This is a genomic window from Streptococcus sp. X13SY08 (assembly GCF_001182825.2).
GTDB lineage: Bacteria > Bacillota > Bacilli > Lactobacillales > Streptococcaceae > Streptococcus.
This window is the reverse complement of the sequence record NZ_LFYO02000002.1, coordinates 865,071-922,741: the sequence shown is the minus strand read 5'-3', so window position 1 is coordinate 922,741 and position 57,671 is coordinate 865,071. Positions and strand designations below refer to the sequence as shown.

Annotated in this window: 50 protein-coding genes and 11 pseudogenes (2 of these 61 cut by a window edge); 53 read left to right on the top strand and 8 right to left on the bottom strand. The window is 41.8% G+C overall.

Translation table 11 applies throughout. The features are described 5' to 3' along the window. Positions 1-805: the 3' portion of a nucleotidyltransferase gene (locus tag AEX56_RS05345; protein ID WP_049618159.1), read on the top strand. 311 nt of this gene lie to the left of the window's left edge; the window shows 805 of its 1,116 coding nt (coding positions 312-1,116); the start codon falls outside the window, past its left edge; it ends in the stop codon at positions 803-805. A gap of 109 nt (positions 806-914) precedes the next feature. Here AEX56_RS05345 and AEX56_RS09005 read toward each other — a convergent pair whose 3' ends face one another. Then, the gene (locus AEX56_RS09005) at positions 915-1,910 is read right to left on the bottom strand and encodes a glucosaminidase domain-containing protein (RefSeq protein ID WP_053093936.1); all 996 of its coding nucleotides are present in this window, start codon (positions 1,908-1,910) and stop codon (positions 915-917) included. A gap of 160 nt (positions 1,911-2,070) precedes the next feature. Between AEX56_RS09005 and AEX56_RS05335 the strand changes: the two genes are divergently transcribed. The 23 genes and pseudogenes from AEX56_RS05335 to asnA all read left to right on the top strand — a co-directional run bounded on the left by AEX56_RS05335 (position 2,071) and on the right by asnA (position 26,133). Further along, positions 2,071-2,775, top strand: coding sequence for a MerR family transcriptional regulator (locus AEX56_RS05335; RefSeq protein WP_049618158.1), 705 nt, complete (start codon positions 2,071-2,073; stop codon positions 2,773-2,775). Between the two features lie 545 nt (positions 2,776-3,320). Then, positions 3,321-5,358 (top strand): annotated as a pseudogene (locus tag AEX56_RS05330) (AAA family ATPase). Between the two features lie 64 nt (positions 5,359-5,422). Continuing rightward, on the top strand, positions 5,423-5,833 hold the full coding sequence (locus AEX56_RS05325) for a peptide deformylase (RefSeq protein WP_049618157.1): 411 nt from the start codon (positions 5,423-5,425) through the stop codon (positions 5,831-5,833). Between the two features lie 101 nt (positions 5,834-5,934). Continuing rightward, positions 5,935-6,651, top strand: a complete 717-nt coding sequence (locus AEX56_RS05320; RefSeq protein WP_049618156.1) for a YebC/PmpR family DNA-binding transcriptional regulator — start codon at positions 5,935-5,937, stop codon at positions 6,649-6,651. A gap of 180 nt (positions 6,652-6,831) precedes the next feature. Beyond that, entirely contained in the window at positions 6,832-8,403 is a 1,572-nt protein-coding gene (locus AEX56_RS05315; RefSeq protein WP_049618155.1) for an ABC transporter substrate-binding protein, read from the top strand. Between the two features lie 115 nt (positions 8,404-8,518). Continuing rightward, positions 8,519-9,478 carry an ABC transporter permease gene (locus tag AEX56_RS05310; RefSeq protein ID WP_049618154.1) on the top strand — a complete coding sequence of 320 codons (960 nt, stop codon included), beginning with the start codon at positions 8,519-8,521 and terminating at the stop codon, positions 9,476-9,478. Beyond that, a complete protein-coding gene (locus AEX56_RS05305; protein ID WP_049618153.1) occupies positions 9,475-10,308 on the top strand; it encodes an ABC transporter permease in 834 nt (277 codons plus the stop codon). The genes AEX56_RS05310 and AEX56_RS05305 overlap by 4 nt, the downstream gene beginning before the upstream one ends. Beyond that, a complete protein-coding gene (locus tag AEX56_RS05300) occupies positions 10,308-11,192 on the top strand; it encodes an ABC transporter ATP-binding protein (RefSeq protein WP_049618152.1) in 885 nt (294 codons plus the stop codon). The genes AEX56_RS05305 and AEX56_RS05300 overlap by 1 nt, the downstream gene beginning before the upstream one ends. Beyond that, positions 11,185-11,941: pseudogene (locus AEX56_RS09000) on the top strand (ATP-binding cassette domain-containing protein). Before AEX56_RS05300 ends, AEX56_RS09000 begins: the two are co-directional and overlap by 8 nt. Positions 11,942-12,063: 122 nt before the next feature. Beyond that, on the top strand, positions 12,064-12,744 hold the full coding sequence (locus tag AEX56_RS05290) for a gamma-glutamyl-gamma-aminobutyrate hydrolase family protein (RefSeq protein ID WP_049618151.1): 681 nt from the start codon (positions 12,064-12,066) through the stop codon (positions 12,742-12,744). A 356-nt stretch (positions 12,745-13,100) separates the two neighbouring features. Next, on the top strand, positions 13,101-13,946 hold the full coding sequence (locus AEX56_RS05285) for a MetQ/NlpA family ABC transporter substrate-binding protein (protein WP_049618150.1): 846 nt from the start codon (positions 13,101-13,103) through the stop codon (positions 13,944-13,946). 99 nt (positions 13,947-14,045) lie between these two features. Next, entirely contained in the window at positions 14,046-15,410 is a 1,365-nt protein-coding gene (locus tag AEX56_RS05280; RefSeq protein ID WP_049618149.1) for a M20/M25/M40 family metallo-hydrolase, read from the top strand. Then, positions 15,403-16,403 (top strand): annotated as a pseudogene (locus AEX56_RS05275) (methionine ABC transporter ATP-binding protein). Before AEX56_RS05280 ends, AEX56_RS05275 begins: the two are co-directional and overlap by 8 nt. 12 nt (positions 16,404-16,415) lie before the next feature. After that, entirely contained in the window at positions 16,416-17,108 is a 693-nt protein-coding gene (locus AEX56_RS05270) for a methionine ABC transporter permease (protein ID WP_049618283.1), read from the top strand. Between the two features lie 83 nt (positions 17,109-17,191). After that, a pseudogene (locus AEX56_RS05265) lies at positions 17,192-17,810 on the top strand (aldo/keto reductase). Between the two features lie 393 nt (positions 17,811-18,203). Then, a complete protein-coding gene (locus tag AEX56_RS05260; protein ID WP_049618148.1) occupies positions 18,204-18,707 on the top strand; it encodes an isoprenylcysteine carboxyl methyltransferase family protein in 504 nt (167 codons plus the stop codon). A 576-nt stretch (positions 18,708-19,283) separates the two neighbouring features. After that, positions 19,284-20,137, top strand: a pseudogene (glyQ, locus tag AEX56_RS05255) (glycine--tRNA ligase subunit alpha). Next, on the top strand, positions 20,137-22,173 hold the full coding sequence (glyS, locus tag AEX56_RS05250; RefSeq protein WP_049618147.1) for a glycine--tRNA ligase subunit beta: 2,037 nt from the start codon (positions 20,137-20,139) through the stop codon (positions 22,171-22,173). The pseudogene glyQ and the gene glyS overlap by 1 nt, the downstream one beginning before the upstream one ends. A 118-nt stretch (positions 22,174-22,291) precedes the next feature. Further along, positions 22,292-22,549, top strand: coding sequence for a DUF896 family protein (locus tag AEX56_RS05245; protein ID WP_049618146.1), 258 nt, complete (start codon positions 22,292-22,294; stop codon positions 22,547-22,549). A 128-nt stretch (positions 22,550-22,677) separates the two neighbouring features. Next, positions 22,678-22,806 carry a hypothetical protein gene (locus AEX56_RS09255; RefSeq protein ID WP_269082020.1) on the top strand — a complete coding sequence of 43 codons (129 nt, stop codon included), beginning with the start codon at positions 22,678-22,680 and terminating at the stop codon, positions 22,804-22,806. A gap of 39 nt (positions 22,807-22,845) precedes the next feature. Further along, positions 22,846-23,931: a carbohydrate-binding domain-containing protein gene (locus AEX56_RS05240; protein ID WP_049618145.1), complete on the top strand. Its 1,086-nt coding sequence runs from the start codon at positions 22,846-22,848 to the stop codon at positions 23,929-23,931. Then, positions 23,928-25,064: an MmcQ/YjbR family DNA-binding protein gene (locus AEX56_RS05235; RefSeq protein WP_236682980.1), complete on the top strand. Its 1,137-nt coding sequence runs from the start codon at positions 23,928-23,930 to the stop codon at positions 25,062-25,064. The genes AEX56_RS05240 and AEX56_RS05235 overlap by 4 nt, the downstream gene beginning before the upstream one ends. Before the next feature lie 76 nt (positions 25,065-25,140). Further along, the gene (gene asnA / locus AEX56_RS05230; RefSeq protein ID WP_049618144.1) at positions 25,141-26,133 is read left to right on the top strand and encodes an aspartate--ammonia ligase; all 993 of its coding nucleotides are present in this window, start codon (positions 25,141-25,143) and stop codon (positions 26,131-26,133) included. Between the two features lie 48 nt (positions 26,134-26,181). Here asnA and AEX56_RS05225 read toward each other — a convergent pair whose 3' ends face one another. From AEX56_RS05225 to AEX56_RS05215, 3 genes are read right to left on the bottom strand one after another with little or no spacing between them, the layout of a single operon-like run. After that, complete coding sequence (locus AEX56_RS05225) at positions 26,182-26,601, bottom strand: thioredoxin domain-containing protein (RefSeq protein ID WP_053093935.1); 420 nt, start codon at positions 26,599-26,601, stop codon at positions 26,182-26,184. Between the two features lie 46 nt (positions 26,602-26,647). Continuing rightward, positions 26,648-27,115, bottom strand: coding sequence for an excalibur calcium-binding domain-containing protein (locus AEX56_RS05220; RefSeq protein ID WP_082326180.1), 468 nt, complete (start codon positions 27,113-27,115; stop codon positions 26,648-26,650). 18 nt (positions 27,116-27,133) lie between these two features. Next, on the bottom strand, positions 27,134-27,334 hold the full coding sequence (locus tag AEX56_RS05215; protein ID WP_049618142.1) for a hypothetical protein: 201 nt from the start codon (positions 27,332-27,334) through the stop codon (positions 27,134-27,136). A 208-nt stretch (positions 27,335-27,542) separates the two neighbouring features. On the opposite strand from AEX56_RS05215, the gene AEX56_RS05210 reads away from it, so the two are divergent. The 14 genes and pseudogenes from AEX56_RS05210 to ileS all read left to right on the top strand — a co-directional run bounded on the left by AEX56_RS05210 (position 27,543) and on the right by ileS (position 42,525). Then, positions 27,543-29,255, top strand: coding sequence for a GTP-binding protein TypA/BipA (locus AEX56_RS05210; RefSeq protein ID WP_049618141.1), 1,713 nt, complete (start codon positions 27,543-27,545; stop codon positions 29,253-29,255). Positions 29,256-29,292: 37 nt separating this feature from the next. Further along, the gene (locus AEX56_RS09250) at positions 29,293-29,424 is read left to right on the top strand and encodes a hypothetical protein (RefSeq protein WP_269082019.1); all 132 of its coding nucleotides are present in this window, start codon (positions 29,293-29,295) and stop codon (positions 29,422-29,424) included. A gap of 138 nt (positions 29,425-29,562) precedes the next feature. Further along, entirely contained in the window at positions 29,563-29,826 is a 264-nt protein-coding gene (locus tag AEX56_RS05205; RefSeq protein ID WP_049618140.1) for a DUF3165 family protein, read from the top strand. Positions 29,827-29,939: 113 nt separating this feature from the next. Then, positions 29,940-31,301 (top strand): UDP-N-acetylmuramoyl-L-alanine--D-glutamate ligase, encoded by a 1,362-nt coding sequence (murD, locus tag AEX56_RS05200; protein ID WP_049618280.1) that lies wholly within the window; start codon positions 29,940-29,942, stop codon positions 31,299-31,301. A 1-nt stretch (position 31,302) separates the two neighbouring features. Then, positions 31,303-32,382 carry a UDP-N-acetylglucosamine--N-acetylmuramyl-(pentapeptide) pyrophosphoryl-undecaprenol N-acetylglucosamine transferase gene (locus tag AEX56_RS05195; protein ID WP_049618139.1) on the top strand — a complete coding sequence of 360 codons (1,080 nt, stop codon included), beginning with the start codon at positions 31,303-31,305 and terminating at the stop codon, positions 32,380-32,382. After that, positions 32,372-33,427, top strand: coding sequence for a cell division protein FtsQ/DivIB (locus AEX56_RS05190; protein WP_049618138.1), 1,056 nt, complete (start codon positions 32,372-32,374; stop codon positions 33,425-33,427). Before AEX56_RS05195 ends, AEX56_RS05190 begins: the two co-directional genes overlap by 11 nt. A 139-nt stretch (positions 33,428-33,566) precedes the next feature. Further along, on the top strand, positions 33,567-34,940 hold the full coding sequence (gene ftsA, locus AEX56_RS05185; RefSeq protein WP_049618137.1) for a cell division protein FtsA: 1,374 nt from the start codon (positions 33,567-33,569) through the stop codon (positions 34,938-34,940). A 23-nt stretch (positions 34,941-34,963) separates the two neighbouring features. Then, positions 34,964-36,199, top strand: coding sequence for a cell division protein FtsZ (gene ftsZ / locus AEX56_RS05180; RefSeq protein WP_049618136.1), 1,236 nt, complete (start codon positions 34,964-34,966; stop codon positions 36,197-36,199). A gap of 1 nt (position 36,200) precedes the next feature. After that, a complete protein-coding gene (locus tag AEX56_RS05175; protein WP_049618135.1) occupies positions 36,201-36,872 on the top strand; it encodes a YggS family pyridoxal phosphate-dependent enzyme in 672 nt (223 codons plus the stop codon). Between the two features lie 11 nt (positions 36,873-36,883). Next, a complete protein-coding gene (locus AEX56_RS05170) occupies positions 36,884-37,468 on the top strand; it encodes a cell division protein SepF (RefSeq protein WP_049618134.1) in 585 nt (194 codons plus the stop codon). 3 nt (positions 37,469-37,471) lie between these two features. Beyond that, the gene (locus AEX56_RS05165) at positions 37,472-37,732 is read left to right on the top strand and encodes a YggT family protein (protein ID WP_049618133.1); all 261 of its coding nucleotides are present in this window, start codon (positions 37,472-37,474) and stop codon (positions 37,730-37,732) included. Beyond that, positions 37,732-38,526 (top strand): YlmH family RNA-binding protein, encoded by a 795-nt coding sequence (locus AEX56_RS05160; protein WP_049618132.1) that lies wholly within the window; start codon positions 37,732-37,734, stop codon positions 38,524-38,526. The genes AEX56_RS05165 and AEX56_RS05160 overlap by 1 nt, the downstream gene beginning before the upstream one ends. 9 nt (positions 38,527-38,535) lie before the next feature. After that, on the top strand, positions 38,536-39,273 hold the full coding sequence (locus tag AEX56_RS05155; RefSeq protein WP_082326179.1) for a DivIVA domain-containing protein: 738 nt from the start codon (positions 38,536-38,538) through the stop codon (positions 39,271-39,273). A 523-nt stretch (positions 39,274-39,796) separates the two neighbouring features. Then, positions 39,797-42,525 (top strand): annotated as a pseudogene (gene ileS, locus AEX56_RS05150) (isoleucine--tRNA ligase). A 301-nt stretch (positions 42,526-42,826) separates the two neighbouring features. On the opposite strand, the gene AEX56_RS05145 reads toward ileS, so the two are convergent. From AEX56_RS05145 to AEX56_RS05135, 3 genes are all read right to left on the bottom strand, one after another. Beyond that, positions 42,827-43,135 (bottom strand): DUF1827 family protein, encoded by a 309-nt coding sequence (locus AEX56_RS05145; protein ID WP_049618278.1) that lies wholly within the window; start codon positions 43,133-43,135, stop codon positions 42,827-42,829. Positions 43,136-43,185: 50 nt separating this feature from the next. Continuing rightward, positions 43,186-43,644 carry an NUDIX hydrolase gene (locus AEX56_RS05140; RefSeq protein ID WP_049618131.1) on the bottom strand — a complete coding sequence of 153 codons (459 nt, stop codon included), beginning with the start codon at positions 43,642-43,644 and terminating at the stop codon, positions 43,186-43,188. A gap of 429 nt (positions 43,645-44,073) precedes the next feature. Next, a complete protein-coding gene (locus AEX56_RS05135) occupies positions 44,074-46,302 on the bottom strand; it encodes an ATP-dependent Clp protease ATP-binding subunit (RefSeq protein WP_049618130.1) in 2,229 nt (742 codons plus the stop codon). A 227-nt stretch (positions 46,303-46,529) separates the two neighbouring features. Between AEX56_RS05135 and AEX56_RS05130 the strand changes: the two genes are divergently transcribed. The 4 genes from AEX56_RS05130 (at position 46,530) to AEX56_RS05115 (ending at position 48,686) form a co-directional block, all read left to right on the top strand. Beyond that, on the top strand, positions 46,530-46,760 hold the full coding sequence (locus tag AEX56_RS05130; protein WP_049618129.1) for a DUF1797 family protein: 231 nt from the start codon (positions 46,530-46,532) through the stop codon (positions 46,758-46,760). Positions 46,761-46,831: 71 nt separating this feature from the next. Beyond that, the gene (locus tag AEX56_RS05125) at positions 46,832-47,497 is read left to right on the top strand and encodes an amino acid ABC transporter permease (protein ID WP_049618128.1); all 666 of its coding nucleotides are present in this window, start codon (positions 46,832-46,834) and stop codon (positions 47,495-47,497) included. After that, the gene (locus AEX56_RS05120) at positions 47,490-48,224 is read left to right on the top strand and encodes an amino acid ABC transporter ATP-binding protein (protein ID WP_049618127.1); all 735 of its coding nucleotides are present in this window, start codon (positions 47,490-47,492) and stop codon (positions 48,222-48,224) included. Before AEX56_RS05125 ends, AEX56_RS05120 begins: the two co-directional genes overlap by 8 nt. A gap of 129 nt (positions 48,225-48,353) precedes the next feature. After that, complete coding sequence (locus AEX56_RS05115) at positions 48,354-48,686, top strand: ferrous iron transport protein A (protein ID WP_053093934.1); 333 nt, start codon at positions 48,354-48,356, stop codon at positions 48,684-48,686. Here AEX56_RS05115 and AEX56_RS08245 read toward each other — a convergent pair. Then, positions 48,662-48,998, bottom strand: a pseudogene (locus AEX56_RS08245) (response regulator transcription factor); the annotation flags it as partial. The gene AEX56_RS05115 and the pseudogene AEX56_RS08245 overlap by 25 nt on opposite strands. Positions 48,999-49,020: 22 nt before the next feature. On the opposite strand from AEX56_RS08245, the pseudogene AEX56_RS05110 reads away from it, so the two are divergent. From AEX56_RS05110 to AEX56_RS05060, 11 genes and pseudogenes are all read left to right on the top strand, one after another. Next, a pseudogene (locus tag AEX56_RS05110) lies at positions 49,021-49,332 on the top strand (ABC transporter ATP-binding protein); the annotation flags it as partial. A gap of 9 nt (positions 49,333-49,341) precedes the next feature. Continuing rightward, positions 49,342-50,100: an ABC transporter permease gene (locus AEX56_RS05105; protein WP_049618126.1), complete on the top strand. Its 759-nt coding sequence runs from the start codon at positions 49,342-49,344 to the stop codon at positions 50,098-50,100. Beyond that, complete coding sequence (locus AEX56_RS08995) at positions 50,097-50,567, top strand: ABC transporter permease (protein ID WP_330218251.1); 471 nt, start codon at positions 50,097-50,099, stop codon at positions 50,565-50,567. Before AEX56_RS05105 ends, AEX56_RS08995 begins: the two co-directional genes overlap by 4 nt. 365 nt (positions 50,568-50,932) lie before the next feature. Then, positions 50,933-51,784, top strand: coding sequence for a bifunctional methylenetetrahydrofolate dehydrogenase/methenyltetrahydrofolate cyclohydrolase (locus tag AEX56_RS05095; protein WP_049618125.1), 852 nt, complete (start codon positions 50,933-50,935; stop codon positions 51,782-51,784). A 205-nt stretch (positions 51,785-51,989) separates the two neighbouring features. Continuing rightward, positions 51,990-53,333, top strand: coding sequence for an exodeoxyribonuclease VII large subunit (xseA, locus tag AEX56_RS05090; protein WP_049618124.1), 1,344 nt, complete (start codon positions 51,990-51,992; stop codon positions 53,331-53,333). Beyond that, on the top strand, positions 53,308-53,526 hold the full coding sequence (locus AEX56_RS05085; RefSeq protein WP_049618123.1) for an exodeoxyribonuclease VII small subunit: 219 nt from the start codon (positions 53,308-53,310) through the stop codon (positions 53,524-53,526). The genes xseA and AEX56_RS05085 overlap by 26 nt, the downstream gene beginning before the upstream one ends. Then, a complete protein-coding gene (locus AEX56_RS05080; RefSeq protein WP_049618122.1) occupies positions 53,526-54,395 on the top strand; it encodes a polyprenyl synthetase family protein in 870 nt (289 codons plus the stop codon). The genes AEX56_RS05085 and AEX56_RS05080 overlap by 1 nt, the downstream gene beginning before the upstream one ends. A gap of 7 nt (positions 54,396-54,402) precedes the next feature. Beyond that, positions 54,403-55,151, top strand: a pseudogene (locus tag AEX56_RS05075) (TlyA family RNA methyltransferase). After that, entirely contained in the window at positions 55,138-55,563 is a 426-nt protein-coding gene (locus tag AEX56_RS05070; RefSeq protein ID WP_049618121.1) for an arginine repressor, read from the top strand. Before AEX56_RS05075 ends, AEX56_RS05070 begins: the two are co-directional and overlap by 14 nt. 3 nt (positions 55,564-55,566) lie before the next feature. Beyond that, positions 55,567-57,097: pseudogene (locus tag AEX56_RS05065) on the top strand (DNA repair protein RecN). Positions 57,098-57,319: 222 nt separating this feature from the next. After that, a pseudogene (locus tag AEX56_RS05060) lies at positions 57,320-57,671 on the top strand (HD domain-containing protein); it runs 244 nt beyond the window's last position.

The window sequence follows — 57,671 nt, the reverse complement described above, 5'->3', positions numbered from 1 at the left end:
TCACATTTCACAGGTCTATGAGGAGCATGGCAGAGCCGTGGAGTCTTATCTTCAAACGCTACCAGAAGAGCTGTCCTACCCACAGAAAACACTGCTCATGTGGGACAAGTTTGCGGGCATTCAGTTTTCTGGTGACACGCCAAATCATATCTTAGGGCTTGCCTATGCAAAAGCTTGCGCTGGTAGGTCGATTCAGCTCCAGCCCATTCAGCGGACTGGGCAAGGCTTTCATTCGGAAGAAAAGAGCCAAATTGCTTCGGCCACTGCCATTCGAAAACACATTACGGACAGTGAGTTTGTAACGACTGCCATGCCTTCAGCAGAGTTGCTGTTGTCTTCTCCACGCGTAACATGGGAGGATTATTTTGTCCTGCTCCGCTATCAGATTTTGACCCATCAAGATTTGACCCAGATTTTTCAGGTGAATGAAGAAGTAGCCAATCGACTTCGCTCTGCTATTAGGAGCGCAGCGACGGTGGAAGAGCTAGTGGAGAAAGTTGCCACCAAGCGCTATACTAGGGCACGAGTGCGTCGTATCTTGACTTATGTCTTAGTGCAAGCGATGGAAAACCAACTGCCAACAGCTGTTCACGTACTGGGATTTAGTGAAAAGGGGCGAGAACATCTCAAGACTTTAAAAAAATTGGTTCAACTGGTCAGCCGGATTGGTAGTCAACCTTGGGATCTGTTGACCCAGCAGGCGGATAGTGTCTATCAATTAGGCAATCCTGCCATGCCAGAACAAACCTTTGGGCGCGTGCCTCTTCAAGTGAAAAAAAAGCCAATCAGCCATCTCCAAATGTGAGGATGTCTTTGTTCAAATATGCATTATCTCTAACATCTAGTCCATGGACTAGATGTTTTTGTGTAAAAGAAAACCCTAGGTCAAGTCTGGCTCAACCTAAGGTTAGTGATTAATAGAGGACGAGTTTATCCCACTCATATAAACCGTATCTTTCGATTACACTAATGAGTTTATTGCTATATTCAGGATCTGTTGCGTACCCAGCAGCCTGCAAAGCAACTGCTGCGGATTTGTAATCTCTTTGACCAAAGACAGCTTGGTAGCGATTCTTACGCCATTCTGTAGAGGTAAAGAAGTTCGCATGGTCGCGAATGGATTCATCCCAAGAGCTATAAGTTCGAAAAGCGGCATCAACAATGATTGCTTTGCCATCTTTGTATTCTTTGGTAGGGAGAATGACTTGTCCACCTGTCCAATCTGTGCTGACTTTGATACCAAATAAATTATAATTAGGTGCCTGACCGAGTGCTGAATTTCCCCATCCGGACTCCAAAATTGCTTGCGCTGCAGAAATAGATGGTAAGATTCCGTTACTGTACCAGCCATCTAGAGCACCTTGTTGAATGCGTGCTAGAAAGTCTGCTTTTCCTTGCTCTAATTGGACTTGTTGTTGACCGATAGCTTCTGCTTCTGTCAGGCCATAAAAGGCGATGCCTTCTTGATTCCAACCGCGCGTGCTAAGGACATTGTATTCATTCCTATCACGAGTATAGAGATGTTTTTTCATCCCCTCATGGTAGAGACGATAGATAGGAAGACTTCCATAAGAGTTATAGGCAAAGCCTTCTTGGCTCCAACCTCGAGTGGCAAGCACATTGTATTCATTGATGTCCTTGGTGTAAAGATGGACTTTTAGCCCATTGTGATAGAGGCGATAGACACTCTCTCCACCTTGGTCTGCTGTATTCCAAGTTAAACCTTCTTGATTCCAACCACGACCTGCTAATACAGTGTATTCATTTGTATCTTTAGTATAGAGATGCACTTTTAAGTCTGGATTGTAAAGGCGATAGAGGCCAGTACTAGCGGAAACACTAGCGTGAACAACGAGAAAAGCAAACAATAAGCCGCTTAAAATTCCCATTTGAAGTAAGGTTTTCTTCATGATATTCCCCTTCTAGAATTCGGTAAGACTAATTCTAGCATTTATCTGGAGAACCTTCAATACCTTTGTGTTAGGAAATAAATTGTTTTCTCTTGACCCTCACATTACGTGATAGAATATACTAGAGTTATGAGGCGCAAGCTTCATGGAGAGGAGTCCCATGAAAACGGTAAAAGAAATCAGTCAAATGAGCGGGGTAAGCGTACGAACCTTGCATCATTATCATAAAATCGGGCTACTAGTGCCTGCTAATATGTCACCTGCAGGGTATCGACTCTATGACGATAGGAATGTGGCACGCCTGCAGCAGATTTTACTCTACCGCGAGTTGGAATTTCCTCTCAAAGACATCAAAAACATTTTAGATGCCGAAGATTTTGATTCATACGCTGCGCTAGATCAGCAGATTGTCTTCTTAGAAGAAAAAATCCGTCATCTGGAAGGCGTTATCAATCATGCCAAGGCATTACAAAGAGGAGGAAATAATATGAATTTTACAGCTTATGACAAATCGCAATTGGATGATCTTCAAGCAGAAGCTAAAGAACGCTGGGGAGATACGACCGCCTATATCAACTATGAACAGAAAGCGAGTTACTCAGTCATTCAACAGGAAATGCAAGCTATTTTTTCAGGCTTTGGTGAAATGAAAAATCGAGAAATCAGCGATTCTCGCGTTCAAAAACAAGTCAAGAGTTTGCAAGATTACATCACCGAACATTTTTACTTATGCACCGATGAAATTCTAGCTGGACTCGGTAGCTTGTACGTCGAAGATGAGAGCTTTAAACAGAATATTGACCAAGCGGGTGGACTGGGAACAGCAAGCTTTGTCAGCTCTGCCATCGCTCATTGTTGCCAGTAAACCAGCCTCTTAACTCTAGCTAGCTCTTAAAAGGGCTGGTTTTTTGATGATAAAAAATTTTTAAAAAATCCTAGGCAAATCTATTGACCTTTACTGACCAAAGGTGTATACTAGTATCATAAGGTTGGAAAAATCTGATAGAAAGTGGGGTAAAAACGATGCACACTTATATTTTTAAAGAAAAGGTCAGTGATGGTCAGTTTGATCAATTGCCTGAAATCATTTATAGAGTTTTTCCGTAGAATGAAGTGGTGGTGATCAACTTTTTATCGCAATGGTCAATTTAAGTCAGTTTTCAAAATTCGGTGAGAGTGATTTATTGATAACATAGAATATTATAGAACAAAAGTTCTCTTATTTTTAAGAAAAAGGTCAGTTTTGGTCAGGAGGTGAGTCGGAAATCTTTGATTTCGTCGACGAACCCCCGTCAGGCTGACAAGGAATTTCATAGCCTAGGAGGCGTAGAAAACCTTGACAGCTACGACGAAAAACAAACAATCAGATCTAAAAATTGACATAACATATTAACAAATCGAGGTAATATTATGAACAACAACTTTAATAACAATTTTAACAATATGGACGATATTTTCAACCAACTCATGGGCAATATGGGTGGTTATCGTTCTGAAAACAAGCGCTATTTAATCAATGGACGAGAGGTAACACCTGAGGAGTTTGCTATCTATCGTCAGACTGGACAGTTGCCACAAGAGCAAGAAGCAAAAGTTTCTTCCCAAAAAGGAAAGATGAAAGAAGATGGCATCTTAGCTAAGTTAGGCACCAATCTGACAGAAGAAGCACGTCAGGGCAAGCTTGATCCTGTAATTGGGCGCAATAAAGAAATCAAAGAAACAGCTGAGATTTTAGCACGTCGAACCAAGAATAACCCAGTTCTGGTCGGGGATGCTGGCGTCGGAAAAACGGCTGTCGTAGAAGGATTGGCACAAGCTATTGTTGCGGGGGATGTACCAGCTTCTATCAAGAATAAGGAAATTATCAGTATTGATATTTCTGGTCTTGAAGCAGGCACTCAGTACCGTGGTGCTTTTGAGGAAAATATTCAAAACCTTATGGACGAGGTCAAGTCTGCTGGCAATATCATCCTCTTCTTTGATGAAATCTATCAAATTTTAGGTGCGGGATCAACTGGTGGCGATTCTGGATCCAAGGGATTGGCGGATATTCTGAAACCTGCCCTTTCACGTGGCGATTTGACTCTGATTGGGGCATCTACACAGGACGAGTACCGTAATACCATTTTGAAAAATGCTGCGCTGGCTCGTCGTTTCAATGAGGTTAAAGTCAATGCGCCGTCGGCAGAGGATACTTTGGCTATTTTGAAGGGCATTCGTTCCCTCTATGAAGAACACCACAATGTGCTCTTGCCAGATGAAGTCTTGAAAGCGGCAGTGGATTATTCTATTCAATACATTCCACAACGCAGTTTGCCAGATAAGGCAATTGATCTTTTGGATATGACTTCCGCTCACTTAGCAGCACAACATCCTGTCACGGATGTTAAGGCTATCGAAGCTGAAATCATTCATCAAAAAGCTCTACAAGAAGGTTTCGCAGAAAAAGAAGATTACGAAAAAGCCTTAGAAGCTAAAGTGCGCATTGAAGAATTGGAAAAACAAGTAGCCAATCACACTGAGGACCATTCCTGTGTCACAAATGGGTGCTTCTGATATCGAACGTCTCAAAGAGATGGCAACTCGCTTGGAAGGTAAGGTCATTGGACAAGACCAGGCGGTAGAAGCTGTGTCTCGTGCTATCCGTCGTAATCGTGCTGGTTTTGACGAAGGCAATCGACCTATCGGTTCCTTCTTATTTGTCGGTCCGACCGGGGTTGGTAAGACTGAATTGGCCAAACAGCTAGCTTTGGATATGTTTGGCACCAAGGATGCTATCATCCGCCTAGATATGTCTGAATATAGTGATCGCATGGCAGTTTCCAAGCTCATCGGAACGACTGCAGGATATGTAGGCTATGATGATAACAGCCATACATTGACGGAACGTGTGCGCCGCAATCCTTACTCTATTGTCCTCTTGGACGAGATTGAGAAGGCAGATCCACAGGTCATCACGCTTCTCCTCCAAGTGCTGGATGATGGACATTTGACAGATGGTCAAGGCAATACCGTCAACTTCAAGAATACGGTCATCATTGCCACTTCAAATGCTGGATTTGGCTATGGGGCTTCAGAGGAAACAGAGAAGCTTCCAATCATGGATCGGATTGCACCTTATTTCCGACCAGAATTTCTCAATCGTTTCAATGCGGTCATTGAATTCCACAGTTTGACCAAAGATGACTTGGGAGCTGTTGTTGAACTCATGTTGGACCAAGTTAATCACACACTTGCCAAGAAAGACTTGCATTTAGAAGTGAGTGAATCTGTTATGGATCATTTGATTGAAGAGGGCTATGATGAGACCATGGGTGTTCGTCCACTCCGCCGAGTGATCGAAAATCAAATCCGTGATAAAGTGACTGATTTTTATCTGGACCATACAGATGTTAAGAAACTCAAGGCTGATATGGAAGATGGTCAAGTCGTCATTCAAGCTGCCTAAATATGAAATTCACCTCCTTGGAGGTGAATTTTTTGCTATAATGGGAGATGGAAAGAGGTTTCAAATGATTCAACCGATAATGAAAGACCTGCTATTTTTACAACAAGTATCTGAGCCAGCGACCAAAGCTGATTTAGCCATTGGTCGTGATTTGATGGATACCCTACAAGCTCATCAGCATGAATGCGTCGGCATGGCAGCCAATATGATTGGAGTCAAAAAGCGTATGATTATAGTGGATATGGGATTTACCAACCTAGTCATGTACAATCCACATCTGCTCAAAAAAGCACAGCCTTATCAAACAGAAGAATCCTGCTTATCTCTAACAGGTCTCCGTCCAACTACCCGCTACAAGCAGATTACTGTTAGCTTTTTGAATCAAAATTGGCAAGAAGTGACCATGGATTTTACAGATTTCACAGCCCAAATCATCCAGCATGAATTGGATCATCTGGAAGGGATTATTATTTAGTTCTATCTTCTCAATTATCCCTCGATGTGGTATAATAAAGCGTTACTGATAAATAGCTCTGCTATTTTCAAGAGAAAAATCGTATCAAAAGGAGAATTCCCATGGGACGTAAATGGGCTAATATTGTTGCCAAAAAAACTGCCAAAGATGGAGCTAACTCAAAGGTGTATGCTAAGTTTGGTGTCGAAATCTATGCTGCTGCTAAAAAAGGCGATCCAGATCCAGAGACAAACGGTGCACTTAAATTCGTTGTGGATCGAGCAAAACAAGCGCAAGTTCCAAAGCATATTATTGATAAAGCGATTGACAAGGCAAAAGGGAATACAGACGAGACCTTCGTGGAAGGGCGTTATGAAGGGTTTGGACCAAGTGGCTCCATGCTGATTGTCGATACATTGACTTCAAATGTCAACCGTACGGCAGCAAATGTTCGCTCTGCTTTTGGTAAAAATGGTGGGAACATGGGTGCCAGTGGTTCAGTATCTTATCTTTTTGATAACAAAGGTGTCATCGTCTTTGCAGGAGATGATGCGGATAGTGTCTTTGAGCAACTCTTGGAAGCAGATGTGGAAGTGGACGATGTTGAAGCAGAAGACGGGACCATCACTGTTTATACAGTACCAACTGACCTTCACAAAGCTATTTTAGCCTTGCAAGATGCAGGAACAGCTGAATTTCAGGTAACCGAACTGGAAATGATTCCTCAATCAGAAGTGGTCTTGGAAGGCGATGATCTTGCTACTTTCGAGAAACTCTATGATGCCCTTGAAGACGATGAAGATGTTCAAAAAATCTACACAAACGTCGAAGGATTTTAATAAATATGAAAGACCAGCCGAAAGGCTGGTTTTTTTCTTGCTTACTATCTCTACTATTTCCTAAAATATCCTTCCCGTATCCATATAAGCATTTTTTAAGGCTTGATAAAATCTATATATTAGAAAAAAGTGGAAAAAGGTGTTAAGATTACATTTATAAACGAATAGGGAGGGTCTTTGATGAAAAAGAGAATCTTAGCGGGATTATTAACAACAGTGACAGCAGTGACATTAGTAGCTTGCGCTGGTGGTGCTTCGAATACAAGTAACTCATCAAGTTTGGCGGCAAGTTCCGACACCTTTACATACACAATCGATGGCGACCCAAGTTCAACCAATCCGATTAATACCAGTGATCGTTGGGGCTTGACAATGAGCAATCTGATTTTTTCTCCGCTAGTGCGCGTGGAAGCAGATGGGACCTATGTCAATGAGTTAGCTGACAGCTACGAGATTGCCGAAGATCGTCTCAGTATTACGGTTAAATTGCGTCAGGACGTGAAATGGTCTGACGGTGAAGCCTTCAATGCGGATGATGTGATTTTTACCTATAACCAAAAAGTGAAGGAAGAAAATGGTGGGTCAGATGGTCTTTGGATTAATGGCAAAGCAGTGACTGTTGAAAAAGTAGATGACTATACAGTCAAATTCATCTTACCATCTGTATCAGCCGCTGCGCTGGACAATATTGTCACAGAAACCTATATCATTCCAGAACATGTCTACAATGATGAGGTTGATTTTTCAGCTAGCCAATTGACCAATAAACCTGTAGGGACCGGTCCATATAAACTAGTCGATTACAAGCATGGCGAATACCTTAGCTTTGAAGCCAACGAGAACTACTACAAAGGTAAACCAAAGATTGACAAATTTGTGATGCGCATCATCTCTAGCCCAGATACGACAAAAGTGGCACTACAAACAGGAGAGGTTGATGCGGCCTTCGTTCTCCCAAGTATTGTAAAAGACTTAGATAAAGATAGCATTACAACGTATGCTTATACTGAAAATCGCATCGGCTACATGGGACTGAACACATCTACGGAAGAGTTGAAAGATGTACGTGTGCGTCAAGCTCTGCTATTTGCCCTCAATAAAAAAGATATGGATCAAGCAGCTTATATCGACGAGAAATATTATGAGATTCCATATTCATTCTTGCCAGTAGCTAATCCATACGCGACAAAAGACGTTGAAAAATACGACCAAGATTTGGAAAAAGCTAAGAAATTATTAGCGGAAGCAGGAGTAACCAATCTCAAAGTCAACTTGGGTTACAATTCATCAGACGCAGCTCAAACCTTGCAAGCGACCTTGATTCAAGAGCAGTTGTCAAGAATTGGTGTGACAGTTGAATTGGCCGGTGGTGACTCTACAGCCCTCTTCACAGAATTACGCAAGGAAGGGCCAACAGCCTACGATCTCTTCTTGGGAGGCTACATCATGGGGAACGACCCAGATCAATATGCTCGTCTCTTCAAGACAGGAGGCGGCTCAAACTACTTCAAATTGTCTTCGCCAGAAATCGACGGACTCTTTGAAAAAGGTGCGGTCGAATTGGACAAGGAGAAACGTCAAGCTATCTATGATGACTTGCAGGTAGCTCTAGCTGATGAGGCGGCTATCTACCCAATCGTCGATAACAATAAGGTCCTCGCTGTCAATAACCGTATCTCAGGTGTGAAAGAAGCTGGATTGGTACCAATTTATACCTTTGAAAACCCTTCAACATTAACCATCAACAAATAAGAAGGAGAGGCTGGGAATTCCCATCCTCCTTTCTAGTTTCTCTCGTCTTTCCTTTTTGGATTTGGAGAATAGCAGAGCTTAAAGGCTTGCGAGAGAAAAGCATCTAGGAGTATCTATGCTAAAATTTATTGCTAAAAGGATCTTGCAGGCCATTCCGCTCTTGCTACTCATATCCTTCATCGTCTTTTCTTTGATTCAAGTGGCGCCTTTTGATGTCATTGATTCTTTGACGACACCCAATATGACGCCAGAGCAAGTGGCGATTTTGCGCCAGCAGCATGGTTTGGATCAACCTTTTTTGACCCAGTATTTTATTTGGCTCAAGAATATTTTGACAGGAAATTTCGGAAATTCCATGATTACCCAGCACAGTATCGCTGCGGATTTGGCGGAAAAAATTCCTAATACGGTATCACTGGTTTTACCAGCCTATTTGACAGCTCTGTTATTAGCTGTTGTTTTAGGGCTTTTAGCCGCAGCCAATCGTGGAAAGTGGGTGGATAAGGCAGTGGATGCCTTTGCATCGGTCGGCATTGCAGTGCCAACTTTCTGGTTTGCCATGATTTTGATTTATTTATTTGGCTACCGTCTCAAATTTTTCCCTTTTATCGGTATGCACACGCTTGGAAAAGAAAGGGATCTTGGGGACTTTATGGCCCACTTTATTCTACCTTACTTGACACTGATTATGGCCTCCATGCCACGCTTGCTGCGCTATATCCGGACATCTGCCATCATCGAGGTGGATAAGGATTATGTGACGGTGCAGGAGGCTTTCCAATCTCATCGTAAGGATATTTTTAGTCGTCATATTTTCCGTAATATTTCGATTCCTATAGTAACGCAAATCGGGATGGCGCTTCCTATGTTGGTTGCAGGTGCGGTCATCACAGAGACCATTTTTGCCTGGCCAGGGGTGGGACCTTATTTGACTTCTGCTACTAAGGCTTTGGATTATCCAGTCATCATGTCAGTCATGCTCTTATCAGCCATCTTAGTCATCTTGGGAAATCTCTTGGCAGATGTACTCTACTCCATTGTTGACCCCCGAATTACCAGAGGAGGTGCCAAATGAGCTTTTTGAAACGTTTAAAAGAAGAACTGCTGAGCTCGCCTCTTTACCTCTTTTCTGCTGCCTTTTTAGTGGTTTTGTTTCTATTATCAATCGCATCTCCGTTTATTCCCATTGATCCTAATGCAACAGACGTGGTAGCTATGAATCAGGGACCCAGTTTAGAACATTTATTTGGAACGGACCAGATTGGGCGTGATTACTTTATACGTGTGGTCTACGGCGGACGTATTTCTCTCTTGGTCGGTGTTTTAGCCATGCTAGCATCTGTTTTGATTGGTAGTTTAGTAGGAATTATCGCTGGTTTCTTCGGTGGTAAAATTGACAGCTTCCTTATGCGATTCGTAGATGTTTTGTCATCTATTCCATGGTTGGTGTTGGTGATTGTCCTGAGTGTCTTTTTACAGTCAGGGTTGTCAACGATCATTATCGTGATAGGTGGTTTTTCATGGATGTCTATTTCTCGTCTCATTCGGGGGGAAACCTTGGCGGCAAAAGTGCATGATTATGTCCAATATGCTCAATTTATCGGCGTCAAAAAATCAGTGATTATTCGTCGCCATATTTTGCCTGCTATATTACCGACGTTGATTGTCGCTGCAACGACGTCCATTTCCTCTGCCATCATGACCGAATCAGCACTCAGCTTTTTGGGAATTGGGATTCAGCAACCTCTGGCCTCGTGGGGTAGTCTTTTGCAAAACGCACAAACGACGCTACAGAGTGCACCATACATGGCAATCTTGCCAGGTTTGTTTATTCTTTTGACCATTTATTCCTTTAATAATCTTGGTGATTTAGTGCGCGATAGTTTGCAACGGGAGGTAGATTGATGAGCGATTATATGATTGAAATTTCCAATTTACAGATCGGAAAAGAGCGAAAAAAAGACTATAAAGCATTGGTCAAGGGTGTTGATTTACGCTTACCCAAAGGAAAAATCACTGGAATTGTCGGAGAGTCTGGTAGCGGAAAAAGTTTAACCATGAAATCTATCTTGGGGATATTACCTAAAGATTTGACAGTTTCCTATGACCAGATGGATTTTGAAGGTCAGCCTATAGCAGTGCAAAAACGAATTCCTGTGGCTATGATTTTTCAAGACCCAATGACTTCTCTCAATCCACTACGCAAAATCGGCTATCATTTAGAAGAAGTGTTGCATCGTTTTCAGCCAGATCTTTCTAAGGAGCAGGCAGATGAAAAAATTCTCGCTATTTTGGAGCGCGTGGGCATCACCAATCCAAAAGCTCGGCTCAAGCAATATCCTTTTGAGTTTTCAGGGGGTATGCGCCAGCGGATTCTTATCGCCATGGCACTTCTTGCCAATCCTCGAGTTCTGATTGCGGATGAACCGACAACTGCTTTGGATGTGACTATTCAGGCACAGATTTTGGCACTTCTAAAAGAATTGCAAGAAACGCTTGGTTTGACGGTGGTCATTGTCAGCCATGATTTTGGTGTCATAGCAGGGCTTTGTGATGAGGTCAAGGTTATGCACCAAAGGGAATTCGTCGAAGAAGGAACCGTGGACGATATCTTTGATAATCCGCTTCATCCCTATACACAGGAATTATTGACAGCAGCGCGATTGGAAAATAAAGCAGAGCTGAATGAGCAGGCGGATCGTTTTGCATTAGTAGAAGAAGGTTTTGAAACTAAGCTAATAGCTGTCTCTCCTACCCATCGTGTCAGAAAGGTGGTGACCTATGACTGAGAAAAAAACAATTTTCATCCGTGTTAAGGATGTCGAGAAGGTCTACAGCAAGAAAAATCTTCTGGGACAAGAGCAACGTCAGGTTGCTGTGGATGGTGTGACCTTAGACATTTACAAAGGAGAAACGCTGGGGCTTGTCGGTGAATCTGGCAGCGGGAAATCCACCCTTGCTAAGTTAATTTTAGGTCTGGAAAGCCCGACGGCTGGGGTCATTGACTATACTGGCTTGACAGAGGTAGATTTGAAAAATCTATCGTCAAGGAGCCCTTGTATGCCTTGCCTAAGGAGGAAGCAACGGCACGTGCTCGCTATCTTTTGGAACGCGTGGGAATTACGGGTAACGATGTCAACAAACGTCCTAAGTCTTTCAGTGGCGGTCAGCGCCAGCGAATTGGGATTGCGCGTGCGGTAGCCAGTCGTCCGCAGTTTGTGGTTTGTGATGAGCCGACTTCGGCACTAGATGTGTCCATTCAGGCGCGGATTTTGGATTTGCTTTCAGATTTACAGGAAGAATTTAACCTGTCTTATTTATTTATTTCCCATGATTTGACCGTTGTGGAGCATTTTTCAGATCGTATTGCGGTGCTGTATAAGGGAAAATTGGTGGAGCTAGCTCCAGCCAAAGAGCTCTTTAAAAGTCCTCAGCACCCCTATACCAGCTATCTTATATTCAAGATTTTGAATTGACTGCGGAGTTTGATTGGGTGGAAGTCGCGCCAGCCCATTTTGTTAGAAGAAATAGGGTATAATCTCCATTAGTAATTGTACTTTTCTCTATTAAAAATCTTAATCATGGGTTAAAAAATCTATATTAGACAGACGCTTTTGGGAGTGTTAGGATAGAAATAAGTCAAAAGAAAGGAGTCTAGACATGGCAAAAGTAGTGATAGGAATTTCAGGAAATGAAAAGGAAATGCCAGCTATGTCTGGCATCCAGTATGTAGCGGTCGCTAAGGACCTATCTGAAAATATCAAGGAGGCGGGTGGTCTGCCCATCGTCTTGCCAGTGGGACATCCTGATTTAGCTAAGGACTATGTGGCTATGATTGATAAATTAGCCTTATCAGGCGGTCGGCATGTAGAACCAGAACTCTATGGCGAGGAAAAAGTCATCGTTAGTGAAGATTACTCGCCAGAACGGGATGCTTTCGAACTGGCATTAATTAAAGAAGCTCTCAAGCAAGGAAAACCCATTTTTGCCATTTGCCGGGGTATGCAGCTGTTGAATGTAGCACTAGGTGGTAGTCTTTATCAATCCATCGAGCACCACTGGCAGGAAAATGTATTTGGGACTTCACATGGCTTAGAAATTAAGCCTGAAAGCAGAGTTGCTCAAGTGTTTAATAAAAGTGTTCAGGTCAATTCCCTTCATCAGCAAAGTATCAAGCAATTGGGGGAAGATTTGGTGGCAACAGCATGGGATCCGCGTGACGGAACGATTGAAGCATACGAAGGAAAGCGCATTTTAGGACTCCAATGGCATCCAGAGTTTCTGATCAAAACGTGCGATTGCAGTCGTAACCTGTTTGAGTGTGTTGTCAATGAATTGTGAGAGTGGGACAAAAAATTGATTAATCGTTATAAAATAACGATTCCGATCTTGTCTCCACTTTTTTAGAGGTGTTGGACCTAAAAAAGGCTATTTCCAAAATTTTTTACTCCTGCTTCAAACGTTTCTCATACATTTGAACAATCAACCACTATGTCCAACTGTTGTATCTCTAAAAGTGAAGCGAGGCAGGGCTGTTGTCCCAGCCTTTTTTATATTTTTTTTGATATAGTTTTTAACTATACATATTACAAAAAGAGGATAAAGAAATTTTAAGTGCCACTTAAAAAATCTCTATTATACAGAATCTTTATCTTGTGTTAAGATAAGTACAGTTACATCTTAAAGGAGAAAAGGTTATGAATTTAAAAAAATTTTTTAGTTTTGCGGCGGTAGCGGCTTTGTCATTGACCAGTTTGGCAGCCTGTGCAGGAGCTTCAAAGGAAGATGCAAATGTGGTAAAAATTGGGGTTATGGGTTTAAGTGACACAGAAGAAGCTCGTTGGGACAAAATCAAAGAGATTTTAGGCGACGATGTGACATTGGAATTCACTGAATTCACTGATTACTCACAACCTAACTTGGCAGTTGCTGAAGGTGAAGTGGACGTCAATGCTTTCCAACACTATAATTTCTTGAACAACTGGAACAAAGAAAACGGGGAAGACTTGGTTGCCATTGCCGATACCATCATTTCTCCAATTCGTCTTTACTCAGGCACTGAGAATGGTAAAAACAAATATAAATCTGTCACTGAAATTCCAGAAGGTGCTGAAATTGCTGTTCCAAATGACGCGACAAATGAAAGTCGTGCCCTCTACCTTCTCCAATCAGCAGGTTTGATTACCTTGGATGTATCGGGAACGGAGCTAGCAACGATTGTTAATATCAAAGAAAATCCAAAAAAATTGACCATTACTGAATTGGATGCTAGTCAAACTGCGGTTTCATTAGAGTCAGTAGCGGCAGCGGTTGTTAATAACACTTTCGTCCAAGAAGCTGGTTTGGATTTTGAAAATGCTCTCTATAAAGAGCAAAAAGATGAAAATTCAAAACAATGGTACAATGTGATTGCAGCTAAAAAAGACTGGAAAGACTCTTCGAAAGCAGACGCTATCCAAAAAGTTATTGATGCTTATCACACTGAAGAAGTAAAAGAAGTGATTGAAAAAACATCACAAGGTACGGATGAGCCAGTTTGGTAAAAATAGTGTGGTTGTCAATGAAATAGATAGAGGGGAGCCGAGAATTCTTGGCTCCTTGAATTCGTATAGAGACAGCATGGAAATAGGAGGAGATTGAATATGTCAGAAACTCAAAAAGAAGTTATTTTTGCAGAGGACGCCCTCATTCAAACCTATTTTGAACGATTGAAAGTTTTGATTTCTAAAAAATCCATCTTTGCTCAACAAACTGGTCTCTTAGAGGTTGCAACCTACCTCAAAGAAATCTTTGAAGAGGTTGGTGCCGAGGTAATTCTGGACGATAGCTATGCAGCGCCATTTGTCATGGCTAAATTTAAGAGTCAAAAAACTGACGCCAAGACCTTGATTTTCTACAATCACTATGATACAGTACCAGCAGACAGTGATCAGGTTTGGACAGGGGCTCCATTTGAAGTAGATATTCGTGATGGTCATATCTATGGTCGTGGGGTGGATGATGATAAGGGGCATATTATTGCAAGACTAACGGCTGTGCAGCGCTATTTGTCTCATCACGAGGACTTGCCCGTCCATATCATTTTTATCATGGAAGGTGCTGAAGAATTCGCTTCGGTGGATTTGGATAGATATTTAGCTAAATACGCCGAAGAGTTGACGGGGGCGGACTTGCTGATTTGGGAGCAAGGTTCCCGCAATGTCTTAGATCAACTGGAAATAGCAGGAGGCAATAAAGGCATCGTCACCTTTGATTTGACCGTTAAAAGTGCAGAGCTGGATATTCATTCCTCCTTTGGAGGTGTGGTGGACTCGGCAGCCTGGTATCTGCTGAGTGCCCTGCAAAGTATGCGGGCTGCGGATGGTCGCATTTTGGTGGATGGCATTTACGACTTGGTGCAGGAACCTAATGAACGTGAGCTGGCTTTAGTGGAGGAATTTGCCTTAGCTAGTCCAGAAAGTGTCAAGGAAGTTTATGGCTTGACCTTGCCGACCTTAGCTAGCGAGCGACGGGACTTTCTAAAACGCTTGTATTTTGAACCGTCTATGACGATTGAGGGCTTATGGACTGGCTATTTGGGGCAAGGTGTGAAAACCATTATCCCAGCTCAAGCTAGCGCTAAAATGGAAGTCCGTTTGGTTCCAGGATTGGAACCGCAGGTGGTTTTAAGTTTGATTGAAAAGCATTTGGAAAAGAAGGGCTTTGGACAGGTAAAAGTGACCGTTACCCTTGGTGAAATGAGTTACCGCAGCGACATGTCTGCGCCAGCCATTGTCAACGTCATCGAATTGGCAAAAAAATTGACACCTGAAGGAGTCGCTGTGCTACCAACTTCACCTGGAACAGGACCTATGCATACTGTTTTTCACGCTTTGGGGGTACCGATTGCTGGCTTTGGCATGGGAAATGCCAATAGTCGTGACCACGCAGGGGATGAGAATGTCCGTATCGCAGACTATGTTAGCCATATTGAATTAATAGAGGAGTTAATCACAAGTTATGAGTAAAAAAATGATTGAGCTGGATCACATAGATGTGACCTTTCATCAGAAGAAACGAACGATTGAAGCGGTCAAAGATGTGACCATTCACATCAACGAAGGGGATATCTATGGAATTGTTGGCTATTCAGGAGCTGGAAAATCAACACTAGTCCGTGTTGTCAATCTTTTGCAGGTTCCGACCAGCGGAAAAATCACCATTGACGGGGATGTGATTTTTGAAGGCGACAAGGTAACCTTGAAATCAAATGAACTTCGTAAGAAACGCCGCAAGATTGGGATGATTTTCCAACATTTCAACTTAATGGCGCAGCGAACAGCAGCTGAAAATGTTGCCTTTGCCCTGAGGCATTCTGGTTTATCGAAGGAAGAGAAAAAAGCCAAGGTTGTCAATTTATTGGAATTAGTCGGCTTGGCGGATCGTGCGGATAATTATCCGTCACAATTATCCGGTGGTCAAAAACAGCGGGTGGCTATCGCGCGTGCCTTGGCCAATGATCCCAATATCCTGATTTCAGACGAGGCGACTTCTGCCCTTGATCCCAAGACGACCAAGCAAATTTTAGCCCTCTTGCAAGAGCTCAATCAAAAGTTGGGCTTAACCATTGTGTTGATTACTCATGAAATGCAGATTGTCAAAGATATTGCCAATCGCGTGGCTGTTATGCAAAATGGTCGTTTGATTGAAGAAGGCTCTGTTCTCGAAATTTTCTCACATCCGACTGAGGCTCTAACCCAAGATTTCATCACCACTGCGACAGGAATTGATGAAGCCATGGTTATGCAGGACATGCCACAGATGAGCCTTTGCTCAACGAGTTGTACAAGCACTACCAAGTCACCGCCAATATTTTATATGGGAATATTGAGATTTTAGAAAACACCCCAGTGGGGGAGATGGTCGCCATTTTGTCTGGTGAAGAAGAGCGCATGCAAGCAGCACTCGCTGCAATTGCAGCTGCAAATGTAGAAGTAACGATTTTGAAGGAGGGAAACTAGGTGTTAGAATCCATTATTGAATATATACAGGTTCATTTCCCTGATGTTTATAAGATTGGCTGGGCAGGTCAAACTGGCTGGTGGACAGCGACTTATTTGACACTTTACATGACCTTTGTTTCCTTCTTTTTCGGAGGGATTCTTGGTTTGGGCACAGGCTTATCACAGGTCTTGACAGGTCCAGGTGGTGTCCGTGAAAATAAAGTTCTGTTTTGGATATTGGATACCATCTCATCCATCTTCCGCGCGGTTCCATTTATCATTCTCTTAGGATTTATCGCTCCGTTTACCAAATTGATTATTGGAAAATCAATCGGAACAGAAGCAGCTTTAGTTCCTTTAGCCTTCTCTGTTTTTCCATTTTATGCTCGCCAAGTACAGGTGGTCTTATCTGAGTTGGATGGAGGAATCATAGAAGCGGCAGAAGCGTCAGGTGCGACTTTCTGGGATATTGTTGTCGTTTATCTTCGTGAAGGATTACCAGAACTCATTCGCGTGACAACTTTTGCTCTAGTTTCTCTTGTGGGCTATACAGCAATGGCTGGCGCAATTGGATCAGGTGGTTTAGGGATGGTAGCATTGGTCTACGGTTATCAACGATTTAACTATGACGTAACCTTCTTAGCAACGCTGTTGATTTTATTGATTATCTTTATCATTCAATTCATCGGGGATTACTTGTCTCGAAAAGTTAGTCATAAATAAGGATTTAAAACAGGTTTCGACCTGTTTTTTTGTTATAATGACATTAGACAAGTTTTCTGTTTTGATAGAAAAAGGAGTTGCATATGAAGACATACACAATGAATAATGGTTTGACCATTCCAGCAGTCGGTTTTGGAACCTATCAAGCAAAAGATGGGGATGAAGTGTACAACGCAGTTCGCATTGCTCTAGAAGCAGGGTATCGTCACATTGATACGGCTACGCTTTATCGAAATGAAGAGAGTATTGGGCGTGCTATTAAGGATTCAGGTATTCCCCGTGAAGAGTTATTTATCATAACTAAGTTGTGGAATTATGCTCATGGTTATGAGGAAGCAAAGGCAGCATTTCCAGAGTCTCTTGAAAAATTAGGCTTAGACTATGTCGATTTATATTTGATTCACTTACTGCAAGGAAAAAGGGATCGTTTTAGAGGCATGGAGTCCATTGGGACGAGGAGAATTGTTTACTCATCCAACCATGCTGGCTATCGCTGAAAAATATGGAAAATCTGTCGCCCAAATTGCTCTTGCTTGGTCATGGGCACAAGGCTTCTTGCCTCTTCCAAAGTCAGTAACGGAAAGCCGCATTATTGAAAACTTGGATTTTCAAGATATTGAATTGACACCAGAAGATGTAGAGTCTATCACGGCCATCCAAGGGGTAACAGGAGCTTACGATCCAGATACTACAAACTTTTAAGAGAGCGGGACAAAAGTCGGTCAATCGTCATGAAATGAGATGTCGATTTTTCAATACTGTTTCGTTTTCGGGTATTGAGCTAAGACAGTCTAGACTGTTTTACTCCCACCTCCGCACAGTTGATGAGGAGGTCGCTAACCCCTACAGCCTGCGAGGTGAGGATTTCCAATCAACCACTGCGTGGAACGTCTCCTACTCAAAAAGTAAAACAAGGTTGGTCTTTTGACCAACCTTGTTTCTTTTTTGTGAGAAATGCTGTGACAGCCGATGATTTACATTTTTATCTGATTGACTTGTGAAGGTAAATTCAGTAAGATAAGAATCGTTACAGTTTGTCGACAAAAGAAACAAATTATAATCTAAAGGAGATATATTTTGCCTATACTTATCTTGATGTTGTGTATGTTTGGTATTCGTCTTGCATTTTTAAAGTTGTCTATTGCCAATGAAAAACGAATTCTAGCAAATGGTGGAAAAGAATATGGTGTCAAAAATACAAAATGGATTACAATCCTTCACATCTTATTTTATTTTTCTTGCCTTGTAGAAGCTATGGTCAATAAGGTGCAGTTGGACACTCTTGGTTTTCTTGGTTTGGGTCTTATGCTCTTTTCGCTCTTCATGCTTTGTACAGTGACTCGCTTATTGGGGGACATTTGGACTGTGAAGTTAATGTTGTTGAAAGATCATCGCTTTGTGGACCACTGGCTATTTCGTGTGGTCAAACATCCCAACTATTTCTTGAATATTCTTCCTGAATTGGTAGGAATTGCGCTTCTTTGCCATGCAAAATATTCCGCTTGGCTCTTGATTCCTTACGCTTATGTACTCTACAAGCGTATCCAAGAAGAAAACAAGTTGTTGGCAGAAGTCATTATTCCTAATAGTGCATCATAAAATAAACTATTCGTGTGTAATGGATAGACAAGACCTGTGAATTTTGCTATACTAATCCCAAGAAAGAAAGTTGTTTTGGAAACAATCACTAGCGAGTTCGGGTGAGTGGAAGCCGAATGATGGGAAAAGCAATTGGCGCTTTCGGTAAAATTGAATGATAAATGAAGTAATAAATTAGGGTGGAACCGCGTATCTAACGCCCCTATGTCGGTTGGCATGGGAGGAGTAGAACGTGGTTCTTTTTGCTTCCCAGCTCACCAAAGATGCTGATGCTTTTAAGGGAAAGCACCCAACGGTGATCTCTAAAAGGGCTACCTAGACACTGCACTCACTCGCTTTCAGTAGTCATATCAACTACTGATACTCACGTCGCAAAAATTATCAAAAACAGAGGAGAAAAAATGAGTAAAAAACTTACTTTTCACAGTGACAGTGGCAGGTTCTCCTTCTAGTCGTGCTGCCACACGCTCATCGCCGAGTTGCGATTGAGCTAGACACTGTACTAACTCGTCATTTGCCGCAATATCGGCAACAAATGACTCATGTCGCAAGAAATAAAAATGATTGGAGAAATCTATGTCAAAAAAATTAACTTTCCAAGAGATTATTCTCACCCTACAACAATACTGGAATGACCAAGGTTGTATGCTCATGCAGGCCTATGATAATGAAAAGGGTGCCGGCACCATGAGTCCCTACACTTTTCTGCGTGCCATTGGACCTGAGCCATGGAATGCGGCCTATGTAGAGCCTTCTCGTCGTCCGGCTGATGGTCGTTATGGGGAAAACCCAAATCGTCTTTACCAACACCACCAGTTTCAAGTGGTCATGAAACCATCGCCATCAAACATTCAAGAGCTCTACTTGGCGTCTTTGGAAAAATTGGGTATCAATCCGTTGGAGCATGATATTCGATTTGTTGAGGATAACTGGGAAAATCCCTCAACGGGTTCTGCGGGTCTTGGCTGGGAAGTTTGGCTTGATGGTATGGAAATTACGCAATTTACTTACTTCCAGCAGGTTGGGGGTCTTGCAACATCACCAGTAACTGCAGAAGTAACCTATGGTTTGGAGCGTTTGGCATCTTATATTCAAGAAGTCGATTCTGTTTACGATATCGAGTGGGCACCAGGTGTTAAATACGGTGAAATCTTCTTGCAACCTGAGTATGAGCATTCAAAATATTCATTTGATTGGAGGAAGGCTTGGTTCACCCGGCTTATGACTACGTACTGAAATGTTCACATACTTTTAACTTGCTGGATGCCCGAGGAGCTGTTTCTGTAACAGAACGTGCGGGCTACATCGCTCGCATCCGTAACTTAGCGCGAGTCGTTGCAAAAACCTTTGTAGCCGAACGCAAAAAACTCGGTTTCCCACTTTTGGCTGAAGCCACACGAGCAGAATTATTGAAGGAGGATGCGGAATAATGACAAAAAATCTATTAGTAGAACTAGGTCTGGAAGAATTACCTGCCTACGTTGTCACACCAAGTGAAAAACAATTGGGAGAACGGATGGTAGCTTTTCTGAAAGAGAACCGTCTCTCATTTGAAGGAATACAAACATTTTCAACACCGCGTCGCCTTGCTGTGCGAGTAACAGGTCTTGCCGATCAGCAGACGGACTTGACAGAGAATTTCAAAGGTCCTGCTAAGAAAATTGCGCTTGACGAACAAGGGAATTATACAAAAGCAGCCCAAGGATTTGTTCGTGGAAAAGAGTTGACAACAGATGACATTGAATTTCGTGAAGTGAAAGGCGTTGAATACCTTTACGTGACAAAACACGAAGCTGGAAAACCTGCTCAGGAAGTACTTGTGGGTATTCCGGAGGTTCTTGCAAACATGACCTTCCCTGTCAGCATGCACTGGGCTAACAATAGCTTTGAATATATTCGTCCAGTTCACACCCTGACTGTACTCTTAGATGATGAGGCGCTTGGACTTGACTTCTTGGACATTCATTCTGGACGCGTCAGCCGTGGTCACCGTTTCTTGGCTTCTGATGTGGAAATTTCTAGCGCTGATAGTTATGAAGAAGATTTGCGCGCAGCCTTTGTTCTCACAGATGCAAAAGAGCGCCAAGACCTGATTGTAGAGCAAATCAGGGCCATTGAAGTGGAACAAAATGTGCAGGTGGAAATTGATGAAGAGCTGCTCAATGAAGTCCTCAACTTGGTCGAGTATCCAACTGCCTTCATGGGTACTTTTGACGAGAAATATTTGTCTGTGCCGGAAGAAGTTTTGGTGACATCTATGAAAAATCATCAACGTTATTTCGTCGTACGTGATCAGGCAGGCAAGCTCATGCCGAACTTTATTTCTGTGCGCAATGGTAATGCAGAAAGCATTGAAAATGTCATCAAAGGGAATGAAAAAGTGCTTGTCGCTCGTCTGGAAGATGGAGAATTCTTCTGGCGTGAAGACCAAAAATTGGTTATCGCAGACTTGGTTGCTAAGCTTTCTAACGTGACTTTCCATGAAAAAATTGGCTCTCTTGCTGAACATATGGAGCGTGCTAAAGTCATCGCAGCTTACTTGGCTGAAAAAGCTGGACTGTCTGCTGATGAAGCTGCAGCGGTAGCGCGTGCAGCAGAGATTTACAAATTTGACCTCTTGACAGGTATGGTTGGAGAGTTTGATGAATTGCAAGGAATCATGGGAGAAAAATATGCTCTTCTTGCTGGTGAAGACAAGGCAGTTGCGACAGCCATCCGTGAACACTATTTGCCAAACTCAGCTGAGGGTGAGCTTCCAGAGACAAAAGTTGGTGCGGTCCTTTCCTTAGCTGATAAGCTAGATATGCTCTTATCATTCTTCTCGGTTGGATTGATTCCGTCAGGCTCAAACGATCCTTATGCTCTTCGCCGTGCGACCCAAGGGATTGTGCGTATCTTGGGTGCCTTTGGTTGGGATATTCCCATGGATGAGCTAGTAGATAACATTTATGAGCTTTCATTTGATAGTTTGAACTATGACAATAAGGCTGATGTTATGAACTTTATCAAGGCGCGCGTGGACAAAATGATGGGCAAAACGCCGAAAGATATCAAAGAAGCTGTTCTTGCGGGATCTACTTTTGTCGTTCCAGATATGCTGTCAGCAGCAGAGGCCCTTGTAGCAGCAAGTCAGTCAGACGATTACAAGCCTGCTGTTGAGTCCTTGTCGCGTGTCTTCAATTTAGCTGAAAAAGCCGAGACTTATGTATCTCTTAATAGCTCACTTTTTGAAAATGACCAAGAAAAAGCCTTGGCAGATGCTGTGGAAAATGTGCAATTGACCAAAGACATGTCAGCTAATATCGAAAAACTCTTTGCGCTCAGCTCAGTCATCAATGATTTCTTTGACAATACCATGGTGATGACGGATGATCAAGCGGTCAAAAATAACCGTTTAGCTCTCTTAAAAGCCTTGGCAGATAAATCAAGTCAAGTAGCAGTCTTCAATCAGTTGAATAGTAAATAAGAAAGGAATTGAACACGGGCTATGGCTGGTGTCAAAAAGATAACTCCAACTAGATGCGAGCATCAACGTTGGAGTCCCTATTTTGACTTTAGTCATGACGCCCTTAGTATCTTAATTTATGGACCAAGCAAAAATTAACCGGATTAATGAATTAGCCCATAAGAAAAAGCACGAAGGTTTGACAGCTGAAGAAAAAGTCGAGCAAGCCAAGTTGCGAGAGGAGTATATTGAAGGCTATCGTCGTTCTATCCGTCATCATATCGCTGGAATCAAGTTGGTAGATGAGGAAGGAAATGATGTGACTCCTGAGAAATTACGCCAAGTTCAACGCGAACAAGGTCTCCATGGACGTTCATTAGATGATCCCAATTCATAATACGCACTCCGTAGTTTAGGCTACGGAGTTTTTCTATAAAAACAATTCTTTAAAATAGCTTGGAAAGTTTGAGAAAGCTCTATTTTCTATGATATACTAAAGAAAAATAAAAACAGAATGGAAACGTCATGAACAAAAAGTTGTATGGGTTGGCAGGAGTAGTGGTTCTGCTGACGGGGATTTCCCTAGCTGGTGTCGCCTATTTACAGGATCATGGAGTGGTAGCGACGACATTATCAAAAGAAAAAAAGACTTAAAAGCAAGGAGATACCGTTACGATTGAGTTGACGGATGGGATGGCAAAGTCGGCTAGCCCTGGGGTTCAAATAGAAGACAATCTAGTTACCATTACTCAAGGTGGTCGCTACGAATTAACCGGTCAAGGTACAGGAGTTGAGGTTGTGGTGGCTGAGGCAGTATCGGACGACGTGACGCTGGCGCTGAATGATGCGCATCTGGCTTCCATCGCTTTCCAATCTAGCGGGACTAACGTTTTGAATCTAGCAGATAACACGGAAAATGTGATTAGCCAGTCAGATGTGGGGATTAGCGCTACCAATATCACTATCAATGGTCAAGGTAGTCTAACGATGACAGATATCGGTCAGTACGGTGTCTTTGCGGAGGATGATTTGGTAGTTGAGTCTGGAATTCTGAACATCACCTCAAGTGGCTCAGGGCTCTATGCCTTGCACGAGTCAGACGCAGAACATGCCAATATCACTATCAATGGTGGCGATATTACTATCTCAGCTAGCGAAATAGAAGGAACAGCTGCCTTCTTAGCTGGGAATAACCTCATTGTAAATAGTGGAAATATCAGCGTTGAATCTGCCTACGAAGCCTATGTGGGTAAACATATTACTATTAATGGTGGTCAGTCTAATCTAACCACACTGGATGATGGAATCGTCTCCAAGGATCCATTTTACGAGGAAGGACAAGTCTCTGATGTAGACGTCACTATTAAAGGTGGAGAGATGACCATTCTGGCTCAAGGAGATGCTTTGGATTCAAATGGGGAACTGGTGCTAGCAGGTGGCTCTCTCTTGTTAACCAGTGTCAATCCTGAAAATGGTGCTCTGGACTTTGAGGGAACAGCGACTCTGATAGGCGGAACCATATGGGCTCTTGGTCACGGTGATCCCCTTCAAGACTTTTCAAGTGCCAAGCAAGTATTCTTGAAGGCGGACTTGTACGCTGCAGCAAGAGACACAGTGACGATTTCCGACGCTTCAGGAAATAGCATAGCGACACTAGAAGCAAATGGGGAGTTCCTCAATCTGTTCTTTTCATCTGCAGATTTGGTTCAAGGACAACTCTATACTATCAAAACGTCCGGTGGTCAGTATGCAGAGAGCTATGCTACAAATAAGAGATGAAAGACGAGAATTCTCGTCTTTTCTTACATAAGATGGGAGTCAATATGGGATTTGAGGAACAATATTTTAAGCAAAAGAAGCTTGTACGGGAGAGCTTATTCGCTTTTGGTTTTTCTGAAGTTCAAGAAGGCTATCTTTATCAAGAAAAATTTTTAGAGGATAACTTTGAAGCACGAATCTCAATCTCAAAAGAAGGTCATGTCAGTGGAGAAATTTGGGACCTTGATGTGGATGAAGCATATACGGCTTTTCGGGCAGTACATGTGACAGGAAAATTTATTGGTCGTGTTCGTGAAGAGTATGGACGCATTTTGGAAGATATAGCTAAAAATTGTTTCGTGGAAACACCGCTTGTCTCTGATCAAGGAAATCGCCTGGCACAATGGATTTTACAGACATTTGGTGATGTTTATGATCACCCATTTGAAAAACATCCCACGTTTTTTTCGTATCGAAATCCTGTCAATTCAAAATGGTATGCCTTGGTGATGAAGGTGCCTCGAAAGAAGCTGGCTATCAATCAAGAAAATTGGTCTCAGGAGCAGCTGGAAGAGGAAGCTGAAATTGTCAATTTTAAGGTTGATCCTGATCAAATAACAAAGTTAGTGCGTCAAAGAGGCATTTATCCCTCCTATCATATGAATAAATCGTCATGGATCAGCCTTGTTTTAGACGATAGTGTGGATGATGCTCTGCTATATTCCCTTATAGAGAAAAGCCGTCAACTGACCATGCCGCGCGGTTTTCAAAATCCAACAGGTCCCGATATGTGGGTTATTCCTGCTAATCCAAAGATGTTTGATATTGATGCGGAGTTTGCTAAAACCAAGCGAGTCTATTGGCGTCAAAAAGGCACAATTCAGGCAGGGGATTTGGTAGCTATGTACATCACGACACCAGTTCGTGCTATTCGTTATCTTTGTCGAGTTTTAGAAGTACAGATTCCAGCCAAAGATGGTGGCAAAAATCGAATGTTAGTGGAGCTAGTTTATCAATTTGAAGACGAGGCTTTTTCTGCTACGCGCATGGCAGAGCTGGGAGTGAAGGCTGTTCGAGGTCCAAGACGGGTGACCAAAGAGTTGGCAGATGCTATACATGCAGTATGGTCCAAAGAAAATATAGAAAAATTGTGAAAAAGCTGCGGAAACAGCTTTTCTTTTTGTCAAAAAGTGGTAAAATAAGACTAAGATTTTTTTGAGAGGATACCATATGAAAAAAAGCTTTATTCACCAACAAGAAGAGATTTCATTTGTAAAGAACACCTTTACCCAGTATTTGAAAGATAAGTTAGAGATTGTCGAAGTGCAAGGACCGATTCTTAGCCGTGTCGGTGATGGGATGCAGGACAATTTGTCCGGTGTGGAAAATGCCGTCCGTGTAAATGTCAAACTGATTCCAGACGAGGTCTACGAAGTTGTTCATTCCCTTGCCAAATGGAAACGACATACCTTGGCTCGCTTTGGGTTTAATGAAGGGGAGGGACTCTTTGTTCATATGAAAGCCTTGCGTCCTGATGAAGATTCTTTGGATCCGACTCACTCAGTCTATGTGGATCAGTGGGATTGGGAGAAAGTTATTCCAGATGGTCGTCGGAATGTAGCTTATTTAAAAGAGACGGTGGAACAGGTTTATAAGGCTATTCGTTTGACCGAACTAGCTGTCGAAGCGCGTTATGATATTGATTCTGTCTTACCAAAGAAAATCACTTTTATTCATACAGAAGAATTGGTGGATCGTTTCCCAGATTTGACACCGAAAGAGCGCGAAAATGCGATCGCAAAAGAATATGGAGCTGTTTTCCTCATTGGTATCGGTGGGGAGTTAGCTGACGGTAAGCCTCATGACGGGCGTGCGCCTGACTATGATGACTGGACTAGCCCATCTGAAAATGGCTATAAAGGTTTGAATGGTGATATTTTAGTTTGGAACGAAGAACTCGGGACAGCGTTTGAATTGTCTTCGATGGGTATTCGGGTTGATGAGGATACACTAAAACGCCAAGTTGCTATAACAGGTGACGAGGAACGCTTGGAATACGAGTGGCACAAATCTCTCCTGAATGGTCTCTTCCCATTGTCTATTGGTGGGGGGATTGGTCAGTCACGTTTGGCTATGTTCCTCTTGCGTAAAAAACACATCGGTGAAGTCCAATCAAGTGTTTGGCCTCATCAAGTTCGTGATGACTTTGATAATATTTTGTAAGCAAAAAGAGGTGGGATTTTCATCCCGGCCTCTTTTATAATGGCGTTTTTATTCTACGCTTGATTCGCTTCCTTTGACGAGGAAGTCACTTTTTTGCCCGTCCTTGTAGTAGGTTAGATGGGGAATCGTTTCAATGCCTTGAGAGTCCACAAAATCAGTGATATCCTTCGCTTCTTCCTCATCGGTATTGAGGTAGTAAACTGAAACTTGCGTTTCTTCCATTGCTTTGTCCAAATTTGGTTGGAATTTACGACAGTAAGGGCAAGTCGGACGACCAACGTAGAGGAAGAAGGACTCTTTTTGTGCTAACTTATTTCTCAATTCGGACAAGGTGATAGATGAAGTCGTGTTTATCTGAATTTCTGAGGCTTGCAAAGTAGCAGCCGTTGATTCTGTAGGATGTGATTGACAAGCTATAAGTGAGAGACAGACCAATACCACACTGGTAATTTTAAGGATATCTTTCATAATAATTGGTATAGTACCTCATTCTTGACGATAAAAACTATTTCTATTATTGATCGCAAGCAATGCCATCGCCGCCTCTGTCCAATCCATCACGATAACCTGATTGTCCTCGGTAGAGAGGAGCACGCCCAGCAGATCGTACTGCTGCGCAATTTGGATAATAAGATTGAGCAGGTTGCTGAGGTTGCACTGGTGTGGGTGCGGCTATAGGCCTAGCATATTGAGTTTGGATTGGATTGCCAAATTGGGTCGCATAGAATTTGATTCCTTCTTGGTGCCAGCTATTACTGGGTAGGATAGAATATTCATTTGTGTCTGTTGTCCAATGGTGAAGCCCACGCAATCTAGGATTATAGACACGATAAATAGCGACGTTACCGCCAGAGTAAAAAACAGGCTGGCCATTGTTATCTTGAGTCCAACCATGACGGCTAGTCAAGACGCGAACCTCATTCGTATCCGAAATGTAGAGGTGGTTTTGAAGTACTGCATTGTAGAGTCGATAGACCGAAATACCATTGTCTGGGGCATATCAGGAAATACCTTCATACCCCCAACCATGCTGGCTATAGAGGACGTTTTTTTCATTCTCTGAAGTAGTATACAAATGCTCCCCATTATTCCGATTATAAAGACGGTAAATCGGCACATCTGCGAAAACTTCCTGAGCGAAGAGGGTGAAATTACTCATCCCAAAGATGAAGCAAACTAGGATGAAAAATTTCTTTTTCATAATTATTCTCCTTTTTGTTGTTTTTATCTAATTATATCATTGTATTAAATACAATAAAATGCTTTTTTAAGATTTTTCCAATAGAACATTAGTTTAGTCAGTTCCCAAAACTGCAAGAAAACATTTACAATTGGTCCAGCTCTGCTATTTTCCAAAAAGTGTGATATAATGCTAAGGTTGAAATAAATTAATGAGGAAAATTTAAAAAATGACAAACTTGAGAACTGACATCCGCAACGTCGCTATCATTGCCCACGTTGACCACGGAAAAACAACTTTGGTGGATGAGCTCTTGAAGCAATCCCAAACTTTGGATGCGCGTACAGAATTGGCAGAACGTGCAATGGATTCAAACGATATTGAAAAAGAGCGTGGGATTACCATTCTTGCGAAAAATACAGCAGTTGCCTACAATGATGTTCGTATCAACATCATGGATACGCCAGGTCACGCGGACTTTGGTGGAGAAGTTGAGCGTATCATGAAAATGGTTGACGGTGTTGTGCTTGTCGTGGATGCCTACGAAGGCACTATGCCACAAACTCGTTTCGTATTGAAAAAAGCACTTGAGCGAAACTTGACACCAATCGTTGTGGTGAATAAAATCGATAAACCCTCTGCTCGTCCAGAAGAAGTCGTGGATGAAGTTCTTGAACTCTTCATTGAGTTGGGAGCGGATGATGACCAATTGGAATTTCCTGTTGTATACGCATCAGCCATTAACGGTACTTCTTCATTGTCTGACAATCCAGCAGATCAAGAGTCAACCATGGCACCAATTTTTGATACCATCATTGAGCACATTCCTGCACCAGTTGATAACTCAAATGAGCCACTTCAATTCCAAGTTTCTCTTTTGGACTACAATGATTTCGTAGGTCGTATCGGTATCGGTCGTGTCTTCCGTGGTACGGTTAAGGTTGGGGACCAAGTTACCTTGTCTAAATTGGACGGTACGACCAAAAACTTCCGCGTTACCAAACTCTTTGGTTTCTTTGGTTTGGAACGTCGTGAAATCCAAGAAGCAAAAGCAGGTGATTTGATTGCGGTTTCAGGTATGGAAGATATCTTTGTTGGAGAAGAGCGTCTCTTGGCTGAATTGCAAACAGATGTGTCTCTTCGCGTTGAAGCGACAGATTCTCCAGATAAATGGACAGTTTCAGGTCGTGGAGAACTCCACTTGTCTATCTTGATTGAAACCATGCGTCGTGAAGGATATGAGCTTCAAGTATCACGTCCAGAAGTCATCATCAAAGAAATTGATGGCGTGAAAATGGAGCCATTCGAGCGCGTGCAGATTGATACTCCAGAAGAATACCAAGGTGCTGTTATCCAATCCCTTTCAGAACGCAAAGGCGACATGATTGACATGCAGATGGTTGGTAATGGTCAAACTCGTTTGATTTTCTTGATTCCTGCGCGTGGTTTGATTGGTTACTCAACTGAATTCCTTTCAATGACTCGTGGTTATGGTATTATGAACCATACTTTCGACCAATATATGCCAGTTGTCTCAGGTGAAATCGGTGGACGCCATCGTGGTGCTCTTGTATCTATTGACAATGGTAAAGCGACGACTTACTCTATCATGCGTATCGAAGAGCGTGGTACCATCTTTGTCAACCCAGGGACAGAAGTCTACGAAGGTATGATTATTGGTGAAAACTCACGTGATAACGACCTCGGTGTCAATATCACAACAGCTAAACAAATGACCAACGTTCGTTCAGCTACAAAAGACCAAACCGCAGTTATCAAAACCCCTCGTGTTTTGACTTTGGAAGAATCGCTTGAATTCTTGAACGATGACGAGTATATGGAAGTAACGCCTGAATCTATCCGCCTTCGTAAACAAATCCTCAATAAGGCAGAACGCGATAAAGCAAACAAAAAGAAAAAAGTAGCAGCTGAAGAAGCATAAAACGATAGGCTATAATATTAGAAGAGAAGAGGAAAGTATGGCTTTCCTCCTTTCTAGCTATCATTCTCTTTCTTACTCGGATTTTATTCAAAATCAATGGATGTTGCAAAATCCTAATCAGTCGCTTACTCGTAAGTGTCGTGGTGTCACGGAGTACGGAGTGAAATGATAGTCAAAGCCAGAGAGTTGAACTCGGATTAAATGCTTGAAAAATAGGTGGTTTGTTTATGAAATTAGGCTTTCGTGCTAGCATTCCAATGTTCATTCGTTCTTTGGTCACCCTCGTATCCTAGTGAAAGGAAGACACATGTTCTATTTGATTTTGGCCATTATGCTGGTCTTGTTTTATATTTTTGCGGCGCCAAGTCATATCAAAGGAACCATGAATTTGGTGGCTTCTGTTTTTCTTTTGGTGGGGCTATTCGTCTTTCTTTTGCTTGGTTTTTTACAAATTATTAAATCTCCTCCAGAGTTATGGTTATCAATTGGGATGGTTTTTGTGGGAATTTGGGCCATGCATGATATCCATTACATGGGGCGTAGCCATAAGCGACACAACAAAATAAAATAAATGAAGAAAGAAATCAGTTCACGATCATACTGGTTTCTTTTTCTTTTTCCTCTTGCTTGAAAATGGGACAAAATCAGGGTAAAATAGACTAGTTAGAAAGTATGGGTATTCCTATGAAAATGTTTAAAAAATTAGAAAATCAAAAAGTTCTCGTTTTAGGGCTTGCAAAATCTGGTGAATCAGCAGCGCGCTTACTTCATAAATTGGGAGCTATTGTGGCAGTCAATGATGGCAAGCCTTTTGCGGAAAATCCCACGGCTCAAAACATCTTGGAAGAGGGGATTTGTGTCATTTGTGGCAATCATCCACTTGAATTATTGGATGAAGAATTTTCACTCTTGGTAAAAAATCCAGGTATTCGTTATGATAATCCTATGGTGGAAAAAGCAATCTCTAAGAGAATTCCTGTTTGGACTGAGGTCGAATTAGCTTATTTGATTTCGGAAGCACCGATTGTTGGAATCACTGGTTCAAACGGTAAAACGACGACGACAACCATGGTAGCGGATGTTTTGAATGCGGGTGGCAAGTCTGCTAAACTTTGTGGAAATATTGGATTTCCGGCTTCTTCTGTTGCTCAAGAAGCCACTGCAGATGATATTTTAGTCATGGAATTATCTTCTTTCCAATTGATGGGAACAGAAGGATTTCATCCACATATTGGCATTATCACCAATCTCTTGCCTACCCATATGGATTACCATGGTGATTTTGATAACTATGTAGCAGCAAAATGGATGCTGCAATGTCAAATGACTGCTGCTGATACCATGATTTTGAATTTCAATCAGGAAATTGCTAAGGAGTTAGCACAAAAGACGGCAGCAACCGTTCTTCCATTTTCGACACTGGAAAAAGTGGACGGCGCTTACCTGGCGGAAGGCCTACTTTATTTTAAAGATGAGGTCATCATGCGTGCCGATGAAATTGGTGTTCCAGGCTCTCATAATGTTGAAAATGCCTTGGCTACCATTGCAGTCGCTAAGCTTTTAGGCGTAGGCAACCAAGCCATCAAGGAATCACTGTCGCATTTTGGTGGGGTCAAACACCGCTTGCAATACGTCGGTCAGATTGACGGCGTTACCTTCTATAACGACAGTAAATCAACTAATATTTTGGCAACTGAAAAAGCCCTTTCTGGTTTTGATAACAGTAAAGTAATTTTGCTTGCTGGTGGTTTGGATCGCGGTAATGAATTTGATGAACTGATTCCTCATATTAAGGGATTGAAAGAGATGATTATCTTGGGTCAATCAGCTCCGCGAGTTATTCATGCAGCAGAAGCAGCCGGTGTGCCTTATCAGGAAGCTAAGGGTATTGCAGATGCTACCAAAAAGGCTTTCCAAACTGCGAGTGAGGGAGATATTGTCCTTCTCAGCCCCGCCAATGCAAGCTGGGATATGTATGCAAATTTTGAAGTTCGCGGCCAAGAATTCTTGGATACCTTTGAACAATTAAAACAATTGAAAGCTTAATATGAAAAAAATTATCTTTACAGGTGGTGGAACAGTTGGTCATGTGACCCTGAATTTACTGCTCATTCCTCAATTTCTAAGAGATGGTTGGGAAGTTCATTATATCGGGGACAAAAATGGTGTTGAATATGAGCAAATTATTAAATTGGGGCTGAATGTGAACTTCCATTCTATTGCAACAGGTAAGCTCCGCCGTTATTTTTCTTGGCAAAATTTATTGGACGTCTTTAAAGTCGCTTGGGGAGTGTTACAGTCTCTCTTTATCGTGTTGAAAATTCGTCCGCAAGCTCTTTTTTCAAAAGGTGGTTTTGTGTCTGTTCCCCCAGTGGTAGCAGCACGTCTTTTGGGTGTTCCGGTTTTTGTGCATGAGTCTGATTTATCCATGGGGTTAGCCAATAAAATTGCCTACAAGTTTGCGACGACCATGTACAGCACTTTTGAGCAACCTCACACGTTGACAAAAATTAAGCATGTTGGCGCTGTAACCAAGGTCAATCAGTCCAACAATGTCATTTCTCTCAAAATGCCAGAAATTTTAGTACATTTTGACCAAACATTACCGACCTTGCTCTTTGTAGGTGGTTCAGGAGGAGCCAAAGTCTTCAACGACTTGATTTCAGAAAATAAGGAGCTTTTGACAAAAAAATACAACATCATTAATTTAACGGGAGATTCTTCGCTCAATCAATTATCTGAAAACCTCTACCGAGTGGATTATGTAACTGATCTTTATCTTCCGCTCATGCAAGAGGCGGATTTGGTGGTAACGCGCGGTGGGTCCAATACTATTTTTGAATTGGTGGCTATGGGTAAACTGCATTTGATTGTCCCACTTGGCTTAAAAGCTAGTCGTGGCGATCAGTTGGAAAACGCACGCTATTTCGAAGAAAAAGGCTACTCGAAACAATTGAATGAAGAACAATTGACGGCTCAATCCTTAATGGAACAAGTAGAAGAGCTTTTGGAGCAAAAAGATTACTATATTACCAATATGGAGCATTCAGCCGATATCCAATCAGTCGATACATTTTACCAAATCTTAGTCGCAGATATGACTAGAAAGACCAAACATGACGGATAAAAATCTAGAAAAAACAACTCTTCCGGCTGAGGCTGAGCAGGCCGAACCAAAGGTGGAAGAACTTGTTGAAGAAGAAACTGAAGTATCTTCTGAAGTCATAGAAGATGAAGAAAATCAGAATGATGCAAATCCACATTCCTCGCAGGAGAATTCGTCCGATGCGCCCAGTGATTTCTTGAGCCATTGGCAAAAAAAGCATCAGGAATATTTAGAACAAAAAGAGCGCGAAGGCATGGTTGAGGCTGATGAGGAAGAGGCTTCGGCCCAACATCCTGCCCTGCGTCACTTGCAAATTGATTTACAAACAAGTCCAGAGGAAGATGATCAGAACCAGAAGCCAAAGTCAAAAACTCAGATTCCAACTGCAATTTTGTTGAAAAGTTTGCCAGTTCTTTTCCTTGCGTTCTGTTTTCTTCTTCTATCTCTTTATTTTATTAGTCCACTCAGCAGGCAAAAAGAATTTACGTTTAAAGGAAATGAGCATTTGTCGAATCAAGCCATCTTGAAGGATAGTCTAATTTCTGAAAAAGACTATGCCGTGACAACTATGCTCAATAGCGAGGGGCATGCAAAAAATATCAAAAATAGCAGTGCTTGGATAAAATCTGCTACCATTCACTATGCTTTTCCAAATCGCGTTACGATTGATATTGAGGAGTATAAGGAGATTGGTTACGTACCAATCAACGGCGCTTATTATTCGGTATTGTCTAGTGGAAATATTTCTGAAACGGCGACAAGTGAAGCGGATTTTCCAGAAAAACATACTATCATTAATTTGAAGAACCAAACCTTAGTTAAGAAATTAGTGCCTCAATTAGCTGAAGTAGATGATGCAATCATTGAAAATATCCAGACGATTGATTTAGCACCAACAAAGGCAAGTGCTGATCTATTAACCTTGACAATGTACGATGGGAACCAGATTTTAGTGCCACTTTCGCAGGTCAAAAAGAAGCTGCCGTATTATGCTAAAATCGTTTCGCAACTAGCGGTTCCAAGCGTGATAGATATGGAAGTCGGCATATTTAGTTACGCACTTTAAAAATGTGAATAAATTAAGATAAAAAATAGATAAATTCCCCATTTTTTAGTATTCTATGATATAATGAAGGGTGAATAATTCTATTTTTTGAAAATAGATGAAATTTTTGAAAAGTCGGAAGTAAGAGGGGACTGATGTGATGGCTAGAAATGGCTTTTTTACAGGATTAGATATAGGAACGAGCTCCATTAAAATACTGGTAGCGGAGTTTATTAAAGGTGAAATGAACGTTATTGGCGTGAGCAATGTGAAAAGTGCTGGCGTTAAAGACGGTATTATTGTAAATATTGATGTAGCAGCTGGAGCAATCAAATCTGCGATTGCCCAAGCAGAAGAAAAAGCGGGCATTCGTATTGATAAAGTCAATGTTGGATTGCCAGCTAATTTACTACAAATTGAGCCTACTCAAGGCATGATTCCAGTTACAACTGATTCACAAGAGATTACAGATACAGATGTAGAAAATGTTGTAAAATCAGCTTTGACAAAGAGCATGACACCAGAACGCGAAGTGATTTCATTCGTCCCAGAAGAATTCGTAGTTGATGGTTTCCAAGGCATCAAGGATCCACGCGGTATGATGGGGATTCGCCTTGAAATGCGCGGTCTTCTTTACACAGGTCCACGTACAATCCTGCACAATTTGCGCAAGACTGTGGAGCGTGCGGGTATTGAAGTGGAAAATATCGTGATTTCTCCTCTTGCTTTAACTCGTTCAGTTTTGAATGAAGGCGAGAAGGAATTTGGAGCAACCGTTATTGATTTAGGCGGCGGGCAAACAACAGTTGCCGTTATGCGTAATCAAGAGTTGCAGTACACCAATGTTTATCAAGAGGGTGGCGATTATGTGACCAAAGATATCTCGAAAGTTTTGACTACGTCACAAAGTATTGCTGAAAACCTTAAATTCAATTATGGTATTGCTTACCCACAAGAGTCAACAGAAAAAGAAAAATTTACTGTTGAAGTCATCGGAGAAACTACTCCTGTTGAGGTAACAGAACGTTACTTGTCAGAAGTAATCGCAGCTCGTCTTCGTCAAATCTTTACCAAAGTGAAACAAGATTTGGAACGCACACGTGCTCTTGATTTTCCTGGTGGTGTAATTCTTGTTGGTGGTGGTGCCATCTTACCAGGAATCACAGAATTGGCACAGGAAATTTTTGGTGTGAATACGAAGTTATTCGTTCCAAATCAAATTGGTATTCGTAACCCAGCCTTTGCACATGTCATCAGTATTGTTGAATACGTGGGAGGATTGGATGATGTGGAGATGATTGCTCAAGCAGCCGTAACGGGTGAAGCAACTCTTCGTCAAAAACCAATTGATATCCCTGCAGAAATGCCAAAATCTCGTCACATAAATCCAATTCCTCAACGTGATTTGACAACTGAGTTGCAAACTGTGGAAGCGGAAGAAGAAGTAGTGTCAGGTTTTGACTATCACGATGAAGAACCAAAAGAAAACTTTGGGGACAAGCTTCGCGGACTATTCGGTAGTATGTTTGAATAAGAAAAGAAAAGGTGACAAAGAATATGACATTTTCATTTGATGCAGCAGCAGCTCATGGTGCTGTGATTAAAGTTATCGGTGTAGGTGGCGGTGGCGGAAATGCCATCAATCGCATGATTGAAGAAGGTGTTGCTGGTGTTGAATTCATCGCAGCAAACACGGATGTTCAAGCTTTGAGTTCTTCAAAAGCTGAAACAGTTATCCAATTAGGTCCTAAATTGACTCGGGGACTTGGTGCTGGAGGACAACCTGAGGTTGGTCGCAAAGCTGCTGAAGAAAGCGAAGAAGCATTGACAGGTGTTTTGACTGGCGCGGATATGGTCTTTATCACAGCTGGTATGGGTGGTGGATCAGGAACTGGTGCAGCTCCTGTGATTGCTCGTATTGCTAAAAACTTGGGTGCTTTGACTGTTGCTGTTGTGACGCGTCCATTCGGTTTTGAAGGAAACAAACGTGGTAGCTTTGCCGTTGAAGGAGTTGAAGCCCTTCGCGAACAAGTAGACACATTGTTGATTATTTCAAATAATAACTTACTTGAAGTTGTTGATAAGAAAACGCCACTTCTTGAAGCTTTGAGTGAAGCGGATAATGTTCTTCGCCAAGGTGTTCAAGGAATTACAGACTTGATTACCAATCCTGGGTTGATTAACTTGGACTTCGCCGATGTGAAGACAGTAATGGAAAACAAAGGGAATGCCCTGATGGGTATCGGTATTGGTTCTGGAGAAGAACGTGTGGTAGAAGCAGCACGTCGTGCAATCTACTCACCGCTCCTAGAAACAACCATTGATGGTGCAGAAGATGTGATTGTCAACGTAACTGGTGGTTACGATATGACATTGACAGAAGCTGAGGAAGCTTCAGAAATTGTTCATCAAGCAGCGGGTCAAGGTGTCAATATTTGGTTGGGTACTTCTATTGATGATAGCATGAAAGATGAGATTCGTGTGACAGTTGTGGCAACGGGTGTTCGCCAAGAAACTGCAGAACGTGCTATTCGTCATCGTTCAGATGTAGCTCCTGTAGGTCGTCCATCAGCAAATCGCTACGATATGCCAACTCCTCCATTAGCTAGTGCTTCAGCTTCTCGTAGTTATGAAGAACCAGCTAAAGGTTCAGCTTTTGGTGAGTGGGACCTTCGTCGTGAGAACTTGGTTCGTCCAGAAAATGAGACACGCTCAAACCTTTCTGTTGAGAAATTTAGCGTAGAAGATGATGAAGACGAGTTGGATACCCCTCCATTCTTCCGTAATCACTAATATGACTCTTCAAAAAAATAAAGATGGTATTTTTTCAGCAGTTGAAATGGCTGCTGAAAAAGCACATCGTCCTTTTCAATCAGTAAACATTATAGCTGTCACCAAATATGTTGACAGCTCTATTGCTAAAGAACTGGTAAAAACAGGGATTTCTCATATCGGTGAAAATCGTGTGGATAAATTCTTGGATAAATATCACGCTTTAGCAGAAGAAGAACTCACATGGCATCTTATTGGTAGTTTGCAAAGACGAAAAGTGAAAGATGTCATTGAATATGTAGATTATTTTCATGCCTTAGATTCTGTAAAACTAGCTGCAGAGATCAACAAACGGGCAACCAAACCAATCAAATGTTTCTTGCAGGTCAATATTTCAAGAGAGGAGAGCAAACATGGCTTTCTGCTTGAAGAAATTGATCAAGTCATTGAAGAAATGAAACAGTTTGAACAGGTTATCCTCGTTGGTCTGACGACCATGGTTCCCTTTGAGGCAGATGATCAGACTTTGGAAAATATTTTTTCGGAAGCAAAAAATTTGCAAGAAAAACTAGCTAGTCGTAAATTACCACATATGCCTTTTACCGAATTAAGTATGGGAATGAGTGGAGATTTTGAGAAAGCAATTGCACATGGTTCTACTTTCGTACGGATTGGAACTGCGTTTTTTAAATAAGGAACAAGATAGTGGCATTAAAAGATACAATTAAAAATTTATTTTCCTATTTTGAAATCGATGACGCCTCTGGCTACGAAGATCAAAGAGAAACAGATGCTGAGGCGCCTGTTTCAAGGATGCGTGTCGCTCCCAAAACTACTGTAAGTCAAGATGAGGCTGCTCCTCAGACGACTATGCGTCGTGCGAGTCATCGCTCCGACAGCCAAAGTAGTGATGAGCGGAGTAACTTGCAACGTTTAAATTTCCGACAACAAGAATTGCAAACTGCATCAGGTCTTTTTTCATCAGAGAAAAAAACGGTCATTGATATCAAATTCCCTAAAAAATATGAGGAAGCACCTGAGATTGTGAATCTTTTGATTGGCAATGTGAGTGTTCTCATTGATTTTCAATATATGTCTGAGACACAAGCTCGTCGTTGCTTAGACTATCTTGATGGTGCACGAACTGTCTTGGCGGGTAATCTTAAAAAAGTATCCAATACCATGTGGCTATTGACGCCCGTAAATGTCATGGTGAATATTGAAGAATTGCGAAATGGATCATCGCATATGGACCAAGAAAATCCATATGACTTTGATATGAGAAGGTGATTTATGCAGTTTATTATCAGGATACTTTTGCAAGCAATTGAGATTTATTCTTATATCTTATTAGCCTATGTATTCATGTCTTGGGTTCCAAGTCTTTATGAAACTAGTCTTGGTCGATTGATTATTTGGCTAGTTCGTCCCATTCTTAAACCATTCCAACGCTTTCATCTTCAGTTTATGGGCTTGGATTGGACTGTATTTCTAGTCATGATTCTGCTGAATCTGTTTGCACGTTTTCTAGTGCGCTTATTTTTGTCCATCTAATGAAAAAAGGGTACCAATACCTTTTGCAGCATTTTGCAAAGGAAGAACATGAGTTTGCGGATAAAATTGTGGATATGTGTCAACAAGTAGAAGACACGTATTCCTATCGGTTGACGCATTTTATCAATCCCATGCAAGAAGAAATTGTTCACTCGATTGCAGCTTATTTCCAGCTATCTAGCTATTCTAGTCGACAGTTTTTGGATACAGAATTTGTTCGTGTAATCATCGCTCCCGATTATTATGAGCTAGATAAAAAAGATTTTGAAATGGCTCTTTTAGAGATTGACTATCCCAGAAAGTTTCACCAGCTCCGTCATTCACAAATCTTAGGAACGCTTTTAAATCAGTTAGGCATTCAACGTCAGTTCCTTGATGATATCCTGTTCCAAGACGAGAATATTTTTGTCCTGATGGATGGCAAATTTGCACATTTAGCGGAAACAGGATTGGTCAAGATTGCTCGTGTTCCGGTCAAATGGAAAGAGCGAGAGTGGTCGAACTTAAAGTTGAATGTGGCTGAAAAGGGAAAGAATCGAGAAATTTTGTTATCAAGTTTGCGCTTGGATAAAATTGTTGCGACTGTTTTTCGTCAATCACGTTCAACCGCTAGCAGTTTGATAGAGGCGGGCAAGGTTAAGGTCGATTATCGCGAGATTGTTCAGGTAGGAAAACAGATAGAAATTGGACAATTGATTAGTGTTCGAGGATTCGGACGCATTCGGTTGAAGGAACTCGCAGGCTATTCTAAACAAGGAAAGCTAAAAGTAGAAATCGAAGTTATAGGAAAATAGGAGACCAATATGGCACTTACACCACTCGAATTAAAAGATAAAACATTCCACACCAAACTAATCCACGGTTATGATATTGACGAAGTTGAAGAATTTTTGGAAATCGTCACGCGTGATTACGAAGATTTGGTTCGTAAAAAACATGAAAATGAAGCTGAAATCAAAGCATTAAAAAACCAATTGGCTTATTTCGATGAAATGAAAGAATCTCTCAGCAAATCGGTTTTATTGGCGCAGGATACAGCTGAGAAGGTCCGTGTGGCAGCAGACGATCAAGCAGCAAACATCTTGAAACAAGCTGATTATGAAGTCCAAAATTTGCTGAATGAAGCAAAAGAAAAAGCCAATGAAATCCTACGTACAGCAACTGATCATGCCAAGAAGGTAGCAGTTGAAACGGAAGAACTGAAAAATAAAACTCGTATCTTCCACCAACGTCTCAAATCTACAGTTGAGAGTCAATTAGCGATTGTGAAATCATCTGAATGGGAAGATTTGCTTCGTCCGACAGCTTCTTATCTCCAAACAAGTGATGAAGCTTTCCGTGAAGTTTTGGAAAAAGCTTTGGAAGAAAAAGTGGAAGTTGCACATGTCGAAGAAGATTTAGACATGACGCGTCAATTGACAGCTGAGGAGTTGGCTGAAATTACACGTCAAACCAATGCCTTAGAACACGTACAGAGTGAAGGGTTATTGGTCGAACCAATCACTATCGAAGTAGATAACCAAATTGAAGAAGAAGCCTAACAAGAACACAAGAAGAAAATGATATATGAAGCGAGCAGGAGATGGTGTAAGCCCTGCAATCACTCTTTTCTTCTTATCCTCTTGAGGGATTTTTCCTGAACAAAGTTTGTCTAGTAGGGAAAAACGGAAGATGCCACGTTACGGTTCATTGAGGGATAGGGGAAATTCTGTCTAAATTAAGGTGGTACCACGAACTTTCGTCCTTTTTGGCGGAAGTTTTTTTGATGCTTACATTGCGATAAGCATTAGTGTGTGAGGATAACGTTGAGTATGTTATTCAACTGTTGCTTGTCCCTGCAAGAAAAAAGAGAATATTCTTCTATATACTGATTGTATCTGGAATTCAGTAATGAGATTTGTTCAATTGTTAAAAAGTCTAGTGAAAATCAAATGCTCATTTAGCGCCTGATGATTGAGTGGCGAGAATAGGATCAAAGATATGGGAAAGACAAGAACTTCACAATAGATGGTCTAGAAAATGGGCGAATGTCCATGCTAAAAGTAATAAAAAAAGGAGTTTATGATGAAATTAAAGGAAACACTAAATCTGGGTAAAACTGCATTCCCAATGCGTGCAGGACTTCCAAATAGGGAACCAGAATGGCAAAAAGCTTGGGATGAGGCTGAATTGTACAAAAAACGTCAAGAATTGAATGAGGGAAAACCTGCTTTCCACCTTCATGACGGACCTCCATATGCTAATGGAAATATCCACGTTGGACATGCCTTGAATAAAATTTCAAAAGATATTATTGTTCGCTCAAAATCCATGTCTGGTTTCTCAGCCCCTTATGTACCGGGTTGGGATACGCATGGTCTGCCCATCGAGCAGGTTCTTGCTAAACAAGGTGTCAAACGCAAGGAAATGGACTTGGCAGCTTACCTTGAAATGTGCCGTGATTATGCTTTATCACAGGTTGATAAGCAATGTGAAGATTTCAAGCGGTTGGGTGTATCTGGAGATTGGGAAAATCCATATATCACGCTTTTGCCACAATATGAAGCAGACCAAATCCGAGTCTTTGGTGCTATGGCTGATAGGGGTTATATCTACCGTGGGGCCAAACCAGTCTACTGGTCATGGTCATCTGAGTCAGCACTTGCTGAAGCAGAAATTGAGTACCATGATATTGACTCAACATCCCTTTACTATGCCAATAAAGTTAAGGATGGTAAGGGTGTCTTAGATACGGATACTTATATTGTTGTCTGGACAACGACACCATTTACCGTTACGGCATCTCGTGGTTTGACAGTCGGTCCAGATATGGACTATGTGGTCGTGAAACCTACTGGCAGCGATCGCAAGTATGTAGTTGCCGAAGCACTTGTAGACAGCCTGGCTACAAAGTTTGGTTGGGAATCATTTGACATCTTAGAAGCGTACAAAGGTGCAGCATTAGAATACATCGTGACAGAGCATCCATGGGATAAAGAAGTGGATGAATTAGTCATCCTTGGCGACCATGTTACAACAGATTCTGGTACAGGGATTGTCCATACAGCACCAGGTTTTGGTGAGGACGACTACAATGTCGGAATCAAATACAAATTGGAAGTAGCTGTAACAGTTGATAGTCGTGGAATGATGATGGAAAATGCTGGTCCAGATTTCCAAGGTCAATTCTACGATAAGGTTGTGCCAATTGTAAAAGAAAAATTAGGGGATTTATTTCTAGCTTCTGAAGTCATTACCCACTCCTATCCATTTGACTGGCGTACTAAGAAACCAATTATCTGGCGTGCGGTTCCGCAATGGTTTGCCTCTGTTTCAGACTTCCGTCAAGAAATTTTGGAAGAAATTGAGAAAACAACTTTCCATCCTTCATGGGGGAAAACACGTCTTTACAATATGATTCGTGATCGTGGTGACTGGGTGATTTCTCGTCAACGTGCTTGGGGCGTGCCCCTTCCGATCTTCTATGCAGAGGATGGAACAGCTATTATGACAAAAGAGGTGACAGATCATGTAGCCAATCTCTTTGAAGAACATGGTTCCATCATCTGGTGGACACGTGATGCCAAAGATCTCTTACCAGCTGGATTTACCCATCCCGGTTCTCCAAATGGAGAATTTACAAAAGAAACAGACATCATGGATGTATGGTTTGACTCTGGTTCATCTTGGAATGGTGTCATGAATGCACGTGAGAATCTTTCATATCCTGCTGATCTCTATCTTGAAGGTTCAGACCAATACCGTGGTTGGTTCAACTCTTCTCTGATGATGGTAAGGGTGAAAAAATGTCCAAATCCAAGGGCAATATCATTTCACCAAATGATGTAGCTAAGCAATATGGTGCTGAAATCTTACGTCTCTGGGTGACATCAGTGGATACAGATAATGATGTACGTGTGTCAATGGAAATTCTTGGTCAAGTATCAGAGACCTATCGTAAAATCCGTAATACTCTTCGTTTCTTGATTGCCAACACATCTGATTTCAATCCTGAAACGGATATCGTTGCCTTTGAAAACTTGCGTGCAGTTGATAAATATATGACCATCAAGTTCAATCGATTGGTCGCAACAATCCAAGAAGCATACGAAAACTATGACTTCATGGCTATTTATAAGTCTGTCGTTAACTTTATTACGATTGATTTATCAGCTTTCTACCTTGATTTTGCCAAAGATGTGGTTTATATTGAAGCAGCTGATAGCCTTGTTCGTCGTCAAATGCAGACAGTTTTCTACGATATCTTGGTGAAATTAACCAAACTCTTGACACCAATCTTACCTCATACAGCTGAAGAAATCTGGTCTTATTTGGAACATGAAGTGGAAGAATTTGTCCAATTAGCAGAAATGCCAGTAGCAGAAACTTTCGCAGGTCAAGAAGAGATCTTAGAAGCTTGGGAAGCTTTCATGGTTCTTCGCACTCAAGCACAAAAAGCTTTGGAAGAAGCGCGTAACGCTAAAATTATTGGGAAATCACTTGAAGCGCATTTGACCATCTATGCAAGTGCGGAGGTGAACACGCTCTTGACTGCTTTGGATAGTGACATTGCGCAACTCCTCATCGTGTCTCAATTGACTGTAACAGAAGAAGCAGCGCCAGCAGATGCCTTGGCATTTGAAGAGGTTGCATTTAGTGTTGGTCATGCCGAAGGAGAAATCTGTGACCGTTGCCGGCGTGTAGATGTGACAACCACAGACCGTTCTCACAATGCCCACATCTGTGATCACTGCGCAGAAATTGTTGAAAGTCAATTTGCAGGAGCAGTAGCAGAAGGTTTTGAAAGTAAATAAAAAAGCAGAGGCTGGAACAAAAGTTCCGCCTCTTGTTTAATTTTAAAGAGATAAGGGCCTGGCACTCAAACTTTTGAGAAGAGTTTGAGGTAGGAGATATAGAAAGTAAAGCTTTCCATGTCCTATTTTTGAGTATGCAGAGGTGGAAATAAAATGGTCCGATAAAAGACCTTTTTAGGTCGAATACCTAAAAACAAGAAAGTGGGACAAAAACACATTACTTTGAAATAACCGATTTTTATCTCACTCTTTTTTTATTTATGGTATAAAAAACTCCTCACTTGGTAGGAGGAGTACGCTATTAGATTGCTTCAACGATGGGAATTGACATTTCAATCAAACGATCGGTATGGATGGTTTGAATGCCAGCCGGATTGATAGTGGATGTATCAATTTTTCGTTTGAGGAAGTAATCTCGGATTTTTACGATTTCTGGTTCCTGAACTGCGCGATATTTATTGCTGATCAAGATTTCATAGTGCGAAGGTGCTTGGGTAAAGATAACGTCTGTATTTCCAGCTGAATATGTTTCCACAAGGAAAGCATCTGTATGGGCAAGCTGATTTTGTACCAGTATACTACTGCTATTGGTCGTATTGATGAGTTTCATAATGACCTCCTGTTCTTTGGCTTTATTATAGCACTCTTGTGGGTATTTCACTAGTTTTTATTTTTATTTTGTGATTTTTTCCACATTTGAACACCCCATTGATGACTGCCACGTTTTAGCAGTTTAATGGCTTCGTCGACAGGAAACCATGAAACATGATTGAAATCTTCAAGAGGTTCAGAAATTCTTTCAAAATGAAGAACTTCGTATATGTAAGCAGGGTTGTAGTAGTGAGTGTTACGGTGACGAGAATAGAAATACTCATCAGCTTGTCCAAAATATTGACCTAGAGTAGCTGTGAAGCCTAATTCTTCTATCAATTCGCGGTCTAGGGCCTGGATATGGTCTTCGTCTTTTTCAATTTGCCCACCTGGGAGGAACCATGCTCCATTTGGTGCTTGCACAAGAACGATACGCTCTTTTTTCTCGTCTGGGATTACAGCATAGACACCATAGCGAGCTGTATAATCTACATTTGGGATTTTTTCTCCGAAAGTTGGTAGAGACATAGCAAGCTCCTTTCAAAAGCTGAGTTTTCAATTATTATACTAAAAAAAATGAGAAAAGACTAGCTGGAATAGTTAGAAAATTCAAAAAGGAACTGATTTGAAATGAAGGGAGAGACAAAAAATCGGGAAGCTGAAATTTGAAATTTTTTAGCATTTCCGCGTTTTCGAGTAGGGCTCTAAAATAGTTTCTCTATGGCTAAAAAAGCTAGGAAGTGATTTTTTAGGTTGAAAATAAAGAACCTTTCAGAGTATACGATAAATGAACTTAACAGATTGGAAACAGAGTAGAGGAAGACTGTATCTTATCAGTTATAAAAGCTTACATTTTACTATGTGAGAGGCTATTCAGTAGTAATTGACATACTCCATTTTGTAAATTGAATAGAAAAAGAGTTTGAAACAACTTGGTTTCAAACTCCTTTGGGTTATTTATTTTTGTGCAGATTTGATGAGAATGTTTCCAGAAGAAGTCATGACTGCTCGAAGTTCTTTTTGATTTGGATTTTCTAGATAAAAATCTGTGATGGCGTCTTCAATCTGATCTTGCATAGTACGACGAAGTGGGCGTGCTCCCATTTTTGGATCGTAGCCCAAGTCAACCAATTTTTCTTTGACTTTATCAGTGACATGAAGGTGGATGTCGTTGGTTGCTAAGCGTTTATTGACATCTTCCAGCATGAGATCTACGATTTGAAGAAGATTTTCTTTGCTAAGAGGCTGGAATTCGATGATGCCATCAAAGCGGTTCATGAATTCAGGGCTGAAGAAGTTGCCTAATTGTCCTAAGACCGAATTGGTTCGTCCTTCGCGTGCGGCCCCAAAGCCAACAGATGCTTCCGCTTTGCCCGTTCCAGCATTGGAAGTCATGATGATAATCGTATCTTCAAAGCTAACAGTTCGACCTTGACCATCCGTCAAGCGTCCATCATCCAAGACTTGAAGGAACATGTGCATGACATCAGGATGAGCTTTTTCCACCTCATCCAATAGAATGAGTGAATAGGGATTACGACGGACTTTTTCAGTTAATTGACCAGCTTCTTCATAGCCGACGTATCCTGGAGGAGCTCCGACCAATTTGGCAACAGCATGTTTTTCCATGTATTCGGACATATCGAAGCGAATCATGCTATCTGCTGAGCCGAAGAGTTCGATGGCTAACTGCTTAGATAATTCTGTTTTACCGACACCAGTAGGTCCAACAAAGAGGAAGGAACCAATCGGGCGATTTGGTGTGCCAAGACCCACACGATTACGACGAATGGCTTTGGCGATTTTATCCACAGCATCATCTTGTCCGATAACATGTGTTTTCAAATCGCTGGCAAGATGGATCAGCTGACTTTGCTCTTTTTCTTTCAAATCACCGACAGGAATATTGGTTTTTTGCTCCACGATAGCTTCAATTTCCTTCTCCGTAATGAGAGGGATTTCGTCTTCATTGAGACTTGTTTTTTGCATTTCCTTGTATTTGGCAATCTGGTCACGATAGTATGCTGCTTTTTCGTAATCTTCATCACGTGTGGCTTGTGCTTTACGGTTTTCCGCATCAATCAAGCGTTGGTCAATTTCTTTTGGATCCACAAAATTAAGTGTCAAGTTCATCTTAGACCCTGCTTCGTCCAAGAGGTCAATGGCCTTGTCGGGCAAGAAACGATCTTGAATATAGCGATTAGACAAGTTGGCAGCAGCTTCGATAGCTTGGTCCGTATAGCGAACATGATGGTAATCTTGGTACTTGCTTTGAATGCCTTTTAGTATGGTAATGGTTTCTTCGACACTCGGTTCGTCTACTTTAACTGGCTGCATGCGGCGTTCCAGAGCAGCATCTTTTTCGATAATGCGATACTCATTTAGAGTGGTCGCACCCACTAGTTGTAACTCACCGCGCGCAAGAGCAGGTTTCAGGATATTTCCAGCGTCCATATTGCCATCGCCAGCAGAACCAGCGCCGACGATTTCGTGAATCTCATCAATGAAGAGAATGACTTCACGACGGTTGCGGATTTCTTCCATGAGTTTTTGCATGCGCTCTTCAAATTGTCCGCGGATACCCGTACCTTGTACTAGGCTAACTACATCTAAGCGGATGACTTCGCGTCCTTGTAATTTCTGAGGGACATCACCGTCAACAATTTTTTGAGCTAAGCCCTCAACAACAGCTGTCTTACCAACCCCAGGTTCTCCGATGAGGACGGGATTATTTTTAGTACGACGATTGAGAATTTCGATGACACGACGGATTTCCTCATCGCGACCGATAACAGGGTCAATATCACCGCGGCGGGCAATTTCTGTCACGTTGATTCCAAACTCTTCCAATAAACTATTTGGTTGCTGAGGAGCTTGTGGATGACGTGGAGGAAAGTTACCATTGCGACCACCGCCGCCTGCTTGTGTTGGAGGAGTCTGTCCATAATTTGGGTTTCCAGCAGGAGTATGGCCAGCTAGTCCGCCAATATTATTGAAGAATTCACTGAATGGATCCATATTATTTGGATTTCCCAAATCACCTAAGCCTTTCAAAATAGTATTGTTTGGATCAGTTTTCATAATTTGGTAACAATTATGACAGAGATCAACCTTTTGTTGTTTTCCATTTAGATTCGTATAAAGATGAATGGTTGCATCGTTGATTTTGCAGTTATGACATAACATAGTTGGTCCTCGTTTCTTTCAAGATTCCTTTTTTGTTAATTAGTCAAAAAAGGTCAGACACAATTTAATTATAACAAGTTTTAGGTAAAATGCAAGAATCTGCTACGCTTTTGAAGGAATATTTACAACCAAAAGTTTTGAGAAATACTAAGAAACTGGCAAAAATCAAAGACTTTTTAGCAGAAATATGGTACACTATTGCTATATAAAAATAGAGGAGTTTTGATATGGAATCACATTTGGTGAGAATTATTAGCCGCTTGGAAGCAATGGCTTCGGATGGTGGAACCTTAAAACGTAATTTTGAACGCGAAGGCGTAGTAGTTGCAGAAGTTGCTTACAGCCATGACGAAGAAAACGGCTCAGTATTTACTTTGCGTGATGTTGCTGCTCGCGAAACTTATACATTCGATAGCATTGACTTGATCGCAATGGAAATTTATGAATTGTTGTACTAAAAAGAGGCACGGAAGTGCTTTTCTTGTGTCTTTAAATGCATAAAACAAAAATTATTGCATAATTATTCTATTTGTTTTGGGGCTACTTTAATTATGGAGCTATCGTGACTCTGATTGTCGCTATTTGTGTGGTTTTTTTTGGTAGTATTTTAGGAGTATTGCTGGCTTTTGCTCAGCGTAGCCGCTTTCGTCCATTGGCTTGGTTAGCCAATATCTACATTTGGGTTTTCCGTGGGACGCCCATGGTTGTGCAGATTATGATTGCTTTTACTGTAATGCATATTGCTGCGCCAACCATTCAATTGGGAATTTTGGATGTGGATTTATCACGTTTATTGCCAGGGATTATCACTATTTCCATGAACTCAGGTGCCTATGTATCAGAGACAGTTCGTGCGGGTATCAATGCGGTGCCAAAAGGGCAATTGGAAGCCGCTTATTCATTAGGAATTCGTTCAGGACAGGCTATGCGCTTAGTCATCATGCCTCAGGCGATTAAAAATATTTTACCAGCTTTGGGAAATGAATTTATTACCATCGTAAAAGATAGTTCACTTCTGTCGACCATTGGGGTCATGGAGCTTTGGAATGGGGCAATGACGGTTCAGTCAACGACTTATGTACCTCTCACACCGCTTTTATTTGCAGCATCTTATTACTTGATCATGACTAGTATTTTGACAGTTATTATGCAATTCTTTGAAAAGACCCTCAATAAAGGAGGTCAACATGTCTGAGACACTTATTTCAATTAAAAATCTTCATAAATATTTCGGAAACAATGAAGTCCTTAAAGGGATTGATTTAGATATCGAACAAGGAGAGGTTGTGGTCATTATTGGACCTTCTGGTTCAGGGAAATCCACTTTCTTGCGGACGATGAATTTGTTGGAAGTTCCTACCAAGGGGACTATTGCTTTTGAGGGTGTGGATATCACGGATAAATCCAACGATATTTTCAAAATGCGGGAAAAAATGGGCATGGTCTTTCAACAGTTCAATCTTTTTCCAAATATGAATGTGCTGGATAATATCACCCTTTCACCGATTAAGACGAAGAAAATTTCTAAGGCACAAGCGCAGTCAATTGCCCATGATCTTTTAGGAAAAGTTGGTTTACCTGAGAAGGCTCTTGCCTATCCTCAAAGTTTGTCAGGTGGTCAGCAGCAGCGTATTGCCATTGCCCGCGGACTGGCCATGGATCCAGATGTTCTTCTCTTTGATGAGCCGACCTCTGCTTTGGATCCTGAAATGGTAGGTGAGGTGCTTGCTGTGATGCAGGATTTGGCAAAATCTGGTATGACGATGGTTATTGTGACTCATGAAATGGGATTTGCGCGTGAAGTGGCAGATCGTGTTATTTTCATGGATGGCGGGGTAATTGTGGAGCAGGGGACACCTGAGGAAGTCTTTGAATACACTAGAGAACCACGGACTAAGGACTTTTTGAGTAAGGTTTTATAAGAAAGCGAAGGAATTCGCTTTTTTTTCTGCAATCGCAAGGATATTTTGTGGACAATACCTCTATTTTTCTTAAAAAATGATATACTAGAATTATTAGAAAATTTTAATCTTGGATGACTGCGTTATGAAATGGAGGGTGGAAAATTGATTTTGCTAGATGGAAAGCTACATACTCCTTACAGGGTCATCAGTATCGATCTACCGGAGGAAAGTCAACGTCATTTGTCCAATTTGGGCTTAATTGTTGGTCGTTCATTACAGGTGATTTCAAAGACAAAAGACAGTGCGATTTTGATGTTGAAAGCCAGTCGTTTGGCTTTCGATAAAAGTATTTTACAGCAGATTGAGGTGGAAGAGGAAGCAAGGGAGGTTGCTGCGATTCCCTTATCTGAACTCAAGGTCGGTCAATCTGCTCATATCGCTGGTATCTTTGCTATGCAGGAGTCCAACTCAACCAGCTGATTCACTTCAGGGTAGCTGCGCTTGAGGATGGACAGGAGTCGCAGTTCCAGTGAAATGGCTTGACGATGTAGTCGTCTGCTCCCAGCTCAAATCCTTGGTATTGTTTTTCAATGTCCGAAACTGCAGATAAAAAGAGCGCAGGCATGGAAGAAGTCTGGCGGATGTGACGTAGTATATCAAAGCCAGAGCCATCTGGTAACATGATATCTAAAATAGCTATGTAAAGCCAGCAATTTCAAGGCTATCAGTCACCATTTTTAATATATCTGGATTATCATCCACCAACAGAATTTTTCGATCTTTTAGGGTCATATTCTCACCTCAAAAATAGTGTTTGATTGTCTTGGACGAGCCGACCAACGGATTGGATCCTAAAGCGCGGGAAGAAATTCGGAACCTCATTCGTAGTCTACCAGAACGCTTTCAGACCACTGTTATGATTTCGTCGCATGCGCTGGATGAAATTGAAAAAATGGTAACCAAGATTGGCATTATCGGGAAGCTTCTTCCTATGTGGTCAGATCAGAAGGTGGCAGGCGCGATTGAACGCTTGGTAAGGGCTGGAATTGCGGTTTATCGAGTAATGGAAGTGACCCAGTCGCTGGAAGAGCTCTTTCTTGATTTTACAGAAAGTGATAGTTTATAGGAGGAAAATATGTGGAAATTAATGAAGATTGAAATATGGAAGTATCGAGGCGTGCCCATGTTTCGACTCTTAACTCTAGCTGTGGTCATCACACTTTTGGTTTCTGCGACAGCTATTTTTCAGATAAATGATAGCAAGGAATTAGCAGATCCCATCAGCGTCTATACGGTGATGGATAGTATCGCTTTTATCAATGTCATTCTTTTGCCAACTATTTTAGCGGGAATAGCCAGTATGGCGGTGCAGCTAGAAGAGCGACATAATATGTGGAAAGTTCTAGCTAGTAGTGGTGTGGCCTACAGAGTGCTCTATCGGACAAAATTTCTTTATATCTATGCTTGCTATGTACTGATGCAGCTACTTGAGTGGGCATGCGTAGTGATTCTCCTAAGATGGCGTGGATTTACAGGGCATGTACCAGTTGAAAAATTAGTCTTCTATGGGCTGTCTATTCTTGCTATTTCTGGATGTTTACTCTTGCTACATTATGTAATTAGTCTTAAATGGAGCAATCAGTTAGTGAACCTATCTATTGCGGTGTTGGGATCTTTGATGGGAATTATCATTATATTGATATCTAAATCCCTGATGATGGTACAACCCTATAGTTGGTATGGATTTTTGATGAGTGTGCATTTTGAAAAAGTAGGAGATAGATTTGTCAAACATCTAGGAGAGATGAGTAGCTATCCTCTCAGTGCTTCATTGTTATTGGGAATTCTAGTCTATCAACTAGGAAAAAGAATGAAAGTGGGGGGAGTAAAATGATAACCTTATTAAAAATTGAATGGATGAAGTTAAAAAGGTCCCGAATTTGGCTACCCATATTCATTTTACCTTTAATTTCGGTCCTATATGGTAGTGTTAACTTTGCGGCAAATCGCTCTGTTTTACAGCGAGAGTGGCTAAGTCTGTGGACACAGGTTTATCTCTTTTATGGAGCATTTTTCTTTCCTTGTCTGATTGGCATTATCTGCGCCTATATATGGTACAGCGAACACAAGCGCAATTCCCTCAGGCTCTTACTGACGTCAGCTTTTTCACTCAGCCAGCTAATTTGGGCGAAAATGCTACTGGCATTTGGACTTGTTTTGCTATCACAAATCTATTTTTGGGTCCTTTATGGCATTAGTGGGTTGCTTTTCCAATTTGAAATGTCTTTTCCATTAGAATTGTTCTTTTGGGCATTGATAACCAGCCTCTTTTCTCTCGTTATTGTGAGTATCCAATGCTAATTTTCTCTACGGATAAAGAGTTTCGCTCCACCTGTTGCTTTGTCTATGTTACTTGGAATCGGGGGATTTGTAGTTCCCGCCCAAAATATTCTTCCTGAATAGTCTTATCTTTTAGCTAGTTCAAAATTGTCTCTCTCTATCAATCAAATGACGTCACCCCATTTAGATTTGGCAGTGGGTGTTTGGATGCGAGTATAGCCTTCTCCTTATCCTCACTTTTGTTGGATTGCAGAGACATTTTCTAAGGAAATTTTTGCGGTAGTAGCAGAACAATTCTTCCGAACGTTCGGGCGACTTTAAATAGCAACTCTAGTCAGCTTGTCTAATTTTTAGTATAATGTAGAAAAGATCTGATGAGGTGACTTATGGCATTGATTGATGGAAAAGCTTTAGCGGCGAAAATGCAAGGAAAATTAGCAGAAAAAACAGCCCAACTCAAAACAGAAACAGGCAGAGAACCAGGTTTGGTTGTGATTTTGGTCGGAGAAAACCCAGCTAGTCAGGTCTATGTGCGCAATAAGGAACGCTCAGCTTTGGCAGCAGGATTCCGCAGCGAAGTGGTGCGTGTAGAAGAGTCCATTTCAGAAGATGAGCTCTTGCAGCTGATTGACAAATACAACCAGGACCCAGAATGGCATGGTATTTTGGTGCAACTCCCTGTACCAGACCACATTGACGAGGAAAAAGTTCTCTTTGCCATCTCACCTGAAAAAGATGTGGACGGTTTCCATCCAACCAACATGGGTAAATTTTGGTCTGGTCATCCTGTCATGATTCCGTCAACTCCTGCTGGTATCATGGAAATGTTCAAGGAATACAGTGTGGAGTTAGAAGGGAAGAATGCTCTGGTCATCGGACGCTCCAATATTGTCGGTAAACCCATGGCTCAACTCTTACTAGATGCCAATGCAACAGTGACGATTGCCCATTCACGGACCAAAAAATTGGCTGAGTTGGCGCGTCAAGCGGATATTTTGGTGGTTGCTATCGGACGAGCAAAATTTGTCACAGCTGACTTTGTCAAGGAAGGTACGGTTGTCGTTGATGTCGGTATGAACCGTGATGAAAATGGTAAGCTCTGTGGCGACGTGGATTTTGCAGCGGTGGAACCTATCGCAAGTCTCATTACACCAGTTCCAGGTGGTGTGGGGCCAATGACCATTACTATGCTCATGGAACAAACTTTCAGAGCTTTTGAAGCGAGTCTGAAAGATTAAAATCAGTCTTCCGACCGATAGAAAAACTTCTTGGACAGGGTATACTAGACTCAATCCTAAATATTTTCATAATCTCCTGAAAACAGCAGCTATAAGGTTGCTGTTTTTTTGCGTGTTGACACAGATTCTCTGGTGTATTTTCCCACCTTTATACAAAAAAATGGTATAATTGTATAGATGTTCAAGAGAAAAAAGAAGGGGAGTCATGTCGGATTATTTGTCGGTCAGTCATTTGACCAAATATTTGAAATTAAAGTTTGATCGAGATCCCTATTTAGAAAAGGTCTATTTGACGGGGCAGGTTTCCAATTTCCGCAAGCGCCCGACTCATCAGTATTTTTCGCTCAAAGATGATAAGGCAGTTATTCAAGCGACGGTTTGGGCAGGTATTTACAAAAACCTTGGCTTTGATTTGGAAGAAGGGATGAAGGTCAATGTAGTGGGGCGCGTACAGCTCTATGAGCCCAGTGGATCCTATTCCATCATCATTGAAAAAATTGAACCAGATGGCATTGGGGCTCTGGCTATTCAGTTCGAGCAACTAAAAAATGCCCTTCAAAAAGAAGGTCTATTTAAGTCCGAGTTTAAGCAGGATTTGCCAAGGTTTGTCAAGAAGATTGGGGTGATTACGAGTCCAAGTGGTGCGGTCATCCAGGATATTATCACGACTGTTTCCCGCCGTTTTCCAGGCGTGGAAATTGTACTCTATCCGACCAAGGTTCAGGGACCTGGTTCTGCTGAAAATGTAGTAGAAAATATTGTGCGGGCTAATCGTCGGGATGATTTGGATGTTCTCATTGTAGGACGCGGTGGTGGTTCTATCGAAGACCTCTGGTCTTTCAATGAAGAAATCGTCGTGCGGGCCATATTTGAATCGCGACTCCCTATCATTTCCAGTGTGGGACATGAGACGGATACAACTTTGGCGGATTTCGTCGCCGATCGCAGAGCAGCAACTCCGACAGCAGCAGCTGAGCTTGCAACACCTGTGACAAAAATTGATGTCTTGCAGCACCTTCATCAACAGGAAAAACGAGCGCATAAGGCCTTGACCAATCGTATCCAATATCTGGATAGCCAATTGAAACGCATTCGTCAATCGGTCATTTTTCGTCAACCAGAACGCTTGTATGATGGTTATTTGCAAAAATTGGATCGCTTATCTAGTGGGTTGGCAGACCGAATGGTCTACCACCATCGGGAGAAAGTCCAAAAAAAAGCTCTCTTACAGCACCGCTTATTGGCTCTTGATTTGGAACAAAAAGTGGCACGGATAAGCGAGAAGGTCAGCCAGCAAGAGCGATTGCTTAGAAGCAACATGGCCAATATCTATGACAATAAGTTGGCACGTGCCGAAAAGTTGATGGAAGCCCTGATTATGCTAGATACTACGCGTATTGTGGCACGCGGCTATGCTATGGTGGAACAAGAAGGGCAAATCATCGACAGCGTAGAAAAAATAGATCAAGAAATACCACTGATCATCCGCATGCAGGATGGTCAGGTGGAAACAGAGGTAAAAAATGTCCAAAGAAAAGAAAACATTTGAAGAAAATTTGCTAGTACTGGAAGAAATTGTAACCAAATTGGAGCAAGGTGATGTTCCTTTGGAAGAGGCGCTTGCTGAATTTCAAAAAGGCGTGATCTTATCAAAAGATTTGCAAAAAACCTTGACAGAGGCTGAAAAAACACTGGTCAAAGTCATGCAAGCAGATGGTACTGAGACAGAAATGGAAGTCTAATGGAAAAGTTAGCTGGAATTGATACGGCCATTCGGCGCTATTATGCTAGTCAGGACGCTATTTCAAGTGACTTGATTGAGGCTATTTTGTATTCAGTCGATAGTGGTGGCAAGCGGATTCGTCCACTCATGCTCCTGCAAGTACTGGAAGGATTTGGTCTGGAATTGAAAGAAGCTCACTTTGATGTGGCAGCTGCGGTGGAGATGATTCATACAGGTAGCCTGATACACGATGACCTTCCTGCCATGGATGATGATGACTATCGCCGAGGACGTTTGACCAATCACAAAAAATTTGATGAAGCGACTGCTATTTTAGCAGGTGATTCGCTCTTTTTGGATGCCTATGGCTTAATAGCAGAGGCTGATTTGCCTGCAAGGATACAGGTGCGGTTGGTTCAAGCCTTATCGCGTTTTTCTGGGACTTTCGGAATGGTCGGTGGACAAAAACTTGATATGGCTGGTGAAGGTAGACGCTTGAGTTTAGAAGAATTGCAAGCCATCCATGCTGGGAAAACAGGGGCGCTCTTGACCTTTCCGTTTTTGGCAGCGGGAATTATCGCGGAGAAGGACGAGAAGATCTGTGGTCAATTAGTTCAAGCTGGTAGTTTGATTGGTCATGCTTTTCAGGTGCGCGACGATATTTTGGATGTGACGGCCACCTTTGAAGAAATCGGCAAGACGCCTCAAAAAGACTTGGTAGCTGAGAAATCAACCTATCCAAGTTTGTTTGGTTCGGACCAATCTTATCACGTCCTCAACCAAGACTTGGATCAAGCGATAGCTATTTTCCAAAAATTAGAAGAACAAGAAGGGTTTGATGCGAATCAAATTCTCCAAATGATAGAAAGGTTGAGACTTCATGCCTAAGTAAAGAGTGGATGTACTGGCTTTTAAGCAAGGGTTGTTTGAGACGCGTGAACAGGCTAAGCGTGGCGTCATGGCTGGGCTAGTGGTTAGCGTGCTCAACGGTGAGCGTTATGACAAGCCAGGTGAAAAAATTGATGAATCAACTGAACTGAAACTCAAGGGAGAAAAGCTCAAATATGTTAGCCGTGGTGGACTCAAATTAGAAAAAGCTCTGCAGGTTTTTGATATTTCAACGGAAGAGAAAACGACCATTGATATCGGGGCTTCAACGGGGGGATTCACAGATGTAATGCTGCAAAGTGGCGCCAAGTTGGTCTATGCAGTGGATGTCGGTACCAATCAACTAGTTTGGAAATTGCGTCAGGACGAGCGTGTACGTTCCATGGAACAGTACAATTTTCGTTATGCCAAAGCCTCTGATTTCACAGAAGGCTTGCCAGAGTTTGCCAGGGCGGTCAGGTTGTAGCGCTGATCAAACCTCAATTTGAAGCGGGGCGCGAAGCCATTGGCAAAAATGGTATTGTACGAGACAAGGCAGTGCACATAGCTGTTCTTAAAAAAGTAACAGATTTTGCGGTGGATTATGGATTTACAGTTAGAGGCTTAGATTTTTCACCGATTCAGGGTGGTCATGGCAATATCGAATTTTTGGCTCATTTGGAAAAATCTGCTGTAGCTGAAAATTTTGTCAGCTCTGCTATTGAACCAATCGTAGAAAAAGCACATGAGGAGTTTAAAAAAGATGAGAAAGAGTGAACGTTTACAAGTCATTAGGGACATGGTGCTGCTCTATCCAATTGATACGCAGGAAGAAATTGTTGAGCGCTTGAGGGGAATGGACATTGTGGCAACTCAAGCTACGGTGTCACGAGATATCAAGGAACTGGGGATTGTTAAGGTACCTTCAAAGGATAGTGGCTACATTTATGGTTTGCCAAAATCTTCAGCTTTGAAACATCAAATGAGTAACATTTTAGAAGTAGAAAAAATGGGCAATATGCTGAATGTGAAGTTGGTGCCGGGAAGCTCTACGGTGGTGAAACGCCATATTATCGATCGTTTTGCAGACCAGCTCTTCAGTATTATCGCAGATGATGATAGTCTCTTGATGATTGTCAAAGATGAAGAATTTTTGCCAGAATTGGAAGAAAACTTGAAAGTTTGGTAGGCTATGTTACTGGAAATTTCGATTAAAAATTTCGCTATTATCGAGGAAGTTCGTCTGGCTTTTGACAAGGGGATGACCGTTTTAACCGGGGAAACAGGTGCAGGAAAATCCATTATTATTGATGCTATGAATCTGCTCTTGGGTGCGCGTGCGACAACGGATGTCATTCGTCATGGCAAGCCAAAGGCGGAGATGGAAGGGCTCTTTTTAGTGGAGAAGGACAGAGCACTTTTTGATTATCTAGAAGAGCAAGGCATTGAAGCGACAGAAGAATTGATTATCCGTCGCGAAGTATTGGCAAATGGTCGATCTATCAGTCGGATTAATGGCCAGTTGGTTAATTTGTCTGTCTTAAAAGAAGTTGGTCAGCATTTGGTCGATATCCACGGTCAGCATGATCAGGAAGAACTGATGAAAGGTCAGCATCATATTGGACTGCTGGATTCCTTCGGTCAGGAAGATTTTTGGAATTTAAAATCAGACTACCAAGCTGCTTTTGAGACCTATCGGACCATTCGCAAACTGGTCTTGGACAAGCAAAAAAATGAGCAAGAGCACAAAGCGCGGATTGAAATGCTGGAGTTTCAAATGGCAGAGATAGAAGCGGCTGCGCTCCAAAGTCAGGAAGACCTGAACTTGATGAAAGAGCGAGAAAAATTGCTCAACCACAAGCAAATTGCAGATACACTGACCATGACATGGAAAGTTTGGAAGAATACGATGTTGAGTATAAGGAAATAGCTAGTAGCCTGAGCGATTCTTATTACGTTTTAGAAGATGTGACCAAGCGTTTGGGTGATCTCTTGGATGATATGGACTTTGATGGCAATCGTCTCTTGCAGGTGGAATCACGTTTGGATTTGATTCATTCAATTACGCGAAAATACGGTGGTACCGTGGATGATGTCCTCCATTATTTCTCCAAAATCACAGACGAATACAATCATCTGACGGGCGCAGATTTATCGGAACAGGATTTGGAAAGCCAACTTAAATCAGCCGAGTATGCCTTGGTAGAATTAGCTGGAAAACTGAGTCAAGAACGCCATCGTTTAGCAACTGTACTGGAGGAAGAGATTCGCCAGGAATTACAAGATTTGTACATGGAGAAAGCACGTTTTCAGGTACAATTTTCAAAGGCAAAATTTAGCCGTCAGGGAAACGAACAGATTGAGTTTTGTCTCGCCTTATGCTGGCCATCAAATCTGCCTTTTCGCGTCGTGAAGATAAAACGTCTATCGTTTTTGATGAAGTTGATACAGGTGTTTCTGGCCGTGTTGCGCAAGCCATTGCCCAAAAAATATATAAAATCGGACAACATGGTCAAGTGCTTGCTATTTCGCATTTACCTCAGGTTATCGCCATCGCCGATCATCAATTTTTCATAGAAAAAGTGTCTGATGAAGCGAGCACCGTGTCTCGTGTCCGATTGCTGGCAATGGATGAACGTGTAGAAGAAATTGCAAAAATGCTGGCTGGGGATCAGGTGTCAGAGGCAGCTCGTACTCAGGCTAGAGAATTATTGGCAAAATAAGAGTGAGACAAAAAAGTCTCGAGTAGAGATGTTTTTCATGAACTGTAGCAAGTCTGGTGAACCATTTCGTTTGGGAATGAAATGAGTTTTTCTTAAAACTTTTGTTCAAAGTTGGGAACATGATTTGTTAATGCTAGGTACTTTCAATAAAATCTTAAAAAATGAGTGTGGAACTCTTTTTGGCTTCAACTCATTGATCATCACTTTGCTGAGAAAGGAATCATCGTGACAGAAAAAGAAGAGCAGATTTTGCATCAAACTGAGCAATTTGTCCAAGAGAAATTAACCGGTGAAGCTAGCGGACATGATTGGTGGCATATTGGGCGTGTGCGCAATTTAGCTAAGAGAATAGCAACAGAAGAAGGAGCGGACTCTTTCGTTTGTCAATTAACTGCGCTCTTGCATGATATAGCCGATGAGAAAATTGCAGGAACAGAAGAAGCGGGGTTAGCTCAGGTACAAGCATGGCTCGATGAGCAAGAAGTAGAGCACTCTGTGCAAGAAACTGTTCTTCACATTATCAAACACATGTCCTACAAAGGCGGGACACAGCTAGATGTTCAGTTAACCTTAG

Coding starts and splice junctions, on each gene's coding strand:
- AEX56_RS09005 (WP_053093936.1), bottom strand. CDS start 1,910: ATGAAGAAAACCTTACTTCAAATGGGAATTTTAAGCGGCTTATTGTTT.
- AEX56_RS05335 (WP_049618158.1), top strand. CDS start 2,071: ATGAAAACGGTAAAAGAAATCAGTCAAATGAGCGGGGTAAGCGTACGA.
- AEX56_RS05325 (WP_049618157.1), top strand. CDS start 5,423: ATGATTCAACCGATAATGAAAGACCTGCTATTTTTACAACAAGTATCT.
- AEX56_RS05320 (WP_049618156.1), top strand. CDS start 5,935: ATGGGACGTAAATGGGCTAATATTGTTGCCAAAAAAACTGCCAAAGAT.
- AEX56_RS05315 (WP_049618155.1), top strand. CDS start 6,832: ATGAAAAAGAGAATCTTAGCGGGATTATTAACAACAGTGACAGCAGTG.
- AEX56_RS05310 (WP_049618154.1), top strand. CDS start 8,519: ATGCTAAAATTTATTGCTAAAAGGATCTTGCAGGCCATTCCGCTCTTG.
- AEX56_RS05305 (WP_049618153.1), top strand. CDS start 9,475: ATGAGCTTTTTGAAACGTTTAAAAGAAGAACTGCTGAGCTCGCCTCTT.
- AEX56_RS05300 (WP_049618152.1), top strand. CDS start 10,308: ATGAGCGATTATATGATTGAAATTTCCAATTTACAGATCGGAAAAGAG.
- AEX56_RS05290 (WP_049618151.1), top strand. CDS start 12,064: ATGGCAAAAGTAGTGATAGGAATTTCAGGAAATGAAAAGGAAATGCCA.
- AEX56_RS05285 (WP_049618150.1), top strand. CDS start 13,101: ATGAATTTAAAAAAATTTTTTAGTTTTGCGGCGGTAGCGGCTTTGTCA.
- AEX56_RS05280 (WP_049618149.1), top strand. CDS start 14,046: ATGTCAGAAACTCAAAAAGAAGTTATTTTTGCAGAGGACGCCCTCATT.
- AEX56_RS05260 (WP_049618148.1), top strand. CDS start 18,204: ATGTTGTGTATGTTTGGTATTCGTCTTGCATTTTTAAAGTTGTCTATT.
- glyS (WP_049618147.1), top strand. CDS start 20,137: ATGACAAAAAATCTATTAGTAGAACTAGGTCTGGAAGAATTACCTGCC.
- AEX56_RS05245 (WP_049618146.1), top strand. CDS start 22,292: ATGGACCAAGCAAAAATTAACCGGATTAATGAATTAGCCCATAAGAAA.
- AEX56_RS09255 (WP_269082020.1), top strand. CDS start 22,678: ATGAACAAAAAGTTGTATGGGTTGGCAGGAGTAGTGGTTCTGCTGACG.
- AEX56_RS05240 (WP_049618145.1), top strand. CDS start 22,846: ATGGCAAAGTCGGCTAGCCCTGGGGTTCAAATAGAAGACAATCTAGTT.
- AEX56_RS05235 (WP_236682980.1), top strand. CDS start 23,928: ATGAAAGACGAGAATTCTCGTCTTTTCTTACATAAGATGGGAGTCAAT.
- asnA (WP_049618144.1), top strand. CDS start 25,141: ATGAAAAAAAGCTTTATTCACCAACAAGAAGAGATTTCATTTGTAAAG.
- AEX56_RS05225 (WP_053093935.1), bottom strand. CDS start 26,601: ATGAAAGATATCCTTAAAATTACCAGTGTGGTATTGGTCTGTCTCTCA.
- AEX56_RS05215 (WP_049618142.1), bottom strand. CDS start 27,334: ATGAAAAAGAAATTTTTCATCCTAGTTTGCTTCATCTTTGGGATGAGT.
- AEX56_RS05210 (WP_049618141.1), top strand. CDS start 27,543: ATGACAAACTTGAGAACTGACATCCGCAACGTCGCTATCATTGCCCAC.
- AEX56_RS09250 (WP_269082019.1), top strand. CDS start 29,293: ATGGCTTTCCTCCTTTCTAGCTATCATTCTCTTTCTTACTCGGATTTT.
- AEX56_RS05205 (WP_049618140.1), top strand. CDS start 29,563: ATGTTCTATTTGATTTTGGCCATTATGCTGGTCTTGTTTTATATTTTT.
- murD (WP_049618280.1), top strand. CDS start 29,940: ATGAAAATGTTTAAAAAATTAGAAAATCAAAAAGTTCTCGTTTTAGGG.
- AEX56_RS05195 (WP_049618139.1), top strand. CDS start 31,303: ATGAAAAAAATTATCTTTACAGGTGGTGGAACAGTTGGTCATGTGACC.
- AEX56_RS05190 (WP_049618138.1), top strand. CDS start 32,372: ATGACGGATAAAAATCTAGAAAAAACAACTCTTCCGGCTGAGGCTGAG.
- ftsA (WP_049618137.1), top strand. CDS start 33,567: ATGGCTAGAAATGGCTTTTTTACAGGATTAGATATAGGAACGAGCTCC.
- ftsZ (WP_049618136.1), top strand. CDS start 34,964: ATGACATTTTCATTTGATGCAGCAGCAGCTCATGGTGCTGTGATTAAA.
- AEX56_RS05175 (WP_049618135.1), top strand. CDS start 36,201: ATGACTCTTCAAAAAAATAAAGATGGTATTTTTTCAGCAGTTGAAATG.
- AEX56_RS05165 (WP_049618133.1), top strand. CDS start 37,472: ATGCAGTTTATTATCAGGATACTTTTGCAAGCAATTGAGATTTATTCT.
- AEX56_RS05160 (WP_049618132.1), top strand. CDS start 37,732: ATGAAAAAAGGGTACCAATACCTTTTGCAGCATTTTGCAAAGGAAGAA.
- AEX56_RS05155 (WP_082326179.1), top strand. CDS start 38,536: ATGGCACTTACACCACTCGAATTAAAAGATAAAACATTCCACACCAAA.
- AEX56_RS05145 (WP_049618278.1), bottom strand. CDS start 43,135: ATGAAACTCATCAATACGACCAATAGCAGTAGTATACTGGTACAAAAT.
- AEX56_RS05140 (WP_049618131.1), bottom strand. CDS start 43,644: ATGTCTCTACCAACTTTCGGAGAAAAAATCCCAAATGTAGATTATACA.
- AEX56_RS05135 (WP_049618130.1), bottom strand. CDS start 46,302: ATGTTATGTCATAACTGCAAAATCAACGATGCAACCATTCATCTTTAT.
- AEX56_RS05130 (WP_049618129.1), top strand. CDS start 46,530: ATGGAATCACATTTGGTGAGAATTATTAGCCGCTTGGAAGCAATGGCT.
- AEX56_RS05120 (WP_049618127.1), top strand. CDS start 47,490: ATGTCTGAGACACTTATTTCAATTAAAAATCTTCATAAATATTTCGGA.
- AEX56_RS05115 (WP_053093934.1), top strand. CDS start 48,354: ATGGAGGGTGGAAAATTGATTTTGCTAGATGGAAAGCTACATACTCCT.
- AEX56_RS05105 (WP_049618126.1), top strand. CDS start 49,342: ATGTGGAAATTAATGAAGATTGAAATATGGAAGTATCGAGGCGTGCCC.
- AEX56_RS08995 (WP_330218251.1), top strand. CDS start 50,097: ATGATAACCTTATTAAAAATTGAATGGATGAAGTTAAAAAGGTCCCGA.
- AEX56_RS05095 (WP_049618125.1), top strand. CDS start 50,933: ATGGCATTGATTGATGGAAAAGCTTTAGCGGCGAAAATGCAAGGAAAA.
- xseA (WP_049618124.1), top strand. CDS start 51,990: ATGTCGGATTATTTGTCGGTCAGTCATTTGACCAAATATTTGAAATTA.
- AEX56_RS05085 (WP_049618123.1), top strand. CDS start 53,308: ATGTCCAAAGAAAAGAAAACATTTGAAGAAAATTTGCTAGTACTGGAA.
- AEX56_RS05080 (WP_049618122.1), top strand. CDS start 53,526: ATGGAAAAGTTAGCTGGAATTGATACGGCCATTCGGCGCTATTATGCT.
- AEX56_RS05070 (WP_049618121.1), top strand. CDS start 55,138: ATGAGAAAGAGTGAACGTTTACAAGTCATTAGGGACATGGTGCTGCTC.